Annotated in this window: 51 protein-coding genes, 12 tRNA genes and 2 pseudogenes (2 of these 65 cut by a window edge); 13 read left to right on the plus strand and 52 right to left on the minus strand. The window is 32.2% G+C overall.

Annotation, left to right across the window (positions count from 1 at the left end; translation table 11 throughout):
• From FDN13_RS04730 to lonB, 4 genes are all read right to left on the minus strand, one after another.
• Positions 1–203, minus strand: partial view of a CPBP family intramembrane glutamic endopeptidase gene (locus FDN13_RS04730; protein WP_138979151.1) — the beginning only. Its footprint begins 532 nt before the window's first position; the window shows 203 of its 735 coding nt (coding positions 1–203); it begins with the start codon at positions 201–203; its stop codon lies beyond the left edge, outside the window.
• Positions 204–297: 94 nt separating this feature from the next.
• A complete protein-coding gene (gene yihA / locus FDN13_RS04735) occupies positions 298–891 on the minus strand; it encodes a ribosome biogenesis GTP-binding protein YihA/YsxC (protein ID WP_138979152.1) in 594 nt (197 codons plus the stop codon).
• Positions 881–3,214 (minus strand): endopeptidase La, encoded by a 2,334-nt coding sequence (gene lon / locus FDN13_RS04740; RefSeq protein WP_138979153.1) that lies wholly within the window; start codon positions 3,212–3,214, stop codon positions 881–883. Before lon ends, yihA begins: the two co-directional genes overlap by 11 nt.
• A 106-nt stretch (positions 3,215–3,320) precedes the next feature.
• A complete protein-coding gene (gene lonB / locus FDN13_RS04745; RefSeq protein WP_138979154.1) occupies positions 3,321–5,027 on the minus strand; it encodes an ATP-dependent protease LonB in 1,707 nt (568 codons plus the stop codon).
• 193 nt (positions 5,028–5,220) lie between these two features.
• On the opposite strand from lonB, the gene FDN13_RS04750 reads away from it, so the two are divergent.
• Positions 5,221–6,396 carry an ISL3 family transposase gene (locus FDN13_RS04750; protein WP_138979155.1) on the plus strand — a complete coding sequence of 392 codons (1,176 nt, stop codon included), beginning with the start codon at positions 5,221–5,223 and terminating at the stop codon, positions 6,394–6,396.
• Between the two features lie 202 nt (positions 6,397–6,598).
• On the opposite strand, the gene clpX is transcribed toward FDN13_RS04750, so the two are convergent.
• The 22 genes from clpX to FDN13_RS04860 form a co-directional block, all read right to left on the minus strand.
• A complete protein-coding gene (gene clpX / locus FDN13_RS04755; RefSeq protein ID WP_138979156.1) occupies positions 6,599–7,897 on the minus strand; it encodes an ATP-dependent protease ATP-binding subunit ClpX in 1,299 nt (432 codons plus the stop codon).
• Between the two features lie 18 nt (positions 7,898–7,915).
• Positions 7,916–8,506 (minus strand): ATP-dependent Clp endopeptidase proteolytic subunit ClpP, encoded by a 591-nt coding sequence (gene clpP / locus FDN13_RS04760; RefSeq protein ID WP_138979157.1) that lies wholly within the window; start codon positions 8,504–8,506, stop codon positions 7,916–7,918.
• A 46-nt stretch (positions 8,507–8,552) separates the two neighbouring features.
• Positions 8,553–9,839, minus strand: coding sequence for a trigger factor (gene tig / locus FDN13_RS04765; RefSeq protein ID WP_138979158.1), 1,287 nt, complete (start codon positions 9,837–9,839; stop codon positions 8,553–8,555).
• 263 nt (positions 9,840–10,102) lie between these two features.
• Positions 10,103–10,987 (minus strand): ComEC/Rec2 family competence protein, encoded by an 885-nt coding sequence (locus tag FDN13_RS04770; RefSeq protein ID WP_138979159.1) that lies wholly within the window; start codon positions 10,985–10,987, stop codon positions 10,103–10,105.
• A complete protein-coding gene (locus FDN13_RS04775) occupies positions 10,984–11,772 on the minus strand; it encodes a sugar phosphate isomerase/epimerase family protein (protein WP_138979160.1) in 789 nt (262 codons plus the stop codon). The genes FDN13_RS04770 and FDN13_RS04775 overlap by 4 nt, the downstream gene beginning before the upstream one ends.
• A gap of 346 nt (positions 11,773–12,118) precedes the next feature.
• The gene (locus tag FDN13_RS04780; RefSeq protein WP_138979161.1) at positions 12,119–12,919 is read right to left on the minus strand and encodes a hypothetical protein; all 801 of its coding nucleotides are present in this window, start codon (positions 12,917–12,919) and stop codon (positions 12,119–12,121) included.
• Positions 12,920–13,103: 184 nt separating this feature from the next.
• Positions 13,104–13,179 (minus strand) — tRNA-Lys (locus FDN13_RS04785).
• A gap of 13 nt (positions 13,180–13,192) precedes the next feature.
• A tRNA-Arg gene (locus tag FDN13_RS04790) sits at positions 13,193–13,269 on the minus strand.
• 21 nt (positions 13,270–13,290) lie between these two features.
• Positions 13,291–13,367 (minus strand) — tRNA-Arg (locus FDN13_RS04795).
• A 5-nt stretch (positions 13,368–13,372) separates the two neighbouring features.
• Positions 13,373–13,446: transfer RNA gene (locus FDN13_RS04800), tRNA-Gly, on the minus strand.
• 6 nt (positions 13,447–13,452) lie between these two features.
• Positions 13,453–13,528 (minus strand) — tRNA-Gly (locus FDN13_RS04805).
• A gap of 23 nt (positions 13,529–13,551) precedes the next feature.
• Positions 13,552–13,635, minus strand: a tRNA-Leu gene (locus FDN13_RS04810).
• Positions 13,636–13,657: 22 nt separating this feature from the next.
• Positions 13,658–13,733, minus strand: a tRNA-Lys gene (locus FDN13_RS04815).
• Between the two features lie 4 nt (positions 13,734–13,737).
• Positions 13,738–13,813: transfer RNA gene (locus FDN13_RS04820), tRNA-Gln, on the minus strand.
• A gap of 7 nt (positions 13,814–13,820) precedes the next feature.
• A tRNA-His gene (locus tag FDN13_RS04825) sits at positions 13,821–13,897 on the minus strand.
• Between the two features lie 6 nt (positions 13,898–13,903).
• Positions 13,904–13,980: transfer RNA gene (locus tag FDN13_RS04830), tRNA-Arg, on the minus strand.
• A gap of 5 nt (positions 13,981–13,985) precedes the next feature.
• A tRNA-Gly gene (locus FDN13_RS04835) sits at positions 13,986–14,059 on the minus strand.
• A gap of 62 nt (positions 14,060–14,121) precedes the next feature.
• Positions 14,122–14,197: transfer RNA gene (locus tag FDN13_RS04840), tRNA-Pro, on the minus strand.
• A gap of 115 nt (positions 14,198–14,312) precedes the next feature.
• Positions 14,313–14,792 (minus strand): metallophosphoesterase, encoded by a 480-nt coding sequence (locus FDN13_RS04845; protein ID WP_138979162.1) that lies wholly within the window; start codon positions 14,790–14,792, stop codon positions 14,313–14,315.
• Between the two features lie 15 nt (positions 14,793–14,807).
• A complete protein-coding gene (locus FDN13_RS04850) occupies positions 14,808–15,407 on the minus strand; it encodes an XTP/dITP diphosphatase (protein ID WP_138979163.1) in 600 nt (199 codons plus the stop codon).
• Positions 15,373–16,158: a ribonuclease PH gene (rph, locus tag FDN13_RS04855; RefSeq protein WP_138979164.1), complete on the minus strand. Its 786-nt coding sequence runs from the start codon at positions 16,156–16,158 to the stop codon at positions 15,373–15,375. Before rph ends, FDN13_RS04850 begins: the two co-directional genes overlap by 35 nt.
• A 76-nt stretch (positions 16,159–16,234) precedes the next feature.
• On the minus strand, positions 16,235–17,215 hold the full coding sequence (locus FDN13_RS04860; protein ID WP_138979165.1) for an AIR synthase family protein: 981 nt from the start codon (positions 17,213–17,215) through the stop codon (positions 16,235–16,237).
• Positions 17,216–17,355: 140 nt separating this feature from the next.
• On the opposite strand from FDN13_RS04860, the gene FDN13_RS04865 reads away from it, so the two are divergent.
• A complete protein-coding gene (locus tag FDN13_RS04865; protein WP_138979166.1) occupies positions 17,356–18,804 on the plus strand; it encodes a hypothetical protein in 1,449 nt (482 codons plus the stop codon).
• Between the two features lie 81 nt (positions 18,805–18,885).
• Entirely contained in the window at positions 18,886–19,047 is a 162-nt protein-coding gene (locus tag FDN13_RS04870) for a hydroxymyristoyl-ACP dehydratase (protein WP_138979167.1), read from the plus strand.
• Positions 19,048–19,072: 25 nt separating this feature from the next.
• Here FDN13_RS04870 and FDN13_RS04875 read toward each other — a convergent pair whose 3' ends face one another.
• From FDN13_RS04875 to FDN13_RS04930, 12 genes and pseudogenes are all read right to left on the minus strand, one after another.
• On the minus strand, positions 19,073–20,704 hold the full coding sequence (locus tag FDN13_RS04875) for a peptide ABC transporter substrate-binding protein (RefSeq protein ID WP_138979168.1): 1,632 nt from the start codon (positions 20,702–20,704) through the stop codon (positions 19,073–19,075).
• 94 nt (positions 20,705–20,798) lie between these two features.
• Positions 20,799–21,782: an ABC transporter ATP-binding protein gene (locus tag FDN13_RS04880; RefSeq protein ID WP_207670908.1), complete on the minus strand. Its 984-nt coding sequence runs from the start codon at positions 21,780–21,782 to the stop codon at positions 20,799–20,801.
• Positions 21,782–22,791: pseudogene (locus FDN13_RS04885) on the minus strand (ABC transporter ATP-binding protein). The gene FDN13_RS04880 and the pseudogene FDN13_RS04885 overlap by 1 nt, the downstream one beginning before the upstream one ends.
• A gap of 11 nt (positions 22,792–22,802) precedes the next feature.
• The gene (locus FDN13_RS04890; RefSeq protein WP_138979170.1) at positions 22,803–23,735 is read right to left on the minus strand and encodes an ABC transporter permease; all 933 of its coding nucleotides are present in this window, start codon (positions 23,733–23,735) and stop codon (positions 22,803–22,805) included.
• An 11-nt stretch (positions 23,736–23,746) separates the two neighbouring features.
• Positions 23,747–24,667, minus strand: a complete 921-nt coding sequence (locus tag FDN13_RS04895; RefSeq protein ID WP_138979171.1) for an ABC transporter permease — start codon at positions 24,665–24,667, stop codon at positions 23,747–23,749.
• Positions 24,668–25,049: 382 nt separating this feature from the next.
• On the minus strand, positions 25,050–25,334 hold the full coding sequence (locus FDN13_RS04900; protein WP_138979172.1) for a hypothetical protein: 285 nt from the start codon (positions 25,332–25,334) through the stop codon (positions 25,050–25,052).
• Positions 25,331–27,319 (minus strand): NAD-dependent DNA ligase LigA, encoded by a 1,989-nt coding sequence (ligA, locus tag FDN13_RS04905; protein WP_138979173.1) that lies wholly within the window; start codon positions 27,317–27,319, stop codon positions 25,331–25,333. Before ligA ends, FDN13_RS04900 begins: the two co-directional genes overlap by 4 nt.
• Before the next feature lie 12 nt (positions 27,320–27,331).
• A complete protein-coding gene (gene pcrA, locus FDN13_RS04910; protein WP_138981022.1) occupies positions 27,332–29,524 on the minus strand; it encodes a DNA helicase PcrA in 2,193 nt (730 codons plus the stop codon).
• 105 nt (positions 29,525–29,629) lie between these two features.
• Positions 29,630–29,950 (minus strand): YerC/YecD family TrpR-related protein, encoded by a 321-nt coding sequence (locus tag FDN13_RS04915; protein ID WP_138979174.1) that lies wholly within the window; start codon positions 29,948–29,950, stop codon positions 29,630–29,632.
• Between the two features lie 189 nt (positions 29,951–30,139).
• Positions 30,140–30,861: pseudogene (locus FDN13_RS04920) on the minus strand (pseudouridine synthase).
• 142 nt (positions 30,862–31,003) lie between these two features.
• On the minus strand, positions 31,004–32,344 hold the full coding sequence (locus tag FDN13_RS14495; protein ID WP_168190075.1) for a patatin-like phospholipase family protein: 1,341 nt from the start codon (positions 32,342–32,344) through the stop codon (positions 31,004–31,006).
• Positions 32,345–32,365: 21 nt separating this feature from the next.
• A complete protein-coding gene (locus FDN13_RS04930) occupies positions 32,366–32,965 on the minus strand; it encodes a lytic transglycosylase domain-containing protein (RefSeq protein WP_168190076.1) in 600 nt (199 codons plus the stop codon).
• Positions 32,966–33,171: 206 nt separating this feature from the next.
• On the opposite strand from FDN13_RS04930, the gene FDN13_RS04935 reads away from it, so the two are divergent.
• Positions 33,172–33,408, plus strand: coding sequence for a hypothetical protein (locus FDN13_RS04935; protein WP_138979177.1), 237 nt, complete (start codon positions 33,172–33,174; stop codon positions 33,406–33,408).
• On the opposite strand, the gene purD is transcribed toward FDN13_RS04935, so the two are convergent.
• From purD to ppaX, 8 genes are all read right to left on the minus strand, one after another.
• A complete protein-coding gene (purD, locus tag FDN13_RS04940; RefSeq protein ID WP_138979178.1) occupies positions 33,405–34,649 on the minus strand; it encodes a phosphoribosylamine--glycine ligase in 1,245 nt (414 codons plus the stop codon). The two genes, FDN13_RS04935 and purD, sit on opposite strands and share 4 nt — an antisense overlap.
• An 11-nt stretch (positions 34,650–34,660) precedes the next feature.
• Positions 34,661–36,160, minus strand: coding sequence for a bifunctional phosphoribosylaminoimidazolecarboxamide formyltransferase/IMP cyclohydrolase (gene purH, locus FDN13_RS04945; RefSeq protein WP_138979179.1), 1,500 nt, complete (start codon positions 36,158–36,160; stop codon positions 34,661–34,663).
• Positions 36,153–36,773 (minus strand): phosphoribosylglycinamide formyltransferase, encoded by a 621-nt coding sequence (gene purN, locus FDN13_RS04950; RefSeq protein ID WP_138979180.1) that lies wholly within the window; start codon positions 36,771–36,773, stop codon positions 36,153–36,155. The genes purH and purN overlap by 8 nt, the downstream gene beginning before the upstream one ends.
• Positions 36,761–37,756 carry a phosphoribosylformylglycinamidine cyclo-ligase gene (gene purM, locus FDN13_RS04955; RefSeq protein ID WP_138979181.1) on the minus strand — a complete coding sequence of 332 codons (996 nt, stop codon included), beginning with the start codon at positions 37,754–37,756 and terminating at the stop codon, positions 36,761–36,763. Before purM ends, purN begins: the two co-directional genes overlap by 13 nt.
• Before the next feature lie 4 nt (positions 37,757–37,760).
• Positions 37,761–39,158 (minus strand): amidophosphoribosyltransferase, encoded by a 1,398-nt coding sequence (gene purF / locus FDN13_RS04960; protein ID WP_138979182.1) that lies wholly within the window; start codon positions 39,156–39,158, stop codon positions 37,761–37,763.
• Between the two features lie 43 nt (positions 39,159–39,201).
• A complete protein-coding gene (gene purC / locus FDN13_RS04965; RefSeq protein ID WP_138981023.1) occupies positions 39,202–39,909 on the minus strand; it encodes a phosphoribosylaminoimidazolesuccinocarboxamide synthase in 708 nt (235 codons plus the stop codon).
• Positions 39,909–40,388, minus strand: coding sequence for a 5-(carboxyamino)imidazole ribonucleotide mutase (gene purE, locus FDN13_RS04970; RefSeq protein WP_138981024.1), 480 nt, complete (start codon positions 40,386–40,388; stop codon positions 39,909–39,911). The genes purC and purE overlap by 1 nt, the downstream gene beginning before the upstream one ends.
• A gap of 379 nt (positions 40,389–40,767) precedes the next feature.
• Positions 40,768–41,421, minus strand: a complete 654-nt coding sequence (ppaX, locus tag FDN13_RS04975) for a pyrophosphatase PpaX (protein WP_138979183.1) — start codon at positions 41,419–41,421, stop codon at positions 40,768–40,770.
• 291 nt (positions 41,422–41,712) lie between these two features.
• Between ppaX and FDN13_RS04980 the strand changes: the two genes are divergently transcribed.
• Entirely contained in the window at positions 41,713–43,425 is a 1,713-nt protein-coding gene (locus FDN13_RS04980; RefSeq protein WP_138979184.1) for an IS1634 family transposase, read from the plus strand.
• Positions 43,426–43,845: 420 nt separating this feature from the next.
• Complete coding sequence (gene ptsG / locus FDN13_RS04985; protein WP_138979185.1) at positions 43,846–45,360, plus strand: glucose-specific PTS transporter subunit IIBC; 1,515 nt, start codon at positions 43,846–43,848, stop codon at positions 45,358–45,360.
• Between the two features lie 171 nt (positions 45,361–45,531).
• Here the strand turns inward: ptsG and FDN13_RS04990 are convergent, their stop codons facing one another.
• The 3 genes from FDN13_RS04990 to FDN13_RS05000 are packed head-to-tail and all read right to left on the minus strand — an operon-like array spanning position 45,532 to position 49,416.
• A complete protein-coding gene (locus tag FDN13_RS04990; RefSeq protein WP_138979186.1) occupies positions 45,532–46,215 on the minus strand; it encodes a fructose-6-phosphate aldolase in 684 nt (227 codons plus the stop codon).
• A 15-nt stretch (positions 46,216–46,230) separates the two neighbouring features.
• Positions 46,231–48,636 (minus strand): glycyl radical protein, encoded by a 2,406-nt coding sequence (locus FDN13_RS04995; RefSeq protein WP_138979187.1) that lies wholly within the window; start codon positions 48,634–48,636, stop codon positions 46,231–46,233.
• A gap of 24 nt (positions 48,637–48,660) precedes the next feature.
• Positions 48,661–49,416: a DeoR/GlpR family DNA-binding transcription regulator gene (locus tag FDN13_RS05000; protein ID WP_138979188.1), complete on the minus strand. Its 756-nt coding sequence runs from the start codon at positions 49,414–49,416 to the stop codon at positions 48,661–48,663.
• Positions 49,417–49,675: 259 nt separating this feature from the next.
• On the opposite strand from FDN13_RS05000, the gene FDN13_RS05005 reads away from it, so the two are divergent.
• Both FDN13_RS05005 and FDN13_RS05010 read left to right on the plus strand, forming a co-directional pair.
• Entirely contained in the window at positions 49,676–50,551 is an 876-nt protein-coding gene (locus FDN13_RS05005) for a glycyl-radical enzyme activating protein (RefSeq protein WP_138979189.1), read from the plus strand.
• A 296-nt stretch (positions 50,552–50,847) separates the two neighbouring features.
• The gene (locus tag FDN13_RS05010; RefSeq protein WP_138979190.1) at positions 50,848–51,708 is read left to right on the plus strand and encodes a DUF4438 domain-containing protein; all 861 of its coding nucleotides are present in this window, start codon (positions 50,848–50,850) and stop codon (positions 51,706–51,708) included.
• A gap of 152 nt (positions 51,709–51,860) precedes the next feature.
• On the opposite strand, the gene FDN13_RS05015 is transcribed toward FDN13_RS05010, so the two are convergent.
• Positions 51,861–52,334 (minus strand): YbaK/EbsC family protein, encoded by a 474-nt coding sequence (locus FDN13_RS05015; protein WP_138979191.1) that lies wholly within the window; start codon positions 52,332–52,334, stop codon positions 51,861–51,863.
• A gap of 222 nt (positions 52,335–52,556) precedes the next feature.
• On the opposite strand from FDN13_RS05015, the gene FDN13_RS05020 reads away from it, so the two are divergent.
• Genes FDN13_RS05020 through FDN13_RS05030 form a run of 3 tightly spaced genes read left to right on the plus strand, consistent with a single transcriptional unit; the run spans position 52,557 to position 54,438 of the window.
• On the plus strand, positions 52,557–52,931 hold the full coding sequence (locus tag FDN13_RS05020; RefSeq protein WP_138979192.1) for a GntR family transcriptional regulator: 375 nt from the start codon (positions 52,557–52,559) through the stop codon (positions 52,929–52,931).
• Positions 52,932–52,934: 3 nt separating this feature from the next.
• On the plus strand, positions 52,935–53,801 hold the full coding sequence (locus FDN13_RS05025) for an ABC transporter ATP-binding protein (protein ID WP_138979193.1): 867 nt from the start codon (positions 52,935–52,937) through the stop codon (positions 53,799–53,801).
• Positions 53,794–54,438, plus strand: a complete 645-nt coding sequence (locus tag FDN13_RS05030; RefSeq protein ID WP_138979194.1) for an ABC-2 transporter permease — start codon at positions 53,794–53,796, stop codon at positions 54,436–54,438. Before FDN13_RS05025 ends, FDN13_RS05030 begins: the two co-directional genes overlap by 8 nt.
• A 330-nt stretch (positions 54,439–54,768) precedes the next feature.
• Here the strand turns inward: FDN13_RS05030 and FDN13_RS05035 are convergent, their stop codons facing one another.
• A complete protein-coding gene (locus FDN13_RS05035; RefSeq protein WP_138979195.1) occupies positions 54,769–55,236 on the minus strand; it encodes an HAD family hydrolase in 468 nt (155 codons plus the stop codon).
• Positions 55,237–55,880: 644 nt separating this feature from the next.
• On the opposite strand from FDN13_RS05035, the gene FDN13_RS05040 reads away from it, so the two are divergent.
• Both FDN13_RS05040 and FDN13_RS05045 read left to right on the plus strand, forming a co-directional pair.
• Positions 55,881–56,354, plus strand: a complete 474-nt coding sequence (locus tag FDN13_RS05040; protein ID WP_138979196.1) for a C-GCAxxG-C-C family protein — start codon at positions 55,881–55,883, stop codon at positions 56,352–56,354.
• An 11-nt stretch (positions 56,355–56,365) separates the two neighbouring features.
• Positions 56,366–57,310 carry a TDT family transporter gene (locus FDN13_RS05045; protein ID WP_138979197.1) on the plus strand — a complete coding sequence of 315 codons (945 nt, stop codon included), beginning with the start codon at positions 56,366–56,368 and terminating at the stop codon, positions 57,308–57,310.
• A gap of 186 nt (positions 57,311–57,496) precedes the next feature.
• Here FDN13_RS05045 and FDN13_RS05050 read toward each other — a convergent pair whose 3' ends face one another.
• On the minus strand, positions 57,497–57,671 hold the 3' end of the coding sequence (locus FDN13_RS05050) for a S66 family peptidase (RefSeq protein WP_138979198.1). 899 nt of this gene lie beyond the right edge of the window; 175 of the gene's 1,074 nt are visible here — the last part of the coding sequence; the start codon falls outside the window, past its right edge; its stop codon occupies positions 57,497–57,499.

The following is a 57,671-nucleotide window of genomic DNA, read 5'->3' on the forward strand; positions in this document are numbered from 1 at the left end:
AAACATAAAACTACCAAAATAAATGGAAAGACGTTTTGCGTTAAAAGAGTTGCTATAATATATGTAATAAAAAAAATGGTTAAGAATGCTCTATTTAAATAGTTTTTTAGATATTTTCTTAATGCAAGCCACGGAGGAATTGCAATGAAAAATACTACCGAAACATCCTTAAATATCTCAAAGTAATTCATATTCCCTTCCATAAAAAGCTCCTTTAGATTAATAAAAATAGTCTTAGCTTGTACATTAATAGTACAAACTAATATATTTAATTTTAATATATTTTTTAAACTTTTATTAAGGAATATGTTGTTTAATAGTTTCTATTAAATTTATTATTTCATCCCTGTTTTCTTTTGTCTCTGATGAAAATGGTATTAACAAATCCTCATTTCCAAGCATAAGAGATTTTTTTATCATATTTATGTTTTTTGTAAGCTGATTTCTTGAGAGCTTATCACTTTTTGTTGCTATTACTGCAAAATTATGATTACTTGATTTTATCCATTGAAGCATAAGCTTATCATCCTCTGTTGGCTCATGTCGGCTATCGACAAGTAAAAGAATAAGCTTTAATTCATCTCTATTAAAAAGATAGTCTTCTATTATCTTTGCCCACTTTTTCTTCTCTTCTTTTGACACCTTTGCATAACCATACCCAGGCAAATCAACAAAATATATCTCATCATTTATGTTATAAAAATTTATTGTCCTTGTCTTACCAGGTACAGAACTAATTCTTGCAAGAGATTTTCTATTAAGAAGAGCATTTATCAAGGAAGATTTTCCAACATTAGACCTTCCCACAAAAGCAACCTCAGGATACCCAGTAGATGGGTATTGGGATGCTGCCACTGCAGTGGCAGCAAATTCTGCCTTTCTAATTATCATTTTCCTCACCCTTTAAAGCAACCTTTAATACTTCTTCAATTCTTTCTGCAAATATAAACTTTATCTTTTTCTTAATATTATCTGGTATCTTTTCTAAATCCTTTTTGTTTTCAGCAGGTAAAATTATATTTTTAATTCCTGCTCTATATGCTGCTAAAGATTTTTCCTTAACTCCTCCTATTGCAAGAACCCTTCCTGTTAGCGTAATCTCTCCTGTCATTGCTATATCACTTCTCACAGGCTTTTTAGAAAGAGCCGATATCATTGCAGTAACCATAGTAACACCTGCTGACGGTCCATCTTTGGGAACTGCTCCCTCTGGAACATGTATATGAATATCAGTATTCTTATAGAACTCCTCATCTATTCCAAATTTAGATGCATTTGCTCTAATATAGCTATATCCTGCTCTTGCCGATTCCTTCATTACATCTCCAAGCTGACCTGTAAGCTCAAGTTTTCCACTTCCTGTCATTGTTACCACTTCAACAGGAAGTGTATCTCCTCCATAAGAAGTCCAAGCAAGACCCATAACAACTCCTATTTGATCTTTGTTTGCCTTTTCTTCATATTTATACCGAGGAGCTCCTAAATATTTTTCCAAGTTGCTTTGATTTACTTTAACTGTTTTACCTGGATTTTCTACTATCTCCATAGCAGCTTTTCTACAAATGGTTCCTATCTTTCTTTCAAGGTTTCTAACTCCTGATTCCCTTGTATATAGGTTTATTACATCCTTTACCGCCTTATCATTTATATGTATATTTTCTTCCTTAAGCCCATTCTCTCTAATCTGCCTTGGTATTAAGTATTTAGTACATATATTGAATTTTTCTTCATCTGTATACCCTGAAATTTCTATAACTTCCATTCTATCAAGAAGAGGTCTTGGTATAGTATCTATAGTATTTGCTGTAGTTATGAAAAGAACTTTTGATAAATCAAAGGGAAGCTCTAAATAATGGTCTCTAAAGCTATGGTTTTGTTCTGCATCAAGAACCTCTAAAAGAGCATCAGCAGGATCTCCTCTGAAATCAGAACTCATTTTATCAATCTCATCAAGAAGAAATACTGGATTTTTTGTTCCTGCTAATTTAATATTATATATAACCCTTCCAGGAATTGCTCCAACATAAGTTCTTCTATGTCCCCTAATTTCAGCTTCATCCCTGACTCCTCCAAGCGACATTCTAACAAACTTTCTATTCATAGCATTTGCAATTGAACGTGCTATAGAGGTTTTCCCAACACCAGGAGGACCTACAAGGCAAAGTATTGGACCTTTCATATTTTTATTTAATTTTCTTACAGCAAAGTATTCAAGTATTCTTTCTTTAACATCCTTAAGTCCATAATGCTCTTTTTCAAGCACTTCTTTAACCTTTTTAATATCTTCAATATCTTTTGTTTCTTTAGCCCATGGAAGTTCAACAATCCAGTCAAGATATGTTTTTATAACTCCACCCTCTGGAGAGCCAGGCATTAATTTTTCATATCTTGAAAGTTCATATAATGCCTTTTCCTTTGCTTCTTTTGGAAGTTTAGCTTTATTTATCTTACTTTTATATTCTTCAACTTCGTTTTCAATACTATCTTTATCGCCAAGTTCTTCTTGTATCACTTTAAGCTGTTCTCTAAGATAGTATTCCTTTTGCATCTTATCAATCTTGCGCTTTACTTTTAATCCTATTTTTCTTTCAATTTTTAATATATCTATTTCTCTTGTTATTATTTCAAGAAGCTTTCTAAGCCTCTTTGTAGGCTCTATAGCCTCTAAAAGTTCCTGTTTATTTTCATGTTTGATTATTAAATAAGAGGTTATTATATCACAAAGCTTACCTGGTTCTTCAATATCGTATATTGTTGGCATTATTTCATTTGGTATTGAGTTACTTTGATTTACATACTCCTCAAAATGAGCTATAGCCTGTCTCATTAATGCTTCAATTTCAACTGTTTTTTCTTCTTTAGGTTCCATATATATAGAAAGCTTACACTTAAAGAAAGGCTCCTCTTGTATAATTTCTTCAATCTCTGCTCTATGCAAACCCTCAACAAGTACTCTTATTGTATCTCCTGGTAGTTTTAATATTTGTTTAATCTTAGAAACGCAACCTATCTTATATATATCATCTATATTGGGATTTTCAACCTTGGAATCTTTTTGTGCAACAAGAAAAATCAATTGATCTTTAACCATAGCTTCCTCAAGGGCAAGTATAGATTTTGTCCTTCCAACATCAAAGTGAAGCACCATATAAGGGAAAATAGTAATACCTCTTAAAGTTAATAAAGGCAGAATATTATCTTTATTTTCTTCCACAATTTCATCTCCTTTCTAAAGAGATAATTTAAAGCCAGCTTATAATATTATATATTATAAAAGAAAAATTTCCAATAAATAAATTAAAATGAATATGCATCTGGTATTAAACTTCCAGATGCTTTCTTAATTCTAATCCCTGTGCTGAAAGTACACCTATATTGGAATCCGTATTTACATTTGTAATTATAGTCTTTTTATTGTCTTTTATCAAAGCTAAATTTATAACTTCTTCTATTCTTGTTACTGGTATAACATCTATATCCATATCTTTGAAGCTTTCTTGATAGTTATCCTTTGGAATAACGACCTTCTTTGCTCCAGCTTTTCTTGCTGCTTCAATCTTTGAAATAACTCCTCCTATAGGCTTAACAAAACCTCTTATTGATATTTCTCCTGTCATTGCAATTGCATTATCAACAGGAATATTTTTAATTGCACTATAAATTGCTGTTGTTATTGCAATTCCAGCAGAAGGCCCATCTATAGGTATACCACCGGGAAAATTTATATGTATATCATATTTTCTTGGATCAACATCAAGATACTTTCTTATAACAGTCAAAACATTATCAACTGAACCTCTTGATGTACTCTTTCTCCTAAATTTTCTTTCCAGTGTTCCAGTTTCCTCTTCATCGACAATTCCAGTAACAATAACTCTGCCATTTGAATTATCAAGTGGTATTACAGTAGCTTCAATTTCAAGCAATATTCCCATATTTGGTCCATATACTGCAAGACCATTTACATATCCTACTTGAGGCTCTTTTTCTATTCTTTTATCAGGTCTTGGATTGTAATGGCCACTCTCTATAACCCATTCAACATCCTCAAGAGTAATATTGTTTCGGTTTTCATTTATTGCAATCCCTCCAGCCAGCTGAACTATATTAATAGCATCCCTACCGTTAGTAGCAAACTTACTAACCCTATTTGCAGCAACATCATCAATCACAAATCCCCCTTTTCTTGCACCATTTTGAGCTATTATCTTTATTTCATCACTGGTAAGTTCTCTAAAAAATATTTCAACACAACGTGAACGAATGGCTGGGGGAATTTCCTCAGGATTTTTCGTTGTTGCTCCAACGAGCCTAAAATCAGCCGGAAGCCCATTTTCAAATATATCTTTTATATGAGTTGGAATATTAGGATCTTCTGAACTAAAATAAACGCTATCAAGAAAAACCTTTCTATCCTCAAGAACTTTTAATAACTTATTCATTTGGATTGGATGAAGCTCACCAATTTCATCAAGGAAGAGTATCCCTCCATGAGCTTTAGTAACTGCTCCTGGCTTTGGTTGAGGTATCCCTGCAATTCCAAGTGGACCTGCACCTTGATATATTGGATCATGAACTGAACCTATAAGTGGATCTGCAATTCCTCTATCATCAAACCTTATAGTTGTTGCATCAACTTCAATAAATTTTGCATCACTTTTAAAAGGTGATATAGGGTTTTTTTTGGCTTCCTCAAGAACAAGCCTTGCTGCAGCAGTTTTACCAACTCCTGGAGGACCATAAACTATTACATGCTGTGGGTTTGGTCCACATAAAGCAGCCTTCAAAGCTTTAATGCCTCTTTCCTGTCCTATTATTTCATCAAATGAAGTTGGCCTTGTTTTTTCTGAAAGAGGAACTGTAAGTGCCATCTGCCTCATTTTTTCAAGTTTTTCAAGCTCTTTTTTGCTTTCCTTTTCAATATATATTTTAGAGCTCTGCTGACCTTTTAAAAGATTATAAAAATAAATGCCTATTATGGCTGTAAAGATTAAATTCAAAATTACTAATACTTGACTACCATACATCATAACCCCTCCTCTTTTCAATCTTAGTATGCTCATTGATAAGCTTTATATACAAAAAAGGTTCTATAATAAATGTTGGGGTGGTAAACCTCAACATTTTTATTTAAATAGAAAAAAGCACTTTATTCAGATGCCAACTTTGCTAAAATAAAATTAACCAAAACAAAATTTTAGAAAGGAGGCATCCAATAAAGTGCTTAAGTATAATTTTATCAACAATTTACTAAACTTAAAAGATGTTTTTGTAAAAAACGTTGTTAATAAAGATGATTTTATTGAGATATTTGTTGAAACTAAAAAGAAACCACATGTTTGTCCAGTTTGTGGCTATACTACATCTAAAGTTCATGATTACAGAAAACAAAGAATTAAAGATGTACCCATTCAGTTTAAAAAAACTTTTATCATTCTTAGAAAAAGGAGATTAGTATGCTCAGAATGCGGTAAGCGCTTTTATGAAAAGCTAGATTTTCTTCCACGCTATCATAGAATGACAAACCGCTTATCTTTCTTCATAATTAACGAACTATCTAATGTTAATAGCATGAAGCATGTTTCCTTAAAAGCCAATGTTTCCACCCATACTGTAAAACGCATTTTTGATACTGTTAGTTATACTGCGTATTCTTTGCCTGAAGTTATATCTATTGATGAATTTAAAGGTAATTCTGGTGGCTCAAAATATCACTGTATATTAGTTGATCCTGTTAATCATAAAGTAATTGATATTATTAAAGATAGACGATTTCATATCCTTTCGGATTACTTTAGAAATTTTAAAAACAGGGATAAGGTAAAATATGTAGTTATTGATATGTGGAGTCAATATGCTGACATTGCTAAAACATACTTTAAAAATGCAACTATCATCATAGATAAGTTCCACTTTATGCGCTACAACACCTGGGCTATAGAAAACGTTAGAAAGCGCATTCAAAAGAATATGGATAAGAAACTAAGGCGATATTACAAAAAAAGTCGAAAACTCATTCTTGCTAGAAAAGATTCCTTAGATGAAGACTCTAAGAGACAACTTGAAATTATGCTTTTATACAATGATGAATTAAGACATGCCCATTACCTTAAGGAATCCTTTTACAAAATTTCAGATGCAAGGTCTGCTTCTGAAGCAAAAATATTACTAAAGGAATGGATTGAGATAGCAAGAAAAAGCGGTATAAAAGAATATATTTCATGTGCAGAAACTTTAAGCAGGTGGTTTAAGGAAATAGTTAATTCCTTTGATGTTCCTTATACGAATGGATGTGTTGAAGGTTTTAACAACAAGATTAAAGTTATTAAAAGAAATGCGTTTGGGTTCAGAAATTTTAACAGGTTTAGAAATAGAATTCTGCATTGTTGCAAGTAATTGATTACTGTACTCTATTTTTCAAAAACCAACATTAGTTTGGTCTTTTTGTTATGCCCATTTTTAGAGAATTTTTGATTCACTTTCTTTAATTCGTTAAAACTTCTTGAAAATTAGCAAGGGCAGGCATTTGAATAAAATGCCCACCCCAACTATTGACATAGAACCACAAAAAAAGAAAAAACCCTATGAAATCATAGGGTTATGAAACGCTTTCACTTTTTAATTTTTTCTTCATATTCGAAGGTTTTTTTGTACCTTTTTTATTCCCTTCACCTAATATTATATCAGGTGGTTGTTTGCTTACAACTGTATCTTTAGTTATAAGGCACTTTGCAATATCTGTTCTTGAAGGTATCTCATACATAACATCAAGCATTAGTTCTTCCATGATAGCTCTAAGGCCCCTTGCCCCTGTTTTCCTTTTTAATGCTTCATCAGCAATTGCCTCTAGAGCCTCCTTCTCAAATTCAAGCTCTACTCCATCCATTTCAAATAGCTTTTTATACTGCTTTACAATAGCATTTTTAGGCTCCGTAAGTATATTAATTAAAGCCTCTTTATCAAGCTGATTTAAAGTTACTACAATCGGCACTCTACCAACAAATTCTGGTATCATACCAAACTTTAAAAGATCTTCTGGAAGTATATGTCTTAAAATTTCCCCAATGTCTTTATCCTGTTTACTCTTAACATCTGCGCCAAATCCCATAGAACTTTGATACATTCTTTTTTCTATAATCTTTTCTATGCCATCAAAAGCTCCACCACAGATAAAAAGTATATTTGTAGTATCAATTTGTAAAAACTCCTGATGAGGATGCTTACGTCCTCCCTGAGGTGGAACATTAGCAACAGTACCTTCAAGTATTTTTAATAATGCCTGCTGTACACCTTCTCCTGAAACATCCCTTGTAATTGATGGATTTTCAGATTTTCTTGCAATCTTATCAATCTCATCTATATATACAATGCCTTTTTCTGCTCTTTCAATATCATAGTCAGCATTTTGAATAAGTTTTAAAAGAATGTTTTCAACGTCTTCACCAACATACCCTGCTTCTGTTAAAGTTGTTGCATCTGCTATTGCAAATGGTACATTTAAAAGGCGTGCAAGAGTTTGAGCAAGAAGAGTTTTTCCCGAACCAGTAGGTCCAAGCAATAGTATATTACTTTTTTGAAGTTCAACATCATCGTTTTTCTGCTTTGGGCTGTTTATTCTCTTATAGTGATTATAAACAGCAACAGCAAGAGATTTTTTTGCTTGATGTTGACCTATAACATACTGATCAAGAAAATCTTTTATTTCTTTAGGCTTTGGAAGATCAGTTAAGTCTACTTCTTGATCAATTTCAAGCTCTTCTTCTATAATCTCAGAACATAATTCTATGCACTCATCACAAATATATACTCCTGGACCAGCTATAAGACGTCTTACCTGATCCTGATTTTTACCGCAGAAGGAACATTTCAACTGCTTTTTGTCATCTACTTTTGGCATCTTTACACCCCTCAATTACTACTTACTCTTCTTGTTTACAATTATCTCATCTATTAAGCCATAAGCCTTTGCTTCTTCCGCAGTCATAAAATTATCCCTTTCTGTATCTCTTTCAATTCTTTCAATAGGCTGACCTGTTCTCTCGCTTAATATCTGATTTAATCTCTTTTTTATTCTAATTAAGTGCTCTGCATGAATAGCAACATCCGTTGCCTGACCCCTTGCACCACCTAAAGGCTGGTGTATCATTATCTCACTATTAGGCAATGCAAACCTTTTTCCTTTTGTACCTGCTGCAAGGAGGAAAGCACCCATAGATGCAGCCATACCTATACATATAGTAGAAACATCACATTTTATATACTGCATTGTATCATATATAGCCATCCCTGCAGTTATAGAACCTCCAGGACTATTTATATATAAAGATATATCCTTATCAGGATCTTCAGCTTCAAGGAACAAAAGCTGAGCTACAACAAGACTTGCAGTAACATCATTTACTTCGTCCCCAAGGAAAACTATCCTGTCCTTTAAAAGTCTTGAATAAATGTCATAAGAACGTTCTCCTCTATTAGTCTGCTCAATAACTATCGGCACTAAACTCATAAAATTCCCTCCCAACATACCTAAAATCATTAAAATACATTATTTATTAAATAGCTTTACTTGACTCCACAACGAAGTCAATAACTTTATTATTTACAATTTCATCTTCAATTATATTTTTTTCTGTCATTAATATAGCTTCTTTCATTTTTTCAAGGTCCTTGCTTCCATAATATTTTGCTATTTCTTCTGCTCTCTTTTCAATTTCATCTTCACTTGCCTTTATATTTTCTGCCTTTGCAATAGCTTCGAGGACAAGTTTATTTTTAACTCTTTGTTTTGCAGGCTCTTTAAACTGTTCCCTTAAACCTTCAACTGTTGTTCCAATTAATTCAGCATACTTTTTAATATCAAGTCCTTGATATTTTAATCTATAGCTAAAATCATTTATCATAAAGTCTATTTCTTTTTCTATCATTACATCAGGAATATCAACCTCTGCTGCTTCAACAACCTTATTTATAACCTTATCTTCGTATTCCTTCTTAGCCTTTAAAGCATTTTCTTCTTCAAGCTTCTTCCTAATATCCTGTTTTAACTCATCTAATGTGTCAAACTCTGAAACATCCTTAGCAAATTCATCATCAAGCTCTGGTAATTCTTTATATTTTACTTCTTTTACAGTAACCTTAAAAAGCGCTGGTTTGCCTTTAAGGCTTTCTTCGTGATAATCCTCAGGGAATGTAACATTTACATCAACAGTATTTCCTGCAGCTACACCAACTAACTGATCTTCAAATCCAGGTATAAATGTTCCGGAACCTATAGTCAACTGATAATTATCTGCCTTTCCACCTTCAAAGGGAACTCCATCTATGAAACCTTCAAAGTCTATTACTGCAATATCGCCATTTTCAATTTTGCCTTCCTTTGTTAATATCCTTGCATTCTTATCCCTCATTAGGTTAAGTTCAGTATCAACATCTTCATCACTAACTTTATATTCTACCTTCTCAACTTCAACACCTTTATACTCTCCAAGCTTTACTTCAGGCTTTACTGTAACAGTAGCAGTATATATAAAGTCCTTATTCTTATCTATTTGCACAATGTCAATTTCTGGATAATCAACAGGGTCTAAATTATTTTCTTCAATGGCCTTTGGATATGTGTCATCACACACAAACTGTACAGCATCTTCATAGAAAACTCCAATACCATAATATTTTTCTATGATTGCCATAGGAGCCTTGCCTTTTCTAAATCCAGGAATATTAAATTTTCCTACATTTTTATTGTATGATTTTTTTAGAGCTTCTTGAAAGTCTTGAGCTGAAACTGTTATTTCTAATTTAACTTTATTATTTTCTACTTTTTCTACCTTTGTATTCATTTATTTTCCTCCTATCCATACATTGGTAAAATTATAAACCATTTTATTATATAATAATATCTCAACAGCATACAATACAATATTGTAATGATACCATAGGCTAAACACATATTCAAGTGTTATAGATTTATTATAATATAAATTTTATATTAATGACTCTCTTTTTATAAATTCGTTCTAAAAAACATAGTTTTTTATATAATAAAAATTCACTATTTAATATTGATTATACCCTTATTAACATATATTTTAAACAAATAATACTAATTTATTGTTGAAGTTTTTATGTCATTCCCATTTGTTGTAAATATTATCGTCCCATCTATATCAGTTCTAAAGGTTTTTATTTTCATATCACTAAGGAGTTTTAACGTTTCCCTATGAGGGTGTCCATAATCATTATTTTTTCCACAAGAAATAACTGCATATTTGGGAGATACAGCATTTATAAAAGCCTTCGATGAAGATGAACTGCTTCCATGATGACCAACTTTTATAACATCTGCATTTAAACCCATAGCATTTTTTAAAATTTCATTTTCTGAAAGTTTCTCAGCATCTCCCATAAGTAAAAATGATTTATCTTTGTAAGTTACCTTAAGAACAGCACTGTAATTATTAAGCTCATCATATTTTTGACTATTAGGAGCTAAAAATGCAAATTTTACTCCATCTATATCAAAGCTTACACCAGCAAAAGCATTTTTAACTTTTAAACCCTTATTCTTAATTGCTGTCATAAGATTTCTAAACGTTGATGTGTTAGATGTAACCTTTGGCATATATATATTTTCAACATTATAATTAGTGATTACTTCATCAAGATTTCCAATATGATCTTCATGAGGATGAGTAGCAACTACAACTTCAAAGCTGTTAATGTTTTGCCTGCTTATAAATTTAAAAAACTTCTCCTTTTCATTTTGTGACCCTGAATCTATAAGTACATATTTGCCTTTAGGTGTTTTTATTAATATTGAATCTCCTTGCCCAACATCGATAATAGAAACAATAAGATTTTCATTTACACTCCCATTACTATGATTTACAGAATCAGAAATATTTTTTATTTCTTCACCTGTAACACATGATGATAGCAAAATTATAAAAAGCATTAATAAAACTGATAATATTTTTTTTATCTTCATTCATTATCACCTAACTCTTCAATATACTTTTTAGCAATTTTTAAATCCTCATAAGTATTATAGTTTTCCCTGTATAGTTCAATTATAAATGGAATATCTTCATTTATACTTTTTACATGTTTTACAATGCCTTCTAAATTCATCTGACCTTTTCCTGGCAAAAGGCACGTAAAACCATATCCTGCATCATTTATATGGACATTGATAAGTTTTTGATTATATAATTTTAGATAATCAAAGGGACTTTTTCCGCTTCTTATTGCTTGTTTTATATCAAGAGTATAATATATATCATTTTTCATATTTTTAGTAACATCTCTAATGAAGGATAAATCGCTTGTTCTACACCAAGCAACATTTTCCCATGCTATTTTTATACCATACTCCTTTGATATATTGCATAGATAGTCCATACCCTCTGCAACTTCCTTATAATCTAATGTCTCCTGAGTTTTTCTAAGACCATGAAAGGTATAGCACTCAGCTCCAAGTACATTTGCAGCTTCACACATTTTCCTAAACCTTTTTTCCATCTCATCTTTTCTTCTCTGATACTTATCAAACAAATATGGTTCAAATCCTGCTGAAAATCCATGTACTGAATAAATTTTTACACCAAGTTTGTCTGCCCTATCTCTCAAATCTAAACAAAAATCATAATTCATTTCACATTCTGCTTCAAGAAATACCTCACATAAATCAAAACCCAAATCACTTATAATTTTAATTGTGTCCTCAGTATTTACATGAGGATAAAAGCAAGCCGTAGAAATTCCAACCTTCATTTAAATCCTCCAAAATACAATTTAATTTATAATTTTCAAATTTATATTTTTTTATTAAAAATTTGATATTTATAGTATAAAAATAATTATAGTGGATATTATAATAAACGTAGTTAAAAATTTAAAAGTCTAAAAGGCAATCCCTAAGCTCCTGTTTGTTCCTGTTTTAGTGCTGCCGTATAATAAATACATATTGTTTCCATGGGGATTGCCTTTTATATTGCCTTTTATGCTTCATATTATGCAAAATAACTTTTATAAGCCTATTTTACAAAAAATTCAACCCCCAAAAGCTCCTTACTACATTAATATGAGTAAAATTATGTATTTTGTACATCTTATATTCTCATTTTGAAATAAAATAAGCTCCTTTTTTAAGATAATACAAACTATTTGATGATTTAATCCTAAGGTTACCTTCTGAATCATATCCATCATAAGCTATGCTATTAAAGTCATTTCCTATTAAACCAATTTTCCTATGATTACTACCATCAATGTTTACTGACCATAAATAAAATTCTCCCTGTCTCTTAAAATATGGAAGCTGGGATATATAAACTATTCTATTATCATTAGTAAAATGTGGTTTAAGCGACCATATATAATTGGGATTAGCTTTAAGTACAGCATCCTTTTCATAAATTTGACCTGTTGAATATGATTTATAAAATTGCTTTGTTATATTCTTAAAATTTCCATTAATATCTGCTAATATTACATCATTTAATGCTGCATCATCAAAAACAATATATTTTTTATCACGTGAAATATCATAAGAAGTTGAAGATCCTGTTAATTTTACAAATTGCTTTTCATTACCCTTTATAGTATATTCTATTTTTATTAAGCTTTTAGAAGATTTATATTCGTAGCTGAAAAGCTGTTCCTTTTGAGTATTTTCTGTTTTTTGTGTGGGAGTATTTTTAACAGTATCAGTCTTATTATTTGATGTTTTTTCCTTAATCTGCTGCTTAACAGGTTCATTTCTTTTAAATAATTTTATATTTATATCATTTTTATTTAAATAATACTTACCTGCAAAAAAAACAGCACTAATCAAAATTAGAATAATTAAAATTATATTTATCCTTCTTCTTCTCATTTGCTGTTCATATTTACTACTAAATATGCTTGGCTTTCCCATACCTACTCCTCCCAAATGATACTATAAATAATTATAACCTATTCTAAAAAATAAAAAAAGGAGATTGTATCCCATTAATCTATTGATATAAATTAATTTGCTTTTAAAGCAATAAAAATTGTATCACTAATAAAATTTGTTCTTTAAGTTATAAAAAAAAGAACCATCCTTTGATGATTCTTCTTGGTGGGCCATCGGGGACTCGAACCCAGGACACCCTGATTAAGAGTCAGGTGCTCTACCAACTGAGCTAATGGCCCATGTATTATATTCTGGTGCGCCCAGTAGGATTCGAACCTACGACCTTCAGATTCGAAGTCTGCAACTCTATCCAGCTGAGCTATGGGCGCATATCATAGCCTAGCCTTTTCTGGTGCGCCCAGAGGGATTCGAACCCCCGGCACACGGCTTAGAAGGCCGTTGCTCTATCCAGCTGAGCTATAGGCGCATATTTGGAGCGGGTGATGGGAATCGAACCCACGTAACCAGCTTGGAAGGCTGGCACTCTACCATTGAGTTACACCCGCATGTTCTGGAGCGGAAGACGGGACTCGAACCCGCGACGTTCACCTTGGCAAGGTGACGCTCTACCAACTGAGCCACTCCCGCATATTAATTTAAACTTTAGACAATGGTGCGGGCAGAGGGACTTGAACCCCCACGCACGAGGCGCTAGATCCTAAGTCTAGTGCGTCTGCCAATTCCGCCATGCCCGCATGTTTTTAATATATTTAATTTTGGTGAGCCACCGGGGAATCGAACCCCGGACACCATGATTAAAAGTCATGTGCTCTGCCGACTGAGCTAGTGGCTCATAATGGCTGGGCAGGCAGGACTCGAACCTACGCATGCGGGAGTCAAAGTCCCGTGCCTTACCGACTTGGCTACTGCCCAACATTTTTGGGGTGGATAGTGGGGCTCGAACCCACGGCCTCCAGAGCCACAATCTGGCGCTCTAGCCAACTGAACTATATCCACCATTTATGGTGCGCCCAGAGGGATTCGAACCCCCGGCACACGGCTTAGAAGGCCGTTGCTCTATCCAGCTGAGCTATGGGCGCATATTTGGAGCGGGTGATGGGAATCGAACCCACGTAACCAGCTTGGAAGGCTGGCACTCTACCATTGAGTTACACCCGCATATCGTCAAGCGAATTATATTATATCAGGTTTTTTAAAACTTGTCAACCACTTTTTTTAAATGGTCGGGGTGACAGGGATTGAACCTGCGACCTCATGGTCCCAAACCACGCGCGCTCCCATCTGCGCCACACCCCGAGACATTTTTTATTATTTCTTCCGGCGACAATATAGAGTATACAGGATATTATGTTAATCGTCAATACCTTTTTTATAAAAATATATATTAATTTCAATAAAAATTTTTCCACAATCAGCACTCAAACCTGAAAAGCTTAAAATCTACATCCCCTTTATCATCTATTAAAATCATTGCACAACCTGGCTTACCATCCCTTGGTCTTGATACACTACCAGGATTTAAAAAAACAACACCAAAACTATTATTTATGTCCTGAACATGAGTATGGCCATATAAAACAAGCTGTGCATTAACTTCAAGAGCTTTAAAATAAAGACTATCTATTCCATAATAAACGTTATATCTATGACCATGTGTAATAAATATATTCTTTCCCCTGATATTTATCACTTTTTCTGCTATTTTCTCTGTTCCAAAATCATTATTACCGCTAACATATTCAATTGGCAATTTATACTTTTCTTTTAGTTTAATTATATCCCTGTAATCATCTCCTAAATGAATAATTAAATCAAGGGGCTCCATCATCTTAATAGCCTTTTCAAGCATATATAGATTGCCATGTGAATCACTAACTACTCCTATACGCATTATGTCCTCCCCCTATTAGCCTTTAAGTTGTAGTTTTTCCTTTAAATCATGTAAAGCCCTTGCACGATGACTAATCTTATTTTTTTCTTCTGACGATAGCTGTGCAAAAGTTTTATTAAGTTCTGGAACTATAAAAAGAGGATCATATCCAAAACCATTACATCCTTTCTCTTCAAAACCAATAATTCCTTTTATTTCTCCTCTTGCAAAAATCTTATCCCCCTCAGGTGTCAATAAAGCTATAACAGTTACAAACCTTGCTCCTCTTTTCTCCAAAGGCACATCTTTCATAAGATGTAAAAGCTTTTCATTATTCTTTTTATAATTTCCCTGCTCACCTGCAAACCTTGCTGAATATATTCCAGGGGCTCCATTTAACGCCTCAACTTCAAGTCCTGAATCATCACCAATTGCTGCAATCCCCGTTAAATCTACAACAGCTTTAGCTTTGATATAAGCATTTTCTTCAAAGGTTTTCCCATTTTCCTCTACTTCTAATTCTATTCCTGCATCCTTTAATGATAATATTTCAATGTTATAATCCTTTAAAATATTCTTTATTTCCTCAACCTTATGCCTGTTATTGCTGGCTATTATTATCTTGTTTAATCTCATTGTTTTCTCCTCCGGTCCCGATTCTTTTACCATCATCTCCAAGACAGTCCTTTTGAATTGATATAATCTTTTCTATTCCTTTATGTGCGTATTCTATAAGTTTATTTAATTCCTGTAACGAAAAAGGATTGTTCTCTCCTGTACCCTGTATCTCAACAAATTCTCCCTTATCTGTCATTACAACATTCATATCAACTATTGCCTTTGAATCTTCTTCAAAGCACAAATCAATCATAACTTCATTCTCAACTATTCCAACACTTACTGCTGCTATGTAGCTATTAATTGGATATATTGGAAAATTAGATGTTTCATTTAATTTATTTATCGCATCAACAAGAGCAATAAAAGCCCCTGTAATTGCTGCCGTACGTGTTCCTCCATCTGCTTGTATAACATCACAATCTATCCATATAGTTTTTTCACCAAGTACTTTTAAATTAACAACCGATCTTAAAGCTCTTCCTATTATCCTTTGTATTTCAGCTGTTCTTCCATCTATCCTACCTTTTGTAACCTCCCTTTGCTTTCTAACATGAGTTGATCTTGGAAGCATGCCGTATTCACAAGTAATCCATCCTTCCCCTGTACCCTTTAAAAAAGGAGGTACTTTATCTTCAATCGAAGCAGTGCAAATAACTTTTGTATTACCTGACTCAACAAGTACAGAACCTTCTGCATGCATAATATAATTTCTTGTTATTTTGTATGTCCTTAGTTCATCATTTTGTCTTCCATCAATTCTGGCCATTTGTAATCCTCCTCAGCTTTTAAAAAGTAGAAAATTTTAATATATTCTTAATATTTTTATCGATACCAGCAATAAATTATAGACTTACTTTGTAAATCTCATCTGAATCTGGAGGAAAAAGCTCTATTTCTTTACCCTCAGAAAAAAGAATCCTTCCTTCTTTTATTATTTTGCCTACAACTTCTGCCTCTATTCCACATTCTTTTAATCTTTTAACAAGCCCATCTCCATTACAGCAGCTAATTATCATGCACCCGCTGGATATAAGCCTTAATGGATCTATATTTAATTCTTTGCATATTATTTTGGTTTCTTCCCTTACAGGAATTTTATCTTTATAGATATAGGCACCCTTATCACTTGCCTCAGTTACTTCCCATATTGCTCCTAATACTCCACCTTCAGTAGCATCGTGCATCGCATTAACTCCAAATTCAGATGCAACAAATCCAATCTTTACAACACTAATATCATTAATAAAACTTTGTGCCTTTATTAGTATATCATCATTTATTTTACCTCTCAACTGTTCATAATAATCGCTTGCAATTATTGCAGTACCTTCAGAAGCTGCATATCCTGCAACTACTATATCATCGCCAAGCTGTGCACCAGAAGTTGTTATGTATTTTCCGTTAATACCTTTCCCTATTGCTGTTAATGAAAGTACAATTTTATTTACAGCATCAGTAATCTCTGTATGCCCTCCTAAAACATCTATATTTAATTCTTCACACGCATTATTTATCTCATCCATCACCTTTTTTATATCATCAATGCTGCATTCTGTTGGTGCAAGTATTGTAATTAGTATTCCAATAGGTCTTACCCCTGATGAAGCTATATCATTGCAGCAAATATGTACTCCTATTCTACCTGCATTATTTTTAGCAGCAGTAATGGGATCTGTTGTCAGCACACATATATCTTCTCCAAATTTTATTATTGAGCAGTCTTCTCCGACTTTTGGTCCAACTATAATGTCTTTGTTTTTCTTTTTTATACCCTTTATTATTATATCATTTAGTACATCATTACTAAGTTTACCACATTTCATTTTTAAACCCTCCGTTTCAAATATAATTATACATTTATAATCTTATCATTACAAATAAATAAATTTGCAGTAGGATAGTAAATTTGCATGTCCCAGACACATAGAATAAATATAAGGATTAATATTAGGTGGTGAATGTTTTGGAATACCATCAAGATACACAAAAAGAAGAATTAATAAATTCCGCACTAAAACTTTGCTGCATTAGCATTGATAATATAAAGTGGGGACTTTTATATTCTGGGGCAGGTATATATCAGAGCATTGAAGAAAAGGAATTTAAAAAAATTGTAAATTCTTTTGATGTAAATTATGAATCAAAGGATTTAATAGATAATATTGTACTTTTAAAATGCTCATATAAAAAGGGTAAACCTTTTTTACCCTTTGTTGATTCAAATTCTTCAGGAAAATATGTATGGGATTCTAACAGCTTTAACAAAACAATATATCCGTTAGCTCAATCTTTTTCAATATTAAGTTTATTAAAAGCAATGGATTTGTTAAAATCTCAAGATAGCTTACTTTCGTACTTAATGCATTTAACTGCACAAAATTTCTATGATTTTGCAACAACATATATGAGAAATGAGGATGGTTTATTCATAGCTGTAGAAGATAAAACAAGAAACATAAATGATGAACTAAAAATAAAAACCATTCAAAAAGAAGCAAAGATTATAGATCAAATCCTTATGCATGAGGCCCTTTTGTATCTTTACAATTCGTCATTGGCTTATAACAGCGATACTCCATCTATAGAAAGATATAAGATTGAAAAGGATAACCTATTTAATTTTATATTTGAAAATTGTAACCAAATACTTGAGATGTCATCAAAGGAAATAAGTCTTATAATATCTTCTCTATCAAGATGTTATGATATTACCCGAAATGATGAGGAAAAGACAAAGTATCATCTTTTAGTTTTTCTACTTTGTGCAGAACTTGAATCAAGAATTAAAATAACTGGTGAAATTCAAAGAAGTTGTCTTGATACAATAATATCTTCAATTATAACTCACTTTAGAGCTTTATCTGCACTTTTAGAAGGTTATCATATAACAAGGATGGAAAATTTCAAAGATGCAGCAATTAGAATATATAACACACTATTAGATTTATACGACCCCTACTACTCTCTTTTTATACAAGGAAATTATTCAAAAATAAGTTATTCAATAAGAGATATTGCTGAGATAATAAAAAGTCTTCTTCTTGTATATATTTCAACTCAAGATGAAAAAGCCCTTAAGATACTTAATGATTTCTATACTTTTACAATTGAAAACTCAAGTATAATTCCAAGTATATCTCAAAGAAAAACTAATTTTATGAATTATGAGGTTACAATGCCAGAAATAATACCTAATACCCTTGATGTATATAAGGCGCCTGTATTTATAAAAAGCTTTAGAGTATCCTGTAGAAAAACTCCTCCTACAATTACTCCTTCAAAATCATATAACAGCATATATTCTACTTATTCAAGTTATATTTTCCTTTATTACTTAAGTAAAATAATAGAGCCAAAAAAAAGCATCGAGGAAATATTAAATGAGTCTACTGAAGATAACTCAAATATATAGGATCTTTATTATGCTTATAACCCTATTTCATAAATAATTATTCTATAATGTAAGAATACTATAGATAAGGAGGGGATTATAATGACAAATATTAACTGCTCAGCAAACTGCATTCATGAAAAGAACGGAAAATGCACCTTAAACCATGTAAGTATTACCCAAAGCGTAATGGGGCATGGAACAGACTGTGCATATTTTTCTCCAAGAGATTTAAAGTCAGATGCTCCTCCTGAAAAAGTTTAAGCCCACCAAAAGGTGGGCTTTCACATTATTTCTTTGCACTTTCATCAACGTAAGCATGGTCAAAGTATACTGTTGCAAGTGGAGTCTTATAAACTCCCTTTATCCATGGTTTTACGCACATGTTGCTTACATAGAAGTATATTGGACATACAGCCTGCTCATCCATCAATATCTTTTCAGCATCATGCATGAGCTGGTCTCTCTTTGCTAAATCTGTTGTACTCTTAGCTTGTTTTAAGAGCTGATCATATTGTGCATTAGTAAATTTACCATCGTTAAATCCATTATCGCTCATAAACATATCAATAAATGTCATTGGATCAACATAGTCAGCCATCCATCCGCCTCTTGCTATTTCAAAGTCACCATTTTGTCTTGTCTTTTGGAATACTTTCCATTCTTGGTTAGCAAGCTTAATGTTGATTCCAAGGTTCTTCTTCCACATATCCTGAATCATTTCAGCAATCTTTTGATGAGCCTCACTTGTATTGTAGAGGTATGTCATTTCTGGGAAACCTTTACCATCTGGATATCCTGCCTCAGCAAGGAGTTGCTTTGCTTGCTGAACATCTTCTTTAAATAAGTCTCCACCCTTTTCTCTAAAGTCAGATTTTCCATCAGATTCTGTAATTCCATAAGGTACCTGTGCATAAGCTGGTTTTTGGCCAGTCTTTAATACTGCATCTATTATAGCTTGCCTGTTTATTGCAAGAGTTAAAGCTTTTCTAACCTTTGGGTTATCAAGAGGAGCTTTCTTTGTGTTAAAGTATAGGTAGTATGTTCCAAGCTCTGGATATATCTGTAACTTATTTTCTTTAGTAAGTCTTGGAACTTCAGCACTTGGTACTGTTTCAATAACATCTATTTCACCTTTTTCCCAAGATGTTAAGGCTGAAGATGCTTCATTAACCATAACCCATGTCATCTTAGAAAGTTTAACATTCTTTGCATCCCAATAATTTTCGTTCTTTTCCCATTCCATTGAATCATTGTGAGTCCATTTTACCATCTTAAATGGACCATTTCCAATGTAAGTATCTCCACTTTGCGTCCACTGTTCTCCACCTTTTTCAACAGCATCCTGTCTTAAAGGCATATATATTGGCATTGCAAGAAGCTGTAAGAAGAATGCAGTTGGAACTTTAAGAGTAACTTCTATTGTATAATCATCCTTTACCTTAATTCCAACATCTTCCCATTTAGCTTTTCCTTCATAATATTCCTGGGCATTCTTTATATTATCAGTTAAGAAGAATACATAAGTTGCAGCAAGTTTTGGATCAAGAGCTCTCTTCCAAGCATATTCAAAATCCTTTGCTGTAACTGGCTTTCCATCGGACCATTTTGCTTCTTTTCTAAGATGGAATGTATAAACTGTTCCATCTGCACTTATTTCCCATTTTTCAGCAACCCCTGGCTTAACGTTATTGTCATCGCCAATTCTTGTAAGACCTTCAAATGCATTGGCAATTACAGTTGCACCATCAACTGCTTCATTTAATGCTGGGTCGATAGTTTCTGAGTCAGTTCCTAGGTTGTAAACAAGTGTCTGGTTAGCATTAGAAGCTCCTTTGCTACCACAGCCAGCAAATAATGTTCCTACCATTACTATGGTAAGAATGACTGTTAAGAATGAAAATAGATTTTTCTTTTTCATAATAAACCCCCTTTAATTTTATTTTTCCCAGTATATAAAAAATTTACTGGAAATTCAACCATTTTTAATAAATTTAAATTTATTTTAGCACTTATTAAAATAAATGGCAAGCAACAAAATGTCCTCCTCCAAGGTCTTTAAATTCCGGATCCTTTTCTGAACATACAGGCTTAGCATATCTGCATCTTCCTTTAAATCTGCATCCTGCCGGTGGATCTATCGGAGATGGTATTTCTCCTTCAAGTATTATTCTCTTTCTACTTTCAGCTATATCAGGGTCTGGTATAGGTATTGCAGATAATAGAGCCTGTGTATAAGGATGCTGTGGATGATTATATAGCTCATTACTTTCTGCAAGTTCAACTAGCTTTCCAAGATACATAACCCCTACTCTGTTTGATATATGCTTTACCATAGAAAGGTCATGAGCAATAAAAAGATAGGTAAGTCCTAAATCCTTCTGTAAATCCTCAAGCATGTTTACAACCTGAGCTTGAATCGAAACATCAAGGGCTGATATAGGTTCATCGCAAACTATGAATTCAGGCTGTACAGCAAGGGCTCTTGCAATACCAATTCTTTGTCTTTGTCCTCCTGAAAATTCATGGGGATATCTATTTGCATGCTCACTGTTTAATCCAACTCTTTGAAGAAGATACTGTATCCTCTCATTTCTTTCCTTAAGTCCACAAAGGTTGTGAATATCTATAGCCTCTCCTATAATATCGCCAACTGTCATTCTTGAATCAAGAGAAGCATAAGGATCCTGGAATATTATTTGCATCTTTCTTCTATATTGTATCATTTGGTTTGTATTAAGTTTTGTTATATCTTTGCCATTATATAATATTTTTCCTGATGTTGGTTCATAAAGTTTTAAAATAGTTCTTCCACAGGTTGTTTTTCCACAACCTGATTCTCCTACAAGTCCTAATGTCTCTCCTTTTTTTATTCCAAAAGAAACATCATCTACTGCCTTTACATAACTTTTAGATTTCTTAAATATACCTTTTGTAACAGGAAAATACTTCTTTAAATTTTTTATTTCAAGTAGATACTCGCTCTTTCTTTCTTCCATCATTCTCTCCCCCTTCCTCTAAAGCCTTCAACCTTTGGAGCATCTGGATGATTAAGCCAGCAGGCTGCTCTATGGCCTTCACTTATTTCAAAGTAAGGAGGCATCTTCGTTTCACATATCTTCATTGTGTACTTGCATCTTGGAGCAAAAGGACATCCTACAGGGGGTTTAATAGATCTGGAGGTTGTCCTTCAATTGGCTTTAACCTCTCCTTAGCAAGAGTTTTTGGATTAGGAACACTTCCTAATAGTCCTAAAGTATATGCATGAGAAGGATTATAAAATATATCCCTCTTTGTTCCCTGCTCTACTATTTTTCCTCCATACATTACATTTATTCTATTGCAAATATCTGCAACAACTCCAAGGTCGTGAGTAATTAATATTATAGATGTATTTATCTTACTTTTAAGTTCTTTCATTAAATCAAGTATTTGTGCCTGAATAGTAACGTCAAGAGCAGTTGTTGGTTCATCAGCAATTAATAGCTTTGGATCACAAGCTAATGCCATAGCTATCATAACTCTTTGTCTCATACCACCAGAAAACTCATGTGGATATTGAGATAGTCTTTTTTCTGCTTCAGGTATTCCAACAAGTTTTAAAAGTTCTATTGCTCTTTTTCTTGCATCTTGTTTTGTCATTTTCTTATGCCTTAACAGTGGCTCCATAAGCTGATTACCTATTGTAAATACAGGGTTTAATGAAGTCATTGGATCTTGGAATATCATACTTATTTCATTTCCTCTAATTCTTAGCATTTCCTGATTAGATATTTTTACAAGATCCTTACCTTCAAATAATGCTTTTCCTTCCTTTATCTTTCCTGTATCTCCAAGAAGTCTTAAAATAGACATCATTGTAACACTCTTACCACAACCTGACTCTCCAACAAGTCCTATAGCTTCACCTTTTTCTACATCAAAGGTTATTCCTCTAACTGCTTTGACCTCCCCTACATGAGTAAAGAAGGAGGTATGCAAATCTTGTACCTGTAAAAGTTTTTCCATGTTTATCCCTCCTACTTTCTCATCTTAGGATCAAGAGCATCTCTTAACCCATCTCCAAATAGATTAAACGCAAGCATTATAATACATATTGCAAGTGAAGGAAAAAACAACTGATAGGGATATGTCCTATACGTTGCAATAGCATCATTACATAAAACACCAAGGGAAGCCATTGGTGCAGATACTCCAAGCCCAATAAAGCTTAAGAAAGCTTCCGTAAATATAGCGCTTGGAATTGACATTGTAAGCGTTACAATTATTGGTCCCATACTATTTGGAATAAGATGCCTTAAAATTATTCTAAAGTTTTTTGCACCAAGTGCCTTTGCTGCAAGTACAAATTCCTGCTGTTTCAATGCAAGAACTTGTCCTCTAACTATTCTTGCCATTCCTACCCAATAGGATATACCAAGGGCAATAAATATATTAGAAAGGCTTGCTTCTCCTAAAACAACCATAAGAAGTATTACATATAAAACCGTAGGAACGCTATAAAGCACGTCAACAATACGCATCATTATATTGTCAACGCTTCCTCCATAATATCCTGATATTCCACCATATATTACACCAATAACAAAGTTTATAAATGCAGAAACAATACCAACTGCAAGAGATATTCTTGTACCATAAAGAACTCTTACAAACAGATCTCTTCCAAGCATGTCTGTTCCAAACCAGTGTTCAGAATTTGGTGCAAGATTTAGTGCATTCATATCATTTGTTCTATAATCATACTTACATAGATATGGTCCAACAAAGGAAATCATTGCAAGTAATATTAAAACAACCAATGAAATAGTTGCAACTTTGTTTTCTCTAAGCCTTCTCCAAGCATCCTGCCAGTAGGTCTCACTTGGACGTACAACTATATTTTTATTCTTTTCTTCTTGAGGAACAAATTCAAATAAACTTTTATCCATATTTTCAAGATTTATATCCATAAGTCCACCCCCTAGTTATCAAGCTTAATTCGTGGATCAAATACAACATATAGTAAATCAACTAATAGATTAAATACAACAAGCAAGAAACTATCAAATATAGTAAGTCCTAAAATAGTTGTAAAATCCCTATTAGTTATACTCTCAACAAACTGTCTTCCCATTCCAGGTATTGAGAATATCCTTTCAACAACAAAACTTCCTGTTAATATACCAGCAACTAAAGGTCCAAGGTAGGTTATAACTGGTAATATTGCATTTTTTAAAGCATGTTTATAAACAACTATTTTATCTGGGATACCCTTTGCCTTTGCAGTTCTTATATAATCCTGCCTTATAACATCAAGAAGACTTGATCTTGTAAGTCTTGATACAAAGGCAGTCGGTGTTGCTGCAAGAGCAATTGCTGGAAGTACAAAATGTCTTGGAGTACCCCATCTCATTGAAGGAAATAAACCAAGCTTAAAGGACAAGAAATATAAAAGTAAAGTTGAAAGAACAAAGCTTGGTATAGTAATTCCAATCGTGGCAAGGAACATAACAAAACTATCCTGCCACTTTCCTTGATTTAATGCCGATATAATTCCAAAAGGTATACCAAACAAAAGTGCAACTAATACAGAAACTCCTCCAAGCTGTGCTGATATTGGGAATCCATCTTTTATAAGATCATTTACAGTTCTTCCTATATATCTGTATGATGGTCCAAAATCACCCTTTAGAAGGTTTTTAAAATATTCCTGATATTGCCACCAGAGAGGCTTGTCTAAATTATATCTTGCTTGAATCTGTTTCATTATCTCAGGAGGTATTTTCTTTTCCTTATCAAATGGTCCACCTGGGATAGCATGCATCAATATAAATGTTATTGTTGCTATTACCCACATAGTAACAATACAGGATACAAGTCTTTTTACTACGTATCTTAACATCCTCCACACCCCTTAAAGTTAAATTGTACTTTAAATATATTTAATATATATATTTTATATTTATTTTAATTTTAAATCAATTAAATTTAAGAGTTAATATAATATTTAAATATTGGAAATATATAAATTTTTTCTACATCAGCCAATTCTATTTTAAATAATAAAATAATATTTTCATACTAAATTAAGCCTAAAACTTGATTATATAATATATACTAAATTATATCATGATAGTTATATAACAACAATTTACACTTTTCCTTTTTAATATAAAAGACAAACTTTTGTATTTATATATAAAATTATATGTAATTTTTTTTAAAATAAAACAATACATAAATCTAATGTAGTAAGAAAATAATTAACTATTTTAAATACGCATCTAGTATATTCCAAAAATCACAAAAATAAGAAGAATTCCTCCTAAGGCAAAAAGCATTATAGAAAATTTAGGATTATTATCTTTATCTATTAAGTAAGATCCATAGAGGCTGTTTAATCCCCACAGAAAAAAGGTTAAAGCAAGACTTATCTCAAGGGGAAGCATAGTTGAAAAAGGTTTTAAAAAAGCCCCATAAGATATACCAAATAGAACAAGAGTTGTTATTATAGATACAATAGAAGATATAAAAAACATTATCCACATCAAAATATCAAAAATTTTCATACAACACCCCTAATCATATCTTCAAATTCATTTTCAGAAATTATTTTAATCTGCAATTCTTGAGCTTTTTTAAGCTTACTTCCAGCATCCTCCCCTGCAAGTACATAGTTTGTCTTTTTTGAAACACTTGATGAAACTTTTCCTCCTAAAGATTCAATTATGCTCTCTGCTTCTTTTCTTGTATATCTAGAAAGGCTTCCTGTTAAAACAAAAGTCAAGCCTTCAAATATTTTATTTTTATTATCTTCCTTTTCTAAAAGCTCAAAGTTTATTCCTGCATTTTTAAACTTTTCTATAAGATTTTTATTATGCTCCTCTTTAAAAAATGATATTATACTTTGAGCCATTTTATCCCCAATTTCTTCAACCTGGATTAGTTCTTCATAAGAAGATTTTAATAAGTTATCTATTTTTTTAAAGTATTTTGCAAGGTTCTTAGCAGCTTTACTTCCTATGTATCTTATCCCAAGCCCGAATATAAATTTATCTATGTCATTTCCTTTTGATCTTTCTATAGCATCAATAAGGTTTTGAGCAGATTTTTTCCCCATCCTTTCAAGGTTTACTATATCTTCGAATTTTAAATAATATAAATCTGCCGCGTCATGAATTAGGTTATTTTCCATAAGAAGGTTTATTATTTGAGGTCCAAGGCCTTCTATGTTCATTGCATCCCTTGAAGCAAAATGTATTATGCTCCTTTTAAGCTGTGCTGGACAGGATATATTTGTACATCTTAAAGCTGCCTCTCCTTCCTCTCTTACAACATCTCCACCACACTCCGGACACTTTGAAGGCATTTTAAATATTACTTCATCTCCATCCCTATCCTCAAATACCACCTCAACAACCTCTGGTATTATCTCTCCTGCTTTTTGTATTATAACGCTATCTCCTATTCTTATATCCTTTTGTCTTATGTAATCTTCATTATGAAGCGTTGCCCTTGAAACAGTAGATCCTGCTATCCTAACAGGCTCTAATAGTGCTGTTGGAGTTATCGCACCAGTCCTTCCAACCTGTACTATTATATCCTTAACCTTAGTCTTTTTCTTTTCAGCAGGAAATTTATATGCAACTGCCCATCTTGGAGTTTTAGCTGTTTGTCCTAATATTTCTCTGTAATTCAATTCATTTACCTTTACAACTATACCGTCTATTTCAAATGGAAGCTCTCCTCTTATTTGTGAAAGCTTTTCTATATTTTCAATAACTTCATCAATATTTTTGCAAACTATTCTTTCAGGACTTACTTTAAATCCTAAGGATTTCAGAAATTCCAAGGCTTCACTATGCTTTTCAAAACTTTTTCCCTCTATTCTTTGAACATTAAAAATAAAAATATCAAGCTTCCTTTCAGCAGTAATACTTGAATCAAGCTGCCTTAAAGAACCAGCTGCTGCATTTCGAGGATTTGCAAAGGTAGGCTGTTCCATCTCCTCCCTTTGAATGTTAAGCTTTTCAAAGGCATCCTTAGGCATATAGACTTCTCCTCTCACCTCAAGAGCATAAGGATAGCCTATCTTCAATGGAACGCTTTTAATCGTTCTTACATTTAAAGTTACATCCTCACCTATTATTCCATCCCCCCTTGTTGCAGCAGTTTTTAAAACTCCATTTTCATAAGCTAAGCAAACAGATAATCCATCTATTTTAAGTTCAACTACATATTCTGCCTCAACCTCGCCTTTAACTCTTCTATCCCAGTCCCTAAGCTCTTCAAAGCTGAAAACATCCTGAAGGCTTAGCATAGGTATATTATGCCTAACCTGCTTAAACTCTTTTAATGGAACTCCTCCAACTCTTTGAGTTGGAGAGTTTTCATCGTAAAATTCAGGATGCTGTTTTTCTAATTTTTCAAGTTCCTTCAACATTTTATCGTATTCAAAATCAGAGATTTGCGGATCATCTAAGACATAATATCTATAGTTATGGTATTCTATTTCTTTTCTTAAATCTTCAATACGTTTTTTTATACTTTCCATATAATCACCTCACTAAATTTTTTCAAGAGGCGCAACTGATGCAAGTAGATTTTTAATCCCTACTTTTTCAAAATCTATTGTAATCATCTTATCAGCTGACGTTTCTTTTACTGCAATTATTCTACCTATACCAAATACGCTATGTTTAACCCTTAAACCTACGCTATATTCAATATTTTTCTTTTGATGGCCAACATTTTTTGAATATGAAAAAACCGTATTATTATAATATGCTTTTGATAATCTTATATCATCATAATTATAAACTCTATTAAAACTTGGCTTTTGACTTCTTATCTCATCAATTAAATCCTCTGGTATCTCTTCTATAAAACTAGATACATCGTTATACATCTGTCTTCCATAAAGTAACCTACTTTGTGCACAAGTTAAATAAAGCAGCTTCTTTGCCCTTGTAATACCCACATAGCAAAGTCTTCGTTCCTCCTCAAGCTCATCTTCATCATCCCTTGCTGAAAAGTGAGGAAATATTCCTTCCTCCATACCAGCTATAAATACGACGTTAAATTCAAGTCCTTTTGCTGTATGAAGAGTCATTAAAGTTACAGCATCAGCTAAATTTAGCTCATCCTGATCCGATACAAGAGCAATCCTTTCAAGAAATGAAGAGAGGCTCTTATCATCGCTTATTTGTTCAAATTCTACAGCTGCAGATTTGAATTCTTTTAAATTTTCAATCCTATCCTTACTTTCTTTAGAATTATCCTTCTCAAGCTCATTTATATATCCTGTAACATTTAATATCTCATCAATAAGATCAGAAACCTTCATTTTGTCCTTAGACATTATAAAATAATTCATCTGACTTATAAACTTCTCTATTGAATTTAATGCCCTTTTATTAATATCTTCAATTGAATCAATATCTAAAAGTGCATAGTATAGGCTAATGTCCATTGAGTTTGCATATTCTTTTAGCCTATCTATAGTTGCCTGTCCAATCCCCCTTTTTGGAACGTTTATTATCCTCTCAAGGCTAATACTATCTAACGGGTTATTAATTACTTTAAGATAGGCCATTAAATCCTTTATTTCTTTTCTATCGTAGAATTTTAACCCTCCAATTACCCTATATGGAACAGCAGCTTTTACAAAAGCCTCTTCAAGTGAACGTGACATAGCATTAGTTCTATATAAAACTGTAAAATCCTTCAAACTCATACCATTATCTGTAAGCTTTTTTATTTCACTAACAATAAAGTATGCTTCTTGATCTCCTGTTTCTGCCCTATAAAATTTTATATTTTCCCCCTGGCTATTTTCAGTCCAAAGCCTCTTTGGCTTTCTCTTTTCGTTATTTTGTATTACATAGTTTGCAGCATCAAGTATCTTTTTAGTACATCTATAGTTCTGCTCAAGCTTTATTACTTTAACATCAGGATAGTCTTTCTCAAAGTCAAGTATATTTTCTATTTTTGCACCCCTCCATGAGTAGAGACACTGATCATCATCGCCAACAACGCAAAGGTTCCTGTGCTCCTTTGCAAGTATATTTACAAATTCATACTGTGCTTTGTTTGTATCCTGATATTCGTCAACAAGTATATATCTAAACTTTCTTCTATAATAGTTTAAAACATCATCGTATTTCTTAAACAGCTTAACCGTAAGCATTATAATATCATCAAAATCCAGCGCATTGCTTTTTTCAAGCTTACTCTGATATAACTTATATATATTTGCAATGTTTCTTGTTTTAAAATCCATACCATATTTTTTATAGTATGTATCAGCATCTATAAGTTCATCTTTAAAGGAGCCTATTTTAGATAATACATCCTTTGGAGGCATTGCCTTTTCATCTATATTAAGTTCCTTTAAGCATTCTTTTATTATTTTTTCTTGATCGCTTGTATCATATATAACAAAGTCCTTGCTGTAGCCAATTTTTTCAATATCCTGCCTTAATATCCTAACACATGCAGAATGGAAGGTACTTATCCAGATATTTTTAGCTATATCGCCTACAAGATTAATTACCCTTTCTTTCATCTCATCAGCAGCCTTATTGGTAAAAGTAATTGCCAATATATTACCAGGATATACTCCATTTTCAATAAGATTCGCTATTCTATATGTTAAAACTCTTGTTTTACCACTTCCTGCACCAGCAAGAATTAAAAGGGGGCCCTGCAAAGTTTCCACAGCCTGCCTCTGTTCTTTGTTTAATAAGCTTAGATCTATCACAAACCATTCCTCCTAAATTATCTTCAATACATTAGATTATAGCATTAATTTCTACAAGGTGCTATTTCAACATATAAAAAGAGTAGCCAATGCTACCCTTTATTAATCTATATGATTTAGTTTTCCTTTTTCTTTTAATCTTTCAAATACCCTCTTATATCCATCATTACCATAGTTATAAAACCTGTTTACCCTGCTTATCGTTGCTGTGCTTGCTCCTGTGGTATCTGCAATATCTATATATGTTTTTCTTTCTCTTAACATCTTTGCAACATGAAGTCTTTGAGCCATAGCTTTTATTTCATTTACAGTACATATATCTTCAAAAAATCTATAACAATCTTCCAAGTTTTCAAGAGTTAAAATTGCTTCAAACAAAAAATCTATATCCTTACATTTGAGTTTAGATTCATAAGCACTCACAATACCACCTCATATCAAATAATTACACCTATATTATAATAAAATTATACCATATTCTCAAATTAAATATATCCAAAAATACAAAAATTTCTAAAAATATGTCATGTTAGCAATAACAAGATCAATTTATTAACATATTATTCCACATTATCCACAGCTTTGAAATAAATATACAACATAAGAATACGTCTACTTTTTAACAAATTCCTTCAAAGCATTTACTTCTTCTTCTGTAAGTTCTCTATATTCCCCAAAGTCAAGATTTTCATCAAGCTTTAAAGGTCCCATTTCAAGCCTTTTAAGATATATTACCTTTTTACCTACTGCCTCAAACATTCTTTTTATTGATGATATTTACCTTCATAGATTATAACTTCAACCTCTGAGATTTCATCAGATAAAAGAATGTTTAGTTCTGCTGGCATAGTTTTATAGCCATCATCAAGGACAACTCCTTTTTTAAACTTTTTAACATCATCTTGAGTCACTTTACCTTCTATTTTTGCATAATATTTTTTAGGTACATGTCTTTTAGGAGATAAGAGCAAATGATTTAATTCTCCATCGTTAGTTAAAAGCAAAAGTCCCTCCGTGTCCTTATCAAGCCTTCCAACAGGAGCTGGATTGAATATTACATATTCATCATCAAGTAAATCTATTACAGTCTTTTCATAATAGTCCTCAGTTGCAGATATAACTCCATGAGGTTTATTCAACATGATATATATGTACTTCCTATAGTTTAGCTTTTCTCCAAAAACTTCTATTACATCTTTATCCGGATCAACATGTTCAGATGAATCCTTAATAAGCTTCCCATTTACTGTTACTTCTCCAGATTTTACAATTGATTTAACTTCTTTTCTTGTTCCAAAGCCCATATTTGAAAGTATCTTATCAAGCCTCTCCATTACCATAATCTTTCCTCCATTAATTAATTTATAGCTACATAAAAATTATAGCAATTAAAGTAAATATTATTATCTATATTTTTAACTAAATTAATTTAAACAAACCTAATTTTAGACATAAATTAAGGCTGAATACGTCAGCCTATTCATTCTTATTTAATATCAAAAGCGATATAAACATATTTGCAATCGATATTTTGGGAAAAGCAACAGCAATAAACCTTCTAAACCTTTTAGTTCTATCATCAGTGTCATTAAAATCTGTATTATATGATATTAAAAATTTTCCTTCTATCAATGTTTTTTTAATTTCCCTATCAAATTCCAATTGGTTTCGGCTCATGATAAGTTTTTTTATATTATTAACATACTGTTTAAAATCATCACTGTTTTTAATTTCCTCATATTTTTTTATTATCTCATCTATAAGCTCATCTAAAGTATATGTTTTTTTCTTATCTATTTCAAGCTGCTCTGCTGTTATCTCAGCCATTGCTGGAAAAATGTTGCTGCTATCTATTTTTCCATCTACGTATTGCCTTATAGTTCTTATTATTACATCAAGAATAAGTTTGTTGGGAGCAGCTGTTTTACTATTCCAATCTATACCTAAAAATGTATATATCTTTTTCAAATCCTCAAACTCAAGTTTATCTATAAATTCATACTTGCTTTTCTTTTCTTCTTGATAGGGCTTTATATAATAACTATTCCCTTTCAGCTTTCCAAAGGCCTTTAAAGTATCATAATATCCTATCTCCATATTTATCTTTGCCTTTTCAGAATCAAATTCAAGCACTCCTCCTAAAATATCCTTATTCTTAATATAAATTATATCTGCACCTTTTTTTCCATTTAGCCTCGTAATTCCCGGACCTGATATATCAACAGCAATTATTTTTTTAGCGCCTTTTTCTAATGCAAGAGAAATTGGTATATTATCATAAACCCCACCATCTATATATTTTTTATTGTCTATTTCCTGAGGTTTAAAAGCTGGAAAGCAGGCACTTGCTAGAAGATAGTCAACAAGCTTACCATCTGGTATATCCTTTTTAAAAATTTTAAGTGGCTTAAAATCACTAATTGAAAAAGTTACAATCCCCAAATCAATATCTGACTCTTTTATTTTTTTTTCATCTATAATATCATTAAGTAATTGCCTTAAAGGGGATACGTCAAACCCTCCAAAGCTTATCGCATCCTTTATTCTTGATAACCTATCTAATATATTTGCCTTTTCCTCATCCATAGCTACAAGTTCTCTTTCAACCTTAACAATACTTTCAAAACTAATACTTGTCCATAAATCCTTTACAAGTTCAAAATCTCCCTGAACAATCATAGCTCCATTTAGTGCACCTACTGAAGTACCTGTTACTATATTAATTGGAATGTTAAGTTCTCTTAAGGCCTTCCAAACACCAACTTCATAAGCCCCCTTAGCTCCTCCGCCACCTAAAACAAGTGCATAATTTTCCATGTTCATCCCCCTTTAGGATGTTTAATATTTCTTGTATTCCTTCATTACCTTTCTTACATAGTCCTGAGTTTCTTTTGGCATTTTATCTATTTCATCAACAGTATCAACTCCAAGCCGTTTCATTCTCCATATTCCTCCATTGTATGCTGCAAGAGCAAGTTCTTTATTACCACTAAAAGCATCAAGAAGAGTTTTTAAATATCTTGTTCCACCTTCAATATTATCAAGTACATCAAATGGATTTTGAATTCCAAGCATCTTTTGCGTACTTGGCATAAGTTGCATAAGACCTTGCGCCCCTGAACTTGAAACAGCTAAAGGATTAAATGAGGATTCAACATCTATTACTGCTTTTATCAAATCCTCTTCTACATTATATTTTTCAGAGGCCTGTTTTATTGCTTCAAAAATATTTTTATTTATATTTTTATTATTACTATCACTTTCACCTAAACTGCTCTTACTTTCATTTTCTACCACTTCACTATTAATTTTATCAAGAAGATTTTTTAATATAACAGAAAACATTCCAGATACATCATTACTACTATCAGTGCTTCCTATATAAGCACTTTGCATCATATATATCTGCATTATTTTAGCTATTTCCTCTGTTTTCATAATATCCTCCATTCCACTACTATCTTTAAAGCAGAAATTATATGCAATTGTTTTATAAGCATTATTTATAAAATTATTATATCACATCCTTATTTAAAAAAGATTAAAAATTTTGAACACACATTAATTATTTCCACAAAATAACAATAAATAATTATTATTAAAATATCACATATTATAATAATAAAATCAAATGAGGTGATAAGATGGTAAGAAGCAAAAAAGGTATCGATAGTAACATTGAAACTATGAGGGAAAGCGAAAATGATTATCCAATAATCGAACATTATAACAATGCACTTTTATGGCCAGAAAAGATAAAGGGAGGAATAGATCTTTTAGATACATACGAAATATCAGCAGTACCAGATAATCCAAATTCCTCCCTTGATTCTGTTGAAAAACTTCAAACAAAAGGTATAATACCAAAAAATAGGGGCTAAGCCCCTATATCCTTTCTATAGTACATTCCATCAAATTCTATCTTTTTTATCTCTTCATAAGCAGTTTTTCTTGCCTTTTCAATATCTTCCCCAAGGGCTACTATAGATAGCACCCTTCCTCCACTTGTTATGAGCTTCCCGTTTAGAAAAGTTGCCCCTGCTATAAAAACTTTACCTTTTATGTTATCCTCTATTTTAATCTCATAACCTGTTTCATATTTACCCGGATAACCCTTTGAGGATGCAACAATACAGCAGGAAGCTCCATCAATCCATTCTATCTTAACATCTTTTAATTTTTTATCTATACTGCTGTTTATTAGCTTAATAAAATCAGTTTTTAAAAGAGGAAGTAATGCCTGGGTTTCAGGATCTCCCATTCTAACATTATACTCAAGAAGGTAAACTCCTTTTTTAGTTATCATTATTCCAAAGTATATTATCCCACAGTAATCTAATTTCTCATTTTGTATTCCTAAAAGTGTCGGATTTAATATATTACTTTCAAAGTCCTCTAAAACCTCTTTGCTGCAATAAGGGTTTGGAGCAATAACCCCCATTCCTCCTGTATTAGGTCCAATATTTCCTTCATAAATAGTTTTATGATCCTTTGAGGATATGAAAGGTATTATAACATTTCCATCAGTTATAGATAAAATAGTAGCCTCAACACCTTCTAAGTATTCTTCAATTATAACCTTTTTACCAGAACCCTTTAATATATCTTCTATCATAAATTCTTTAAGTGTTTTTTGTGCTTCATTGAAATTTCTGCATATTACAACACCTTTACCCGCTGCAAGCCCATCTGCCTTTATAACTATTGGGTATGTGCTATTTTTTGCATAATCCAAAGCACTATCGTAATCATCAAATACTTCACACTTTGCAGTCTTAATTCCGTACTTATTCATAAAATATTTAGCATAAGCTTTGCTTGTTTCAAGCCTTGCAGCTTCCTTTGAAGGTCCGAAAATCCTAAGGCCTCTTTTTTTAAACTCATCAACTATTCCTGCCTCAAGATAGGCTTCAGGTCCAACTATGGTTATATCTATTTTCTCTTTTTCTGCAAAATCGCATATTTCATCAATCTTAGTCAATTCAACATTTATACATTTATTTTCAAGGGCAGTACCGCCATTGCCTACAGCACAATAAACTTTCTCAACATTTTCACTTAATGCTGCCTTATAGGCTATAGCATGCTCCCTTCCTCCACCTCCAACAACAAGAACCTTCATATAATCACTCCCTAATGCTTAAAATGCCTTATACCCGTAAATACCATAGCTATTTTATGCTTATTACACTCTTCAATAGAATCCTTATCGTTTATAGAACCACCTGGTTGAATTATAACCTTAATTCCATACTTTGCAGCTTCTTCTACAACATCGCTGAAGGGAAAGAATGCATCAGAGGCTAAAACTACTCCATCTTTTGCTCTCTCTAGAGCCTGTTTTGCTGCCCAAATCCTATTTACCTGCCCTCCTGCAATACCCTTTGCCATACCATCTTTAACAACTACTATAGCATTAGATTTTACATATTTTACAACCTTCATTCCAAATATCATATCATCCATATATTTTTCATCAGGCTTAACTTCAGTTACACAATTTATATTCTCTATAAGTTTATTATCAGAACCTTGAACTAAAATTCCTCCATCAACAGAACACAATTCTAATTTTTGCTCTGGCTTTATTGTGCATTTTATAACCCTTAAATTCTTTTTTGATGATAGTATCTTAAGAGCCTCTTCCTCATAATCAGGAGCAATAACTATTTCAAGGAATATCTTTACAAGCTCCTTTGCAGTATCAACATCAACCTTTCTATTAAAAGCTACTATCCCTCCGAATATTGAAACGTTATCGCACTCATAAGTCTTTTTATATGCTTCAAGTACACTTTCAGCTACTGCAACTCCGCAGGGAGTATTATGCTTTACTGCACAACAGCATATTTCATCAAACTCATTAACAACCTTCCAAGCAACATCCATATCCTTTATGTTGTTGTATGATAGTTCCTTCCCATTTAGCTTTTCAAAGTCCTTCATAGCACCTTTATTAGTTGTTGAAACATAATAGGCAGCACTTTGATGAGGGTTTTCACCATATCTTAAATCCATTACCTTTTTATAAGAGAGGGATAAATAATCAGACATGGTATCCTCTAAAAGAAAGTTTGCTATAGCTCCATCATAGGCTGACATAAGATTAAAAACTTTCCCTGCAAGATATTTTCTTGTATTATAGTCAACATCTCCATTTTCTTTTATCTGATTTATTACATTATCATAGTCATTCGTATCGGTTAAAACTATAACATCCTTAAAGTTTTTAGCTGCAGCCCTTATCATAGTTGGGCCTCCTATATCTATAAACTCAATCTTTTCATCAAAGGATATCACATCCCCAACCTTTTCAAAGAAGGGATAAAGATTTACTATTACCATATCAATTGGCTTTATTCCCTTATTTTCAATAGTTTTAATATGCTCAACATTATCCCTTATTGCAAGTATTCCTCCATGAATCATAGGATGAAGGGTTTTAACTCTGCCGTCAAGTATCTCTTCAAAACCTGTAACCTCTGATACCTCAACTACTGGTATGTTGTTATCTTTAAGATATTTATAGGTCCCACCCGTTGAAATTATCTCAACACCAATTGAGTTTAAAAAGCTTGCCATCTCAAGTATTTTATCTTTTTTATAAACGCTTATTAATGCTCTTTTAATCATTACTTTCACCTACCCATACTTTTCTATTATCTATCCTTAAAAGTCCCTTTGAAATTAAATCTACAGCATCAACAATAGCACGATGTTCTTCTTTTAAAATCCTTTCTTGAAGGGATTTTGGAGTATCATTTTCATAAACACAAACAGCCCTTTGAAGTATAATTGGCCCTGTATCCGTACCCTCATCTACAAAATGAACTGTGCAGCCAGAAATTTTAACTCCATATTCAAGAGCAGCCTCATGAACTTTGATTCCGTACATTTTTGAACCACAAAAGCTTGGAATTAAAGAAGGGTGAATGTTTATTATTTTATTTTTAAACTTTTTCAAAAGTTCACCTTTTAAAATAGATAAAAATCCTGCAAGTACAATTAAATCTACTTTACCATCAATTATTTTTAATATCTCATCAGAAAGTCTTTCCTTATATTCCTCTTTATCCAAGACATAAGTTTTTATGTTGTTCTCCTGTGCCCTTTTAATTCCAAATGCACCACTTCTATCGCTTATAACACATTCAATACTGCAGTTAAGTTTCTTATAATTTACTGCGTCTATTAGTGCTTGAAGATTGCTTCCAGAACCTGATATTAAAACTGCTATTTTAAACAAATCCTTCCACCCCCGGATTCAACATGTCCTATGGTGTAGGCATTCTCTCCCATCTTCTTTAAGTATGCTATTATATCCTCCTCATACCTTTTATCAACACAAAGTACAAATCCCACTCCCATATTAAATGTATTGTACATATGCATTTCATCAACTCCAAGGGACATTATATATTTAAATATATCATGCACTTTTATTCTACTTTTTTCAATAACGGCCGTAAAATCGTCTTTAAACATCCTTGGGATGTTTTCAATAAACCCTCCGCCTGTTATATGTGCCATTCCTTTTATCTCAAAATTTTTAAGAAGCTTTAAAACATTTTTAACATATATTTTTGTTGGTGTTAAAAGTACCTCTCCTATTTTTTGTCCATTAAAATCCATTTCAAGGTCAGTTATAAGTTTCCTAACAAGGGAATATCCATTACTGTGAATTCCTGAGGATTCTATGCCAATTAGCACATCTCCATCTTTAATATTTCTTCCATCAATTATCTTATCCTTTTCAACTACTCCAACGGCAAAACCTGCTATATCGTATTCTCCATCCCTATAAAATCCAGGCATCTCTGCAGTTTCTCCTCCAATTAGGGCACAACCTGCCTCAATACAACCCTTTGACACTCCTTTTACAATTTCTGCTGCAACATTTGCATCAAGCTTTCCACAAGCAATATAATCAAGGAAAAACAGTGGAGCTGCCCCATGACATAATATATCATTAACGCACATTGCAACACAGTCAATCCCAACCGTATCATATTTTCTCATTCTAAAAGCTATATCAAGTTTTGTCCCAACTCCATCGGTTCCTGATACAAGTACAGGATTTTTATACCCTTTAAGTTCAAACATTCCTGCAAAGCTTCCTATATTGTTTATAACTCCTGGAATAAACGTATTTTCTGCATATTCTTTATAATAACTAACTGCTCTATAGCCCTCTTTTATATTAACTCCAGACTGTTCATAAGTTATCATTTCATTATCCCCTTTCAAGATGAAGCTTATCAGCTTCTATAGGTGCAGATATTGGATATATCCCATTAAAACATCCAAGGCAAAAGTTCTTATTGCCAAGGGCTGACAAAAGCCCATCTATACTTAAATATCCAAGGCTATCAGCTCCGATTTCCTCTTTAATAGCATCAAGTTCAGCTGTAGAACCTATTAGCTCTTTTCTATGTGGGGTATCAATCCCAAAATAGCATGGGTATTTAACAATAGGAGATGCAACCCTAAAATGTATCTCCTTTGCACCAGCTTTTCTTAAAATTTCTACAAGTTTTCTTGAGGTAGTTCCTCTTACTATTGAATCATCAATAAGAACAATCCTCTTACCTTCAACATTAACCTTTAAGGCATTTAGCTTTAATGATACTGCCTTTTCTCTAACCTGCTGATTTGGAGATATAAAAGTCCTCCCAACATACTTATTCTTAATAAGCCCTATTCCATAAGGTATATTTGATGCTTTTGCATAGCCTATAGCCGCTGCAACACCTGAATCTGGAACTCCTATTACCATATCGGCATCAGCGGGACACTGGTTATATAATATCTCTCCTGCCCTAACCCTTGATGTATAAACATTTATCCCATCAATGGTACTGTCAGGTCTTGCAAAATATATAAACTCAAAGGCACAGGTTTCACATTTTGTCTTTTCTACAAAATTAAATGATTTTAATCCATTTGAATCTATAATAACTACCTCTCCAGGTCTTACATCTCTTATAAACTCCCCACCTACAGCATCTATTGCACAGCTTTCGGAACATAGAATATAAGCTTCATCAATCTTTCCTATACAAAGAGGCCTTATACCATTAGGATCTCTAACTCCGATTAGTTTATCCTCTGTTAAAATAACTATTGCATAGGAGCCTTTTACTGCCTGTATTGCATCAACTACTGCCTTTTCTATTCCTTTTTTAGCTCCCCTTGCTATAAGGTTTAAAACAACCTCTGAATCAATTGATGTCTGAAATATTACTCCTCCATCCTCTAAAAGCTCCCTTACAACACCAGCATTAACAAGGTTTCCATTATGGGCTATTGCAATAGAACCAAGCTTATATTGCCCAAGAATTGGCTGGGCATTGCTTACTTCGCTTGAACCTGTAGTTGAATACCTAACATGGCCTATTGCCAAAAAGCCTTCCATTCCCCTAAAAACATCATTTTTAAAAACTTCGCTTACAAGTCCCATATCCTTGTGACAGGTGAGTTTTTTACCATCAGATATAACTATTCCTGAACTTTCTTGTCCCCTATGCTGAAGAGCATAAAGACCATAGTATGTTATTGCTGCAACATCTGTTTTTTCCTTTGAAAATATTCCAAATACTCCACACTCTTCTTTAAATTTATCTATAATCATAGTTTCCTCCTTAGACAAAAGCCCCTTGAGCAAAATTAAAGTATTATATTTTATTTATTCTATTTAATATTTCCATATAGGCTTCCTTTACATTTCCAAGATCCCTTCTAAATCTGTCCTTATCAAGCTTTTCGTTTGTCTTTGCATCCCAGAATCTGCATGTATCTGGTGATATCTCATCAGCAAGTATTATATCACCATTATGCCTTCCAAATTCAAGCTTAAAATCTACAAGTTTTATTCCAAGCTCATGGAAAAATTCTTTTAAAATATCATTTACCTTTTTAGCCATATCATATATTTTTTTAAGTTCTTCAAAGTCCGTAAGCCCTATTGCAACAGCATGAGTGTCATTTATAAGTGGATCCCCAAGGTCATCATTTTTATAGCATATTTCAAATACTGTTGTTTTAAGCTCATAACCTTCATTAAGTCCAAGCCTCTTAGCCATGCTTCCTGCGGCTAAATTCCTAACTATAACCTCAATCGGAACAATCTCAACCTTTCTACAAAGCTGCTCTCTATCATTTAGCTTTTTAACAAAATGAGTTCTTATTCCGTTTTTCTCCATAAGCTCAAATAATACTGATGTTATATTGTTGTTTAAAACACCTTTATCTTCAATCTCTCCCTTTTTCTCACCATTAAAAGCTGTTGCTGAATCCTTATAGTATATAACTACATAGTCATCATTATCAGTCTTATAAACCTTTTTTGCTTTTCCTTCATACATTAATTCTCTTTTTTCCATCATAACTGCACCCCTTCTTCATTTTCTTTTATAAACTTTTCTTTCATATTCTGCCTATATAATTTAAGTTTTTCTTTTAAATCTGGGTATTTTAAAGAAAGTATCTCTACTGCAAGCATGCCTGCATTATAGCTGTTATTTATACCAACAGTTGCAACAGGAATTGATTTTGGCATCTGAACGATTGAGAAAAGAGAGTCAAGACCATTTAAAGATGCGTTTATTGGAACACCGATAACTGGAAGTATTGTGTGGGAGGCTATAACCCCTGGAAGATGAGCAGCAAGTCCAGCCCCTGCAATTATGCATTCAAAACCTTCTTCTTCAAGCTTTTTAAGTGTTTCAAGAAGTTTCTCAGGAACCCTATGAGCAGAAAGAATTAAAGCCTTATATTCAATATTGAATTCTTTTAAAGCCTCAGCAGCCCCCTTCATAACGTCCTTATCAGATTTGCTGCCAAAGATGATAGCAACCTTCATAAAAACTATCCTTCCTTTCATTTTATTGTAAAAAGATATGGATTTTAATATCTAAACTCATCCTTCTTAAAACTAATAGAAAAAAACAGTTAAAAGATTTAAATAATTTTACTAAAAATCAACTAAATCTAAGATGTATATTTATGAAATTATATTATCATCACCTTAAATCACAGTCAATATATTTTTATATATTTTATAATAATGTTCATATTTTAAGATATTATAATGCACAATTTTCTTTTTATATTTCGTTATATTACGTACATTACTTTTATAACATATCTTTTGATATTATGCACACAATAAAAGCCATAATACTTCATAGAATTTTTTGTTCCTTGAAATATTATGGCTTTAAATTTTTATATATATGTTTTTATACTGCATCTTTATTGCATTCTTCTACAATATCAACAATATCTAAAAGGCTTTTTACTCTATAATCTGGATTGTATTTTAAAAGTTCCTGTAAAGGAAGTGAGGTATACTCCACAACACAAGTTAAAGTTCCTGCATTTTTGCCACATAGTACATCAAAGGAAGTATCTCCAACATAAATTGCTTCTGAGGGGCTTATATTTAAAATTTCACAGGCCTTTTTAACGGGTTCCCCGTCTGGCTTATGCTTATTTGTATCTTCTAGGGTTATAAATACATCAAGGGGCTGTTTAATGTTTGTAACTTTAAGCCCTCTTTCAGCCATAACCTTCCTTTTAGAAGTTACAATCCCCACTTTAATATTAAGGGATTTTAGAATTTTTAAAACTTCATCTGCTCCTTCAAAGGCTCTTACCATTGAATCATGCTTTGACTCATTAAATTCTATATAGGTATTAAACATATCATGAGCTTTTTGACTGTCATATCTTGATAAAGTTGTAATTAAAGGCTCACCAAAATACCTTGTTATCTCCTCCTCAGTAACGTCTAAATTTAAATGTCTTTTATAGGTATATTTAAAAGATTCAATAATTAACCTATTAGTATTAACAAGTGTTCCATCAAAATCAAATAAAACTAACTTAATCAAAAGGCAAACCTCCAATTTAAAATTAATTATATATAATAATATCATATAAAGATATTAAAATCTAAACAAATATCTTATTTCTACCATAAATTACTCTAAATATATAACAATTGATAATTTTAATTAGTTATCAATAACTTCCACTCGGGTCTTTGACAGTTGCAAGACAAAAAAAGTGCCTTAAAGCCTTGATATAGGCTTATTTTTTTGTCAAATTTTAAATTTTTATAGTGCACAATGTGTAACAATGTGTTATAATATAGATATAAATATATGAAGAGATGTGAAAAAATGAGATTACAAATTGTTAAATCAAAAAATGCAGCATCCTTATATGTAGTTAAATCTGTTTATGAAAAAGGCAAGCGTACATCAAAAGTAGTTGAGAAGCTTGGCACTTATGATGAACTTTTAAAAAAACTAAACGGACAAGACCCTATAGAATGGGGGAAGAGGTACGTTGAAGAGTTAAATAGAAAAGAAAAAGAAGAGAAAAGAGAAATATTAGTAAAATACTCGCCTGTTAAACAAATTAACAAGGACGAACAGCATACTTTTAATGGTAGTTACTTGTTTTTACAAAAAATATATAACGAGCTTGGGCTGCAAAATATCTGTAAAAATATTTCGGATAAACATAAATTTAATTTTAATCTAAATTCAATACTATCAAGATTAATTTATGCAAGAATTATTTATCCATCATCTAAGCTTGCTACATACGAACTATCAAAAAAATTTATTGAGCAGCCTGATTTTGAGCTTCAGCATATTTATAGAGCTTTAGAAGTGATTTCACAAGAAACAGATTTTATTCAGTCAGAATTATACAAGAACAGTCTTAAAGTTTGCAATCGTAATAAAGGAGTTCTCTATTATGACTGCACCAACTATTTCTTTGAAATTGAACAGGAAGAAGGATTAAAACAGTATGGAGTATCGAAGGAACATAGACCCAATCCAATTGTTCAAATGGGACTTTTCATGGATGGAGACGGCATCCCCCTTGCATTTTGTATAAACAAAGGTAATACTAATGAACAAGTAACTTTAAAACCTTTAGAGCAAAAAATTATATCCGAATTTGGGCTTTCAAAATTTATCATTTGTACAGATGCAGGGCTTGCATCTACAGCAAACAGAAAATTTAATAATATACAAAATCGAGCTTTTATTACTACACAATCTATTAAAAAATTAAAATCACATTTAAAAGAATGGGCGTTAGACCCCAAAGGATGGCATCTTAGCGATTCAGACAAAGTATATAATTTAAACGAAATTGACGAAGAAACAGATATTAATAAAATTTTTTATAAGGAACGCTGGATAAAAGAAGACGGGCTTGAACAAAAACTTATTGTAACATTTTCCTTGAAATATAGAAACTATCAAAGAACTATAAGAGGTAACCAAATAGAGAGAGCTCAAGAGGTTATTGATACCAATCCTACAAAATTGAAGAAATGTAATGCTAATGATTACAAACGCTTTATTTCAAAGACTCACTGCACACCTGACGGTGAAGTAGCTGAAAAAGAATTATACAGCATTAATGCTGATTTAATAGCACAAGAGGCAATGTATGATGGTTTTTACGCAGTATGTACAAATATAAGTGATGATGCTGCCGCAATTATAAAAATTAATAGAAGGCGTTGGGAAATAGAAGAGTCCTTCCGTATTATGAAATCAGAGTTTAAGGCAAGACCAGTATATTTAAGAAGAGATGATAGAATAAAAGCGCATTTTACAACTTGTTTCATTTCCCTGATGATATATAGGCTATTAGAAAAAAAGCTTTCAGAAAAATATACGTGTAGCGATATTATATCAGGACTTAGAGAAATGAATTTTTATGAGATTAAGAATGAGGGCTATATTCCAATATATACAAGGACTGATTTTACAGATGATTTACATGACAAATTTGGCTTTAGAACGGATTATCAAATAATTAATATGAAACAAATGAAGAAAATTTTTAAAGACACGAAAAAATAAAAAACATTGTTCACTTTTTTGAAAAGTATAAAAGTCTGAGAGCCCTTGATATTCAATGGTTCTACAGGCTTTTTGCTTCTCGCAACTGTCAAAGATGAGATTATATATAATAATATCATATAAAGATATTAAAATCTAAACAAATATCTTATTTCTACCATAAATTACTCTAAATATATAACAATTGATAATTTTAATTAGTTATCAATAACTGCCACTTTTTTTAGAAAATTTGCTATAAAAAAACTATTGCATATTTACTAACAAAATGATAAAATAAACTCATCAAATAGATATGGCTTTTACGTGTTACTGATTCGATCAGGCATGAGTAAAAGTATATAAATTAGACATTAGTCTAATTTATTATATTTTTGCTCATGCCTTTTTAATTTTAAAAAATAAAAGGAGGAAAAAATCATGTCAGCAAAAAAAGCATTTGGAGTACTACAAAAAGTTGGTAAAGCATTAATGCTACCCGTTGCACTACTTCCTGCTGCAGGTATTTTATTAGCCTTTGGTAACATGTTTCAAAATCAAGCATTCTTAGAAAAGGCACCTATGTTTGGAGCAGCAGGTGTACAAATAGTAGCTAAGGTTATGGAAAAGTCTGGAGATATAATTTTCGGTAATCTTCCATTACTTTTCGCAGTTGGTGTTGCAGTAGGTCTTTCAGGTGGTGAAGGCGTTGCAGGACTTGCAGCAATAGTAGGTTTCTTAATAATGAATGTTACAATGGGAATAGTAGGAGGAGTTACTTCCTCATTAGTTGGAAAAAATCCTGCTTATGCAAATGTTTTAGGAATTCCAACTCTTCAAACAGGTGTATTTGGTGGTATCATTGTAGGTCTTATAGCTTACGTATTATATGAAAAATACTATAAGATAGAATTACCTCAATTCTTAGGATTCTTTGCAGGCAAAAGATTCGTTCCAATTATTACAGCAGCTACATCAATAGTATTAGGTTTAGTGATGGTCGTTGTATGGCCTCCAATACAGCATGGATTAAATGCTTTCTCAAGCTCAATGATTGATGCAAATAAAACTATAGCTGCATTTATATTTGGTGTTATTGAAAGAGCACTTATTCCATTTGGATTACATCATATTTTCTATAATCCATTCTGGTATCAGTTTGGTGAATACACAAATAAAGCCGGAGAACTTATTCGTGGAGATCAGGCAATATTTATGGCTCAGCTTAAGGACGGAGTTAAATTTACAGCTGGTACATTCATGACTGGTAAGTTCCCATTCATGATGTTTGGTCTTCCAGCAGCAGCTCTTGCTATGTACCATGAAGCAAAGCCAGAAAAGAAAAAGATTGTTGCTGGTATTATGGCATCAGCAGCACTAACATCCTTCTTAACAGGTATAACAGAGCCAATTGAATTCACATTCTTATTTGTAGCACCAGCACTTTATGCTGTACACTGTTTATTTGCAGGACTTTCATTTATGTTAATGCACATACTAAACGTTAAGATAGGTATGACATTCTCTGGTGGTTTAATTGACTTTATACTATTTGGTGTAATACCAAACAGAACAGCTTGGTGGCTTGTAATTGTAGTAGGTTTAGCATTCTCAGTAATCTATTACTTTGGTTTTAGATTTGCTATTAGAACATTCAACCTAAAAACTCCTGGTAGAGAAGATGATGAAGCTGAAACAGCTGCAACATCAACTACAAATTCTGAACTCGCAGCAAATATACTTGAAGCACTTGGGGGAAAGGAAAACATTAAGTACCTTGATGCTTGTATTACAAGGCTTAGAGTAAACGTAGTTGACAATAAAAAAGTAAACAAAGATAGATTAAAGCAGCTTGGTGCTGCAGGTGTAGTTGAGGTTGGCGATGGCATCCAGGCAATATTCGGACCAAAATCAGACAACATAAAGAGTGAAATAAAGAAAATAGCTGGTATATAACTAAAAACCTTAAATAATTTTTATTAGTTCAACTAAACCCCCATTAAACAAACCTCCTTCTTGATAAGAATTAAATATTCAAACAAGAAGGAGGTTTTTATTATGTCTTAAATTCTCTTCAAACTACTTAAACTTTATAGCTGTTTAAAATTATATTTTTGAAAACAATTTCTACTTCAAGTTTGAAATTGTTACGCCTTTTCCAAATATACTCTCCCAATCATCATTAAAATTATCAATTGCCTTTTTAATAGCAGGCATATTTAAAGCATCATTAAGAAGAGATGGTTGAAGTGTTACCGAATGTGCTCCACACTCAAATGCAGTACATACCTGGCTTATATTTTTAAAACTTGCAGCAAGTATTCTTGTTTTATAATTATGTTTTTCAATAATTTGAGCAAATGCTGAAATAACTTCACGTGGATTTATATCCATACTTTCCATTCTATTGAAATAAGGAGCGATAAAGTCAGCTCCACTTTCAATTGCAAGTAATCCTTGTATCTTTGTATATATTGTTGTTGCAGTAACTGAAATATTTCTTGCCTTTAAGGTGCGAATTGCCTTTAGTCCATTTTCGGTTACTGGTACTTTAATAAATACATTTTCATCAATATTACTTAAAATAGCTTCAGCTTCTTCCATAATGCCTTCATAGCTTTGTGATATAACTTGTATGTGAAGAGATTTATCTATGCCAATAATGTTTCGGATTTCTTTAAAGTGATTAAAGAAATCGATTTTCCCAACAGATTTAATGATGCTGGGATTTGAAGTAACCCCTGTAATTGGATAGTACTGGCTAAAATATTTAATATCTTTTATATTAGCAGTATCAAACATAAACTCCATTTTATCAATCTCCTTTTATAATATTTGCTCTGTGCGAGCTATTATATCATCTTGTGTTTCTTTTGAAAGCACATTAAAGAAGGCACTATAACCTGCAACACGAACTATTAAATCACGATGCTTTTCTGGGTGCTTTTGGGCATCCAAAAGGGTTTCCCTTGAAACTACATTATATTGAACATGGAACCCATGTAAACGATTAAAAAATGTTCTTATTAAAGAAATAAGTTTCATCTTGTCAGATTCCTTTGAAAGCATTTGAGGATTAATCTTTTGGTTTAATAATACACCACCTGTAATTTCTTTTGTAGGAAGTTTTGAAACTGATTTAAATACAGCTGTAGGTCCATTTTTGTCCATTGCATGGGATGGCGAACATCCTTCAGCTAAAGGCTCTTTAGCCTTTCTTCCATCTGGCGTTGCAGCTGTTCCTGCCCCTTGTGGTACATTTGCAGATATGGATGATGTACCAGCATAATATACTCCTCCAATAGGTCCCCTTCCATATCTTGTATTTTTGTATTTTTTTATTTCATCAATATAAATATTATATGCTTCCACTAAAAGTAAATCTACATAGTCATCGTCATTTCCATATTTAGGTGCATAATTAATCAAGGCATGCTGTATTTTTTCCCCTTCTTCTCCTTCAAAATTGTTTATAATTGCATTCCAAAGCTGCTGAGGTGTAAAAAGCTTATCTTCAAAGACACATTTTTTTATAGCCGCAAGAGAATCACCTAAATTAGCAATGCCAACTTGAAGGTCACTAATAAAATCATAAACTGCACCGCCTTCCTTTAAGGTTAATCCTCTTTCTATACAATCATCTGTTAATGCTGAACATAATACATCAGCAGTAACCTCTTCAATTGCCATATCTACACAATTATCAATTATGACACTTTGCCTTGTAAATTCACGAATAATTTTTTCCCATGCTTCCATTACTTGATTAAAAGATGTCATATCTTTAAAGTGCCCTACTCCTTCACAAAGTTTTATTCCTGACTCTAAATCTACTCCATCATTTAAAGCAATTAAAAGAGACTTTGGAAAGTTTAAAAAGCTCATTCCTGTACAACGGTATCCCCATTTGCCAGGTACTGCAACCTCAACACATCCTATTGCACTATAGTTATAGGCATCCTTCTCTGAAACTCCCTTTTCTATGAATGATGGTATTATAATCTCATCGTTATTAAAAGCAGGCATACCAAATCCCAATCTTACAACTTCTATACATTCCTTCATGAAGTCATCACTAATACCTTTATGATAACGTACTGTTAAATTTGGCTGTGGGAGTTTTGTTTGAGCTACACTTTTAAGGATTAGATACGATAATGGGTTTACAGCATCTTTTTTATCTACTGTTTGTCCACCAATTGTAACGTTTTGATACAATGGACTCCCTGCACTGAAACGAGTATGAGACCAGCTTCGTATCTTATTTATTGAATAGGTTTTAAGCCATAGATTAGTCAAAAGTTCACAAGCACTTTCTTCTGTAATTGCATTGTTTTCAATATCATTTTTATAAAATGGATATAAATATTGATCCATTCTGCCAAATGATACTGAATGTCCATTTGATTCTATTTGCAAAATTAAATGAATGAGCCAAAGGGATTGAACTGCTTCTTTAAAGCTTTCCGCAGGATAGAAAGGAACCTTTTTTAAAATACTTGACATTTCAATAAGTTCTTGTTTTCTTGTGGGACTATCTTCAACTTTTGCAAGACTTAGCGCCAAATCGGCATAGCGTTTTGCAAAAGCAGCAACTGCATCAATTACTATTAGTATTGCTCTATAAAAATAGGATTTTTTTAGATTTTTATAATCAGTAAGATCCAGTTCCTGTAATTTTCTTTCAGTTTGTTCTTTAAAATGAATTAATCCAAGATTTAATACCTTTTCATAGTTAACTGCTATATGCCCATCACCAGATGTTATATTGCCTTCAGCCTTTATTATCCCAAGGTCATAAAAAATCTTCGTTTCAGCTGGCATAGCTGCAAGGCCATGATCCTTTAATGTATTTTTTTCCCAAAATGGATATATATCTTTAATAACTTGTTTATTTTCCTCAGTTATATAAAAGCGATCCCCACTACGTTTATCAAACTGATCAAGTTCCTCAATTACCCAATCCATTGCATATTCTGGAAATATAGGGGCTGAGCGATTTGATGATGCTTGATTCCCAGCTATTAAAGTTTGGGGTTCAATAAATATGCTCATATTTTTAAGAACATTTTCAAGCATTAATGCTCGGCGCAAGACCATAGGTTTATCTGCATGAAGCTTATAGCTTTCAGTAGTTAGTTTTGCACGTTCAACACAAACCATGGGCTTTGCATTTAATAGTTCTTCACGAAAATCTTTCATCCTTTGAGTTAGCTCACCAAAATAACTCAATATATCACCCTCCAAAAATATTTTTTACTCTGCATCTACTGTTATTACATTAACATTATTTTGAACTAGCAAGTCATAAATTTTTTCAGGTATTTTATTATCTGTAATAACAGCATACACATCCTTTATATTAAATTGAGATACAACTCCTTGCTGAGAAAATTTTTTTGATTCAGTAAGTATAATAACCTTATTTGCATTTTCAGCCATAATCTTTACAGTTTCTGCCCTCATATAGTTTTTTGCCGTAAAGTGGGATTTTTCTGTAAAACCATCAGTACCAACAAAAAGCTTATCAACATGAAACCCCTCAATACATTTACGGATAATGGGACCTACTAATACCTGACTTTCCCTTTGATAATTACCACCAAGTAAAATCACATTAGCAAAGGGGCACTCCCTAATATATGAGGCTATGAAAGCAGAATTTGTAATTATAGTTACATTCTTTTTATTTTCAGCAAGCTCTCTTGCAAGAAGTGCACATGTGGAGCCTGACTCAATCATAACTGTTTCTCCATCTTCTACAATGCTCGCTGCAGACAAGGCAATCCTTCGTTTAACATCATAATTAAATGCTAATCGTTTACTTATATCATCACTATTAATCATTAGGGCATAGCCATGTTGGCGAATTAAAAGCCCTTTTTTCTCTAAATAGGATAAATCCTTACGAATTGTAACTTGAGAAACACTAAGTTTTTTAGATAAAACAGATACTTCGATTTTCCCATTTGCATTAACAAGTTCAAGTATTTTTTTATGTCTATCTATCATTAAAATTCTTCCTTTCTTTAAAGTATTATTGAGATTATATCATAAATATTTTTAAAAAGAAAGGAAATTGTTTCGTATTAAACTTTTAATACTTTCAAATGCAACTATAATTATAATTAATTTCTGAATTATCGTCAATAATTAAGTTTCATTCGTAATATTTTATTATTTTTTTCGTAATTATTTTATTTACTTTAGAATATAGGCATGATACCATAAAATTATAGTTTTATATAGGGCTAATAAAAGGAGTGTTTATATGAAAAGTTTAAAGGCTTGTATTTTTAATATACAAAAATATAGTATTCATGATGGACCAGGTATAAGAACAGTTATTTTTTTTAAAGGCTGTCCTCTAAGATGTCTCTGGTGCAGCAATCCTGAATCACAGGATATGAATTTGCAGCTTTCATGGGACATATCCAAGTGTAAGCCTAATGAAAAATGTCCTTTAATGTGTCCACACAAAAATTATCATAAATATATTGAAACTAATGATTTTGAATGGATAAAAAGTTGTCCCCATAATGCTCTTTCTATTTATGGAGAGTATAGAGATATAGATTATATAATGAATGAAATTATAAAGGATGTAGATTTTTATGAAGAATCTGGTGGAGGAGTTACTCTATCAGGAGGGGAAGTACTTCTTCATCATGAGTTTGCCAAATCTCTTTTAAAAAAACTCAAAGAACATAATATACATACAGCTATTGAAACAACTGGATATGCTAACCCTAAAATTTTTAATGAATTTATAACCAATGTTGATTTGATTTTATATGATCTAAAGCACTATGATAGTCAAAGGCATTTTGAATATACAAATGTTTATAATGAAATAATCATAGAAAATTTAAAAACTGCAGTTTCAATTGGAAAAGAAGTTGTAATAAGAATTCCTGTAATACCTAAAGTCAACAACAGCTTAGAGGATGCAGTTAATTTTTGTAAGCTTATAAAATCTATAGGAGCAAAAAATGTAAACCTATTACCCTTCCACCAATTCGGCCAAAAAAAATATTCCCTTCTTTGCAGAGAATATAAATTCAAAGGAGTTCAACAGCTACACGAAGAAGATCTTTTAGAATACAAAAATATATTTATTGAAAACGGATTAAATTGTACAATATAATTTGGATATTTTGCTGGTGCTATGTACAAGCACCAGCTAACCTTTACCTTGCAGCCTATTTGAGTTCTTTTACAAATCAGGATATATTAATAGTTTATTTCTTTAGAGTTTTATTTTTTACTATGTTAATTTAGCTATTTTATTCAAGTTATTCATGTCTTACATTCCCTTTTGTAATAAATGTAATCATTATAAATTCCACAAACCTATTTTAAAACGATCTCTTCAGCTCTTTTATTTCGAATTTCTTTGTGGTAAGGTTAACTATGTAAAAAAGTATGAAAAGGGGTTGTGTTATGTTAAGAACAAACATAGATAAAACTGTTATGCAGTCTCTTCAGGGGAAAATTCATCATCCTATAAATCCTTCTCCCTTTAGAGTTGATGTTAATGGCAATGCTCACATTCTTCCTGCTACAGGAGGGATAACCTATAATGTTAAAGTTGGAGACTGCGCCTTTGGATGGTCCGGGGACCATGTTGAACCGGGCGTTTCTATAAGAAATGAAGATAGAAACGAAAACAATGCAATGATGCTGTTTGCCTGCATCGGGAATGAAGCAAAAGTTGTAACTGGAGATGCTAAAGGTGCAAAGGGCTTCGTTATTGGAAAGCACGGCGGAATAGAGCATGTATTGATTCAGTTTGAAAAAGATGACTTAGAAAAAATGGCCATTGACGATAAAATACTAATAAAGGGCTTCGGTCAGGGATTAAAATTACTCGATTATCCTGACATTCAGGTTATGAACGTTGATCCAAGGCTGTTTTTAAATATTCATATAAAGGAAGATACAGTGCTAAAGGTTCCCGTTGTTGCTGAAGTTCCAGCCTACTTAATGGGTTCCGGAATTGGGGCTTTAACTGCATTTTCAGGGGATTATGATATTATGACCGAAGACTTAGATGAGATTAAAAGGCTTGGACTTGATAAACTAAAGTTTGGGGATTTAGTCCTTTTAAGGGATTGCGATAATTCTTATGGAAGAGGATATTTAAAGGGAGCTGTCAGCATAGGAGTTGTAATACACAGCGACTGCATTAAGATGGGACATGGGCCAGGGATTACAACCATTATGACCTGCAAAAAAAGCTTAATAGAAGGATACAAAGACGAGAACGCAAATATTTTAAATTACATTGATTACATAAAGTAATATTAATAATGGGAAGAATATAATTTCTTCCCATTATTTTTACAACCATATTTATTCATAATTCATAAAACTGCATATTTTTATACGCTTTTTACCTTTATCCATGTCTATTTTGTACTAATAATTAATTTTTTAGCTTATTGGCACTTTCCTTATACATCCCAGTTTTTGCACACATCTACCCACTTTTGGCACAAAGAATAATTCTCTAATTCTTCACATGTCAGTTCAATGGCAGAATTCCCACTGCCACAGGCAGGAAAAACAGTATTAAATCTTTTTAAGGATATATCAAGATATACCGGTATATCCTCTTTAAGTCCAAAGGGGCATACTCCCCCAACCCTATGTCCTGTCCACTTAAAGGTTTCATCAGCATCAAGCATCTTAGGTTTTGTTTTAAACTCCGCCTTAAATTTAGAATTATCAATTTTAGCATCACCAGCTGCAACCAAAATAATTATATTATCACCACTTCTTAAAGCAAGGGTTTTTGCTATTCTCCCTGCTTCAACGTTAAGGGCCGCAGCTGCAAGCTCAACGGTTGCGCTTGAAGATTCAAGCTCTATAATATCCTTATCTCTATCATATTTTTTAAAATACTTTCTAACATCTTCAATTGCCATTTACATCACCTCCAAAATGTGTATATATTTTTAATTTATTTTAATATTTTAAAGTGCTAATGTCTATATGCACATTTTCTCCAATCTCCGGTGCCAGGTACTGGAGAAAAACAACGCCAGAGAATGTCACCAAAAAACACCAATTTTTTTATTTTATATTGACGCAGGTGTTAATACTGTATATAATGTATATATACAGTATTAACATTAGGAGGATAAAAAATGAATATAATAATCTCCAATTCTTCTGAGGAGCCGATTTATGAGCAGATTGTAAAGCAGATAAAATCAGCAATTATAAACGGTGAAGTTAATTCCCTAGAATCCCTTCCTTCAATTCGAAATCTTGCGAAGGAACTTCAAATAAGCGTAATTACAACAAAAAGAGCCTATGATGAGCTTGAAAAAGAAGGTTTTATAGTTACAGTGCCTGGAAAGGGGACCTTTGTTGCAGCACAGAACGATGAACTTTTGAAAGAATCCCGTCTTAAAATAGTTGAAGAAAAGCTGTATGACGCTGTTTTGGCTGCAAAGACAGCAAAATTGTCCTTAGATGAACTTAAGGAAATGCTTGAAATTTTATATAGGGAGGTTTAATTAATGGAAAACATTTTAGAAATCAAAAACTTAAGAAAAAACTTTAAAGATTTTAGTTTAAAGGATATAAGCTTTTCTCTTCCAAAGGGATTTATTATGGGTTTTATAGGTCCAAACGGTGCAGGTAAAAGCACCACCATTAAGCTTATTATGAACCTTCTTAAAAAGGACTCTGGCGAGATAAAAGTGTTTGGATTGGACAACATAAAAAATGAAATTGAGATTAAAGACAGGATAGGCTTTGTATTTGATGAAAATTTGTTTTATGAAGAGCTGACTGCCCTTGAAATTAAAAAAATAATAAAGCCTCTATATAGAAGATGGGACGAGGATTCATTTTTAAAGTATATTAAGGACTTCAACCTTCCATTAAACAAAAAAATAAAGGATTTTTCTAAGGGTATGAAGATGAAACTGTCCCTTTCTGTTGCACTATCCCACAACGCTGAAATGCTAATAATGGATGAACCAACCTCAGGGCTTGATCCTATTGTAAGAAGCGAACTTTTAGACATATTGTCCTATATAATACAGGATGAAAACAAAGGGGTTCTTTTTTCAACCCATATAACCTCTGATCTTGAAAAAATCGCAGACTATATAACATTGATAAATAACGGGGAGATTTTGTTTTCCCTTGAAAAGGATATTATTATGGATAATTACGCAGTAGTAAAAGGGGATAAACAGCTTTTAAAGGAGGATATAAAAAAGGATTTCATAGGTATAAAATGCAACAGCTTCGGCTTTGAGGGGCTTGTTAAGAATAAAAAAGTTATAAAAAATGCTCTCAAAGAAAACATAATAATCGAAAAGCCTTCATTAGACGATATAATGCTATATTATATAAGGAGGGAGCTTCATGCTTAGTTTAATTCTTAAGGATTTATTGATTCAAAAGAAAAACCTGATTTTTGCATTTTTATATATAATATTCATAATGTATATTATGCAATCGCAATTAATGGATGCAACCCTATCAATTTGTATTTGTGCAATATCGTATATTACACTTTCAAGTGCAAGTGCCTATGATGACAGAAGCAACGGAAATATATTTTTAAACACTCTCCCCCTTTCAAGGGGAAAAATAGTCTTATCAAAATATGTTTCACTTTTTATTTACGCTGCTTTAACTATTGTAATATATTTTGTAATATATCTTTTCACAAGCAGTTTAAATCTAAAAATCACTCTTTATCCTGTAACATTAGACGGAATAATATACGGCTTATTTTTAGTGAGCATAATGTACAGTTTAAGTCTTCCTGTATTTTTTAAATTTGGATATATGAAATCAAAATGGATACAATTTATAATATTTTTCCTTTTCTTTGGAGGTATTTCATATATTATTAAATTCTTAGAAAGTAGATTCTCAAATATTTTATTAGGCTTTGGAGGTTTCAAGGGCTTAACAATGTTATTTATTATAATTTTATCATTTATAATTCTTTTAATATCCTACTGCCTGTCGGTTTACTTTTACAAAAGGCGTGAATTTTAGGCTTAACCGTCCCTTTTTGAGGGACGGTTACTTATTTTGTATACTTCATTACAAAGCGGGACAAGACAAGGGACGGTTACTTATTTTTCCCATTATTTATTATTAAATTAGAAGGATTTTGAGGCATCACTTGGACAAGCTGAGCTGAGGGACGGTTACTTATTTCATTACTTTTTCATTCAACTATTTTTACAAACATAAGGATTAAAAATTTATAATTATTACTCTCCCCTTACTTAAAAAAGCCTGTCCTAATTGTATCTGAAATAGGCACAATAAGTAACTGTCCCTCATTTTTCCTTTGTCACTTGTCAATAGGCTGGCACTTTTTTAGCTTCTTAGAGTTGCCTTTACTCTATCGGGGTTTAGAAGGAGCATAAAAGCATCCTCTGGGCAGTTTACAACAATGTCTGCAAAACTTAATAGCTTTCCGCAGCATCCCTCCTGCCCTATAATTGCTATAGACAAATCGCATATTTTAAACATTTCAACATCATTATAGCCATTTCCAACGCATATACTCCCGCCTTCTAATGCCTTTACAATATCTCTTTTAGATACAGCCGCATTATCCCTTGGAAAGGTTTTTAAAGTAACATTCAAATCCTCACACTGGCTTTTAACGGTGCCATAGGTATCCGCCGTTAATATATAGACCTTTGCATGCCCTGCAAGCTCATTTATCATCTCTTTTATATCTCTGCTCATAATACCATCTACTGCAATAGTTCCGTTATAATCAAAAACAACATTTTCGGCATTTAATTCTCCTCTTCCTGGTATGGTAAATTTTAACATGTTAAACCTCCTTATTAATAGATGACTTCTATTTATCTTTTAGTTCTATCATCTTTAGGTGAGCTAAAAAACTGTTGGTATCATTAAACTCTATAAACTCCCCATCCAATAAAAAAGAAGTATAATTCGATATTTTGCTAAATAATTACACATACTTGCATAAAAGATTTAATTAACTAATCCAAATCTATGTTTGGGATTAGTAATATATTATTTCTGTAAAGCCCTTATATTTTACAGCAAATCTTTTCTTTAAAGTATTCTTTTGATTTAAATGCTTCTTTCTATTTGTATCACTCATCTACCCAAATTTAATTTTGCTGCTTCATCTGAATACCTTTCTGCTATCTTCATATTCAGTATATTTATTTTTTCCTCCTACTATCTTTAATAAACAATAATAAAGTATTCAACATTTAGAGAAAATTACCTTCTATAACATTGAAATTAAAAGAGTATTGCATAAGGACAAATCACATCTTCCTTGCCATAAAGTAATAGGAAGGATGATTCTTATAAAAAACATTTATTGTTTTTTTCTATACACACATATATAACTATTAAAAATATAAAACTTATTAACTTTTTTTTATTTGTTATAATTATAACATTGATAATATTAATACTACAGGAGGATGGTCTTTATGGAAAAAAATGCAATTGTAGATTTAGTAAGGAGCAAAGCTGAAGGTTATTTTCAAAGAGGTGAATTTTTTTGCTCTGAAGCAGTAGTTCACACGATTAACGAACTTTTAGGATGGCCCTACAGCGAAGATATCGTAAGAATGGCTTCAGCATTTCCAATAGGAATGGGAAAATCAGGATGTCTTTGCGGGGCTGTAAGCGGAGGTCAAATGACTCTTGGCATGGCTTATGGAAGAAAGCATGGCGAACCTATGAATGAAAAAATGTTTCCTATAGCTGCAGAACTTCATGATTATATTAAAAATCTTTATGGTAGTACATGCTGTAGAGTACTTGTTAGGAATTACGAATTTGCAAGCCCTGAAAGAAAGGCTCATTGCGTTAAAATAACCGGTGAAGTTGCTGCATGGGTTGCTTCAAAGTTATTAGATGATCCTGAAATATCACAAAAAATAAATCCTAACTTTAAATAAGAGGTGAATATATGTCTAATATTATCAAAAAGCTGCCAATTCCTATAGCTGGACTTATGTTGTCCTTGGCATCATTAGGTAATTTGTTATCTTCATATAATATAATGTTTAAAAATATATTTGGAACCATAGCAGGATTAATATTAATTTTAATGATTATTAAACTTGTTACAAATCTAAAGGTTTGGCAAAAAGATTTAGAAAACCCGCTAATAGCAAGTGTTACACCAACATTTTTTATGGCTCTTATGGTTTTATCCGGATATATTAAACCCTTTTTCCCAAAATTTGCTTTTTTAATTTGGGCAGTTTCAATAATTGCACATATTATTTACATTTTATTCTTTACAAATAAATTTATTCTTAATTTCGATATTAAAAAGGTTTTACCAAGCTATTTTATTGTATATGTAGGATTAGCAGCAGCCTGCCTGTCTGCACCTGCATTTAAAATGCAAGCTGTAGGACAAATTATATTTTGGTTTGCCTTTATATCATATTTGATTTTGTTACCTGTAACTCTTTATAGGACTTTTAAATATAAGGAATTCGCTGAACCAGCACTGCCATCGATTGCTATCTTTACAGCACCAGCTAACCTTTGTCTTGCAGGTTATTTAAGTTCTTTTACAAATAAGAGCATATTCATAGTTTCCTTTTTAGGAATTTTATCTTTTATAATGTTTATTCTCGTTATTTTATATCTGCCAAAGATGCTTAAAATTAAATTTTATCCAAGTTATTCATGCTTTACTTTCCCTTTTGTAATAACTGCAATAGCTATGAAGGCTACAAACCTATTCTTGAAAAAATCAGGAAAAGCAATATCTATACTGCCTCAATATATTAAATTTCTTGAAATACTTTCTATAGTTATAGTTTTATACGTATTAGTAAGATATTTAATATTCTTAACTTCAAAAGATAATACTATAAAAGTTCAAAAAACAGCCTGAGGACAGAAAACTGTCCTCTTTTTTTACAAAAATACATATATGTTGATTTAATTAATGCTAACTCAATACAAATACACTACCCTTTTAACTTTAAACATTGTAATAAAATGGCTTGTACGAATTATACATTAAATAGGTATAATAAGTAACTGTCCCTTTTTATGGTGTCTGGCACTGTATCCCAAATCACTCAAACATAGATTCCTTTAATCTAATTTCCTTTCTATCCAAATCAACCTCTGCTTCAATTCCATAGGGAATTATACATCTTGGATATGCGTGTCCAAAATTGACATTATATAAAATTGGTAAGTTCTTGTTTTGAATAACCCTATAATAAACCTCTTTATATTCACTGTAA

The organism is Caloramator sp. E03 (genome assembly GCF_006016075.1).
Classification (GTDB): Bacteria; Bacillota; Clostridia; order Clostridiales; family Caloramatoraceae; genus Caloramator_B.

Excerpts from the sequence above, each read along its gene's own strand:
- yihA (WP_138979152.1), bottom strand. The coding sequence starts at position 891 with ATGATAATTAGAAAGGCAGAATTTGCTGCCACTGCAGTGGCAGCATCC.
- lonB (WP_138979154.1), bottom strand. The coding sequence starts at position 5,027 with ATGTATGGTAGTCAAGTATTAGTAATTTTGAATTTAATCTTTACAGCC.
- clpX (WP_138979156.1), bottom strand. The coding sequence starts at position 7,897 with ATGCCAAAAGTAGATGACAAAAAGCAGTTGAAATGTTCCTTCTGCGGT.
- clpP (WP_138979157.1), bottom strand. The coding sequence starts at position 8,506 with ATGAGTTTAGTGCCGATAGTTATTGAGCAGACTAATAGAGGAGAACGT.
- tig (WP_138979158.1), bottom strand. The coding sequence starts at position 9,839 with ATGAATACAAAGGTAGAAAAAGTAGAAAATAATAAAGTTAAATTAGAA.
- FDN13_RS04770 (WP_138979159.1), bottom strand. The coding sequence starts at position 10,987 with ATGAAGATAAAAAAAATATTATCAGTTTTATTAATGCTTTTTATAATT.
- FDN13_RS04775 (WP_138979160.1), bottom strand. The coding sequence starts at position 11,772 with ATGAAGGTTGGAATTTCTACGGCTTGCTTTTATCCTCATGTAAATACT.
- FDN13_RS04780 (WP_138979161.1), bottom strand. The coding sequence starts at position 12,919 with ATGGGAAAGCCAAGCATATTTAGTAGTAAATATGAACAGCAAATGAGA.
- FDN13_RS04845 (WP_138979162.1), bottom strand. The coding sequence starts at position 14,792 with ATGCGTATAGGAGTAGTTAGTGATTCACATGGCAATCTATATATGCTT.
- FDN13_RS04850 (WP_138979163.1), bottom strand. The coding sequence starts at position 15,407 with ATGAGATTAAACAAGATAATAATAGCCAGCAATAACAGGCATAAGGTT.
- rph (WP_138979164.1), bottom strand. The coding sequence starts at position 16,158 with ATGGCCAGAATTGATGGAAGACAAAATGATGAACTAAGGACATACAAA.
- FDN13_RS04860 (WP_138979165.1), bottom strand. The coding sequence starts at position 17,215 with ATGAAATGTGGTAAACTTAGTAATGATGTACTAAATGATATAATAATA.
- FDN13_RS04870 (WP_138979167.1), top strand. The coding sequence starts at position 18,886 with ATGACAAATATTAACTGCTCAGCAAACTGCATTCATGAAAAGAACGGA.
- FDN13_RS04875 (WP_138979168.1), bottom strand. The coding sequence starts at position 20,704 with ATGAAAAAGAAAAATCTATTTTCATTCTTAACAGTCATTCTTACCATA.
- FDN13_RS04880 (WP_207670908.1), bottom strand. The coding sequence starts at position 21,782 with ATGGAAGAAAGAAAGAGCGAGTATCTACTTGAAATAAAAAATTTAAAG.
- FDN13_RS04890 (WP_138979170.1), bottom strand. The coding sequence starts at position 23,735 with ATGGATATAAATCTTGAAAATATGGATAAAAGTTTATTTGAATTTGTT.
- FDN13_RS04895 (WP_138979171.1), bottom strand. The coding sequence starts at position 24,667 with ATGTTAAGATACGTAGTAAAAAGACTTGTATCCTGTATTGTTACTATG.
- FDN13_RS04900 (WP_138979172.1), bottom strand. The coding sequence starts at position 25,334 with ATGAAAATTTTTGATATTTTGATGTGGATAATGTTTTTTATATCTTCT.
- ligA (WP_138979173.1), bottom strand. The coding sequence starts at position 27,319 with ATGGAAAGTATAAAAAAACGTATTGAAGATTTAAGAAAAGAAATAGAA.
- FDN13_RS14495 (WP_168190075.1), bottom strand. The coding sequence starts at position 32,344 with ATGGAAAATTATGCACTTGTTTTAGGTGGCGGAGGAGCTAAGGGGGCT.
- FDN13_RS04930 (WP_168190076.1), bottom strand. The coding sequence starts at position 32,965 with ATGAAAACAGAGGAAATAGCTAAAATAATGCAGATATATATGATGCAA.
- FDN13_RS04935 (WP_138979177.1), top strand. The coding sequence starts at position 33,172 with ATGGTAAGAAGCAAAAAAGGTATCGATAGTAACATTGAAACTATGAGG.
- purD (WP_138979178.1), bottom strand. The coding sequence starts at position 34,649 with ATGAAGGTTCTTGTTGTTGGAGGTGGAGGAAGGGAGCATGCTATAGCC.
- purH (WP_138979179.1), bottom strand. The coding sequence starts at position 36,160 with ATGATTAAAAGAGCATTAATAAGCGTTTATAAAAAAGATAAAATACTT.
- purM (WP_138979181.1), bottom strand. The coding sequence starts at position 37,756 with ATGATAACTTATGAACAGTCTGGAGTTAATATAAAAGAGGGCTATAGA.
- purF (WP_138979182.1), bottom strand. The coding sequence starts at position 39,158 with ATGATTATAGATAAATTTAAAGAAGAGTGTGGAGTATTTGGAATATTT.
- purC (WP_138981023.1), bottom strand. The coding sequence starts at position 39,909 with ATGGAAAAAAGAGAATTAATGTATGAAGGAAAAGCAAAAAAGGTTTAT.
- purE (WP_138981024.1), bottom strand. The coding sequence starts at position 40,388 with ATGAAGGTTGCTATCATCTTTGGCAGCAAATCTGATAAGGACGTTATG.
- FDN13_RS04980 (WP_138979184.1), top strand. The coding sequence starts at position 41,713 with ATGAGATTACAAATTGTTAAATCAAAAAATGCAGCATCCTTATATGTA.
- ptsG (WP_138979185.1), top strand. The coding sequence starts at position 43,846 with ATGTCAGCAAAAAAAGCATTTGGAGTACTACAAAAAGTTGGTAAAGCA.
- FDN13_RS04990 (WP_138979186.1), bottom strand. The coding sequence starts at position 46,215 with ATGGAGTTTATGTTTGATACTGCTAATATAAAAGATATTAAATATTTT.
- FDN13_RS05000 (WP_138979188.1), bottom strand. The coding sequence starts at position 49,416 with ATGATAGATAGACATAAAAAAATACTTGAACTTGTTAATGCAAATGGG.
- FDN13_RS05005 (WP_138979189.1), top strand. The coding sequence starts at position 49,676 with ATGAAAAGTTTAAAGGCTTGTATTTTTAATATACAAAAATATAGTATT.
- FDN13_RS05010 (WP_138979190.1), top strand. The coding sequence starts at position 50,848 with ATGTTAAGAACAAACATAGATAAAACTGTTATGCAGTCTCTTCAGGGG.
- FDN13_RS05015 (WP_138979191.1), bottom strand. The coding sequence starts at position 52,334 with ATGGCAATTGAAGATGTTAGAAAGTATTTTAAAAAATATGATAGAGAT.
- FDN13_RS05020 (WP_138979192.1), top strand. The coding sequence starts at position 52,557 with ATGAATATAATAATCTCCAATTCTTCTGAGGAGCCGATTTATGAGCAG.
- FDN13_RS05025 (WP_138979193.1), top strand. The coding sequence starts at position 52,935 with ATGGAAAACATTTTAGAAATCAAAAACTTAAGAAAAAACTTTAAAGAT.
- FDN13_RS05030 (WP_138979194.1), top strand. The coding sequence starts at position 53,794 with ATGCTTAGTTTAATTCTTAAGGATTTATTGATTCAAAAGAAAAACCTG.
- FDN13_RS05035 (WP_138979195.1), bottom strand. The coding sequence starts at position 55,236 with ATGTTAAAATTTACCATACCAGGAAGAGGAGAATTAAATGCCGAAAAT.
- FDN13_RS05040 (WP_138979196.1), top strand. The coding sequence starts at position 55,881 with ATGGAAAAAAATGCAATTGTAGATTTAGTAAGGAGCAAAGCTGAAGGT.
- FDN13_RS05045 (WP_138979197.1), top strand. The coding sequence starts at position 56,366 with ATGTCTAATATTATCAAAAAGCTGCCAATTCCTATAGCTGGACTTATG.